We start from the raw sequence: 56,946 nt of genomic DNA, 5'->3' as shown, positions 1-56,946 counted from the left end.
CGCTCATCAGCAGTAAATTAAGAGCGAATATCTTTTTCATCGTCACGTTCCTGCGTTCCTTTTGCTTCCTGCCAGACGAAATCGCCTTTGTCGCAGGAGATGTCCCCGAGCCACAGCGCACCGCGGTTAGACTCGATGTCCAGGCGCACTTCGCAGACGCTGTCGTCCGGCGTGGCGATACTCAGGACAGGGTTGTTCTTATCAACGTCGATCACGAAGCGTCCGTCGTTTTCCGTCCGGGTCAGCCCGACATGGTTTTTGATCTGCATGGCGCCAACCGGGGCCCCGTTTGCATCCACAAGACGACCAAACAGGGTGACGATTTTCTTCACCTGCGGCTTCATCACCACGGTATTACCCGGATAAACCGTGATATGGCGACGCGCATTCGCGCCAATCTCATAGCTTTCCGTACCGGTTTCACTGTTCATCACTTCCAGGTCATAAGCCTGGTATGCCGGCAGCGACAGCCAGGTCTTATCCCCTTTGATGCGTTCTGCCCGGCCGTTAAGCTTCAGGGTCAGCGCTTCATCAGATTTGAGACCGGTACTGACAATCACCCCTGCGCTTTCGGTGCCTTTCCCGGCGGCGATGGCCTCTTTGGACCAGCCCACGCTGCCGTCACTGGTCAGCGTGGAGTTCCAGCCTTTACTCATGCCGCTCTGGACGCTGAGGATGTTGCTGTTCCACGGCGTGTCGAAGTTCACGCTGCCGCCGCCGCTTACGCTGCGATCCTGGCGGCTGTTAAAGGCTTTCGAGACGTTGGCGGTGGCCGATTTCAGGTAATCGCCTTCAAACTGGCGGCTGGCGCTGACGTTCAGCGCTGTGCCGGTATCGCGATTGTGGGAAACGCCAACCGACACGGTATTGCCGAGCGGTATGGCGAAATCGAGCATCACGTAACGATCTTTCTCTTCGTAATACCCGTCGTATTTGTTGCGCGACATTCCCACCCGCAGGCGCGCCGTACCGTAGCGACCGGCGTATAACCCCTGGGAGTAGTCCAGCTGATAGCGTTTATAGCGATAGAGGTCGTCTTCCTGACGCATCAGGCTCAGGTTGCCTGCCGAGGGCAGGCCGAATGACGGCAGGCTAAAGGAAGCGCCCCAGGTGTTGCCCTTGCTCTCATAGATATCCAGGAACTTGCCGCTGGAGAGCTGTTCATGGGAGTACCACACCGAGCCGATCTGCCACGGCAGGCTGAGATTCGCCCCATAGTTGGCGCGATACGTTCCGTCGGAGGCGGCCATGGTCTGGGTATTCACCGAGAAATAGCCCGTCAGGTTCAGGGAGGCCCACAGCTCGCTGACGATGTGTTCCCGCATCATGTAGGTAGAGGCGTTCCAGTCGACCATCCCGCTGCGCTTGCTGAACGAGGCTCCCACCAGCGACATGGTGTCTTTATGTTTGGTGTCGTAATCGTAGTAGTAGGTGTTATCCTGCTCGTTTTTGCGTTTCGCGTATTTTTTATAATTGACGACGGATTTATCGCGGCTATACATCCCGCCCCACATCTGCCAGCGCAGCGTTTCCGACACGTTGCTGGAGAACGGTTTATTTACGGTGTACATGCTGCGCGACACGGTGCGGCTTCCGCTCACCACTTCAACTTCGACGCTGTAGATCCCGTAGGGCAGGCTGCTGGTGTCAATTTCATGGTTGCCGACGTCAAAGCGCTGAATGCCGATAAGCTGCCCGTCACGACGAATACGGGCCTCGCCCGCCGTGGGAAAATAGACCACCACCGGCGTCAGAGAGAGCGTGTTATCGCGCTTGCGGGAGTTGGCCTGGTTGCCCATGGAAACGCCGTAGACTTCACCGCCGGAAATCCCGCTGACGCTCGCCAGAGACTGCATCGCCCAGCCGTTCAGCATGCCCGCGGCGTAGCGCATCCCCTGATAGTCGCGCTCCCACATAACCGCGTTCATCTGGGTATCGCTGCTGCTCTCGTTGACGTAGCCAGAGCCATCGATCAGCACATGATCGACGCCCATTGAGATCCAGTTTCTCGCGTTCAGATAGCCCGACGACCAGCTGTCACCGTAGCCGCTCTCGGTGTGATACGCTCCGAGGTTGTAGGAGAACGTGCCGCTCAGGTCGTCAGACTCCGGCGCATCAATGTCCACCTCACGCGGGCGAATATTCACCCCGTAGTCGCTCTGCGACAGATTCAGCAACAGGCGCATTTTTTTCTGATCCAGTTCGAACGCCGAACCCGCGCTAACCGGAATACGCATCTGGTCATCAAACTGCTTATCGTTAATGCTTTGCAGTAACGCCCGCATCTCTTTTGACAGACGAATGCCGTTATCAGACTCCTGGACCTGAACATCCCTCAGCCCCAGCTTCAGATCTTTTGCAAAGAGCGTCACGTCACCGATACGAACATATTCGCTCGCCGTGCCTTCGTGGTTCCCTTGTTGTGCTGAGTGTGGACGCGTATTCACCAGATAGACGGGAATTTTGATCCCCTGCTCCAGCAGTGCATAAAGCGAGTCGGGAAAACGGTAATTAGCGATAACCACGGAGCTTGAGGCTGCATGCGCAAGCGCGGGCAGCGTGCCGGATGCGCAAGCCATCATCACCGGCAACACTAATTTATTTTTCACCATGCATCCTTACTTAACAGGAATGAACTGTTTCAGGTCCCATATTCCGAGATGAAAATGGTTATCCGTAACGTTGATATCCTCGATAGCGCGCGAGGTCTCTGGCATCAGGTAGAAGTTTTTGCTACACGGCGTGCCGGGGGATTCCGGATTCGGCTTCAGGCAGGTCCCGGTCGCATTGACGCGAAACGAGGTGTTCCCTTTATTGGTTATTTTTCCCGCCACATAGACGAAGTCGATCTTCTTATCCCGGGGCTGAACCACCAGAATGGTGCTCACCACCGCACGCGTCATCCCGGTGCCGTTTTTTGGCGAACCGCTGTCCACCTCTTCGCTTACCCCTTCATCCGTGAAGGTAATGCGGTAGTAACGCTCTTTGTTATCGGCGTTCCCGTGATAGTAAAATTTGACGATATTGCTGGTACCGGCGGGCATTACCATGCGCGTGGGCGTCAGCAACAGTTCGTCCACTTTCTCCGGATTAATGACGATCCCTTCATCCATTGGGCTGCTGATCCGCTGTGCGCGAACAGAAACAATACGCACGCTGTCTGCTTCGTTTTTTATTTCCTTGGCGGTGGAGTCAGCATCCGCAGAAATAATGGTGGTGACTTTTCCCACATTAATGGCCAGCGCGGAGGAAGAGATAAATAATAAAAATAAGAAGGTGGATTTGAGGTTAAACATGCTATTTCCCTAAACAGGGGCTTGCGCCCCTGGATCGATCAGGCCTTAGCCCCAGGTTGCGCGGAACGCAACAGACACGGTCCCTTCCCACAGGCTGTTGGTCAGGTCTTTGAACTCTTTCGCAGTACCCGCGTTGTCCTGAGCGGAGTCAACGTAGAAGACGAATTTGTCCTGGCCGGTAATTTCGGTATCTGCCGCCGCGCCTGCGCTGGTGGTCAGGTTCCACAGGCCAGAAGAGACGCCGGTGTTAGAAGAAGAATCAACCAGCGTGGTCCATGCGGTCGATTTCGCCCCCACGGTGCCACCGATAGAGCCCAGGTCGTTACCGCCCCAACGCGCACCCACTTTCAGCTTGGTCGCTTCACCACCCACGCTGAACAGCGTGTTGTTTGAATCGTCGAGGATAGCTTCGAGTTTGAAGCTGGTCGCCGTAGAGTGATCGCCACGGATAGCCACATCAAACAGACCGGTATCGGTGTTGAAAGATTTGGTATTGGCGCTGTAAACGAAGTTCAAAGCACGCGTTGGCGTAACAACCAGATCGGATTCGCTGTCTTTGGTCGCGGTTGCCTGCCAGGTGGCAGAAGCCGTCGTTTCAGCTGCATTAACTGCGCTCAGGGCAGAAACAGACAGCAGGGAGCCCAGAACGATAGCGTTCAGTTTGTTCATTTATTTAGTCCTTCAAAAAAGAATCCACGTGTATAAAAAGGGGAGCCCCTTTTTCGAGGCGGAGTATAGACAGCCGCAAAATAACGAGGCAATACAGAAAAATTCACTCGACGGAGAGCAACAATAAAAATATAAATAAATTTCTCGTATCTTATTGTTACGTATTGAGTAAATTACTCAATTTCCCGAGTAATAGATAAATATCGATTTTTCAATAAAGAGAAATATCAGGACGTCGGGACAGCCACACACATCATTACAGGCAACACCAGCCCCTTAATTAACCACGCATGTTTTTTTACGCTGGTAATATAGAAGAAGTTGATATTATCAAGTAACATTTCGTTTACAACGCCATCCGGCGCCGCATCATCTTCAGATTTATTCAGCTTTTTATCCTTAATATAAAAGATATTGCTGCCGTCGACTTTTTCCACGCTGAGCGTGTAATTTCTGTCAATCAGGTAGCTTTTGCCCTCTTTCTTGAGTACGCCTTTATGAATAACCGTCACAACATCTTTGTTGTTAAACAGGAAAAGCGTGGTTAGCGACATATCGGTTGACTCACCCGTGGAATAGGTTTTCCAGGAAATGGTATCTGACTGGCAGCCAAACCCCTCATCCTGCGTTCTGGTAAAATAGACCCATAACAACGCGATGACAGACAGCGCCAGTACGATACTGAACAGTACACTCATTTTAGTCCGTGACATATTTTAACTCCCGGTCAGGCTTCTGTAAGAAATGCAGTTCTTATAATCGTCGATACTGTCCTGCTGATAACAGATGGCCAGGAAATAATTTTCTATCTGCGACTTTTTAAACCTGGAATAGTAAGCATCTGCAACCTGATGTTGACAGTCGATATGTTGACTGGCGATGACCTCTTTTACGTGATTAAAGTAGTGCTGTCGCGGCTGATACATATTCTTATCGATCAGGTATATCGTACACCTGTCCACTTTACCGAGCAGATGCATATCAGAATCTTTCAGGCTCTCGGCATAGGAATCCCGTTGGTGCAACAGTAAAACAGCGGTTCCGGTAACAATAATCAGTAATAACGTGCAGAGAGAAATAAAGAGTCTGTGCAGCGATATTATTTGTTTAGGCGGATCGGCATCTTTCTTATGCGCTAGCGTATCGAATGCTTCAGAGGCAGATTCTTCGCTAAGCGTTGAAATAACCGGCGGCCTGACTGTGTGATGTTCAATATGCGCGGCAAGGCTAAATCCCTTGCCACGTATCGTTTTTATCAGTAAAGGGTCGCAGCCTAATGTACGAAATGCTTTTCTGATTTCACTTATGGCAACATTTAGACTCACCGAAGAACCAGAGAAACCATGATCCTCCCAGACCTTCTTTATCAGGTCGTCTCTGTCGAGTGTTTTACCATTATTGATGATAAGTTCATAAAGCAGACGACCCGCCTGGTTAGATAACTTAATGGATGACTCTTCCTCTCCATTAATCATGATCATACCGGTGTCGACTTCATAAAGCATTGTAAGATCAATGAGATACTTCATATTATTATTACGCCATTGTTAAATTTTTGTGCATTTGCCAGGCAATAATAAGTCTAAAGTTTGTGTGGTCAAGTCGCGTGATATTAATTGAGAGATGAATTCATAAAGCTTCATTAATTAACGATTATTAAAGCATTAATAAAAATCTTCGAACCAACGCATTTAGGTTAAAACATTAAAAAAAACATACTGGCAAGATTATAATCTTAAACTTTAGAAGTTGTTGGAATAATGTTTTGTTATGTACTTTTTTAGTGCAACATAATATCGTCAAAGCATTCTCCCGAGTCGCCATGCGTCTAGCCGGTACATCAGGGACATGTGTAGCCGATTAACATTCATTTTAAATAACACAAATCTTCATGGAGTTTATCATGTTCAAATCGATCATGACCGTATCACTGCTGGCCGCCGCTATTGCCTCTACCAGCGCAGTGGCCGCAGACAATTCGGCGGGTGGTATCATTAACTTTACCGGCGCTATTACCGATACAACCTGTACCATTAACGGCGGTAAAAGCGCGGACTTTACCGTTGCGCTTTCCCCTATTTCGGTAAAAGATGCGGGCACAACGGTTGGCCTGATCACCCGAAATAAAAAATCTATTGCGCTGACATTCTCTGGTTGCTCACCAGCAGCCGGAACGACCGGTACCCCGCTGAAAGTTTATTTCTCCAGCGCGGATAATATTTCCACTGACGGTAAATACCTGCTGAATAACAGCGTGAACGAAAGCGATGCCAGCGTGGCACGTAATGTCGGCTTTGCGTTAGTGGAGCCAGGTTCGTCTACGCCTATTACCCTGAACCAGCCTTACACGACAAATATTATGGGTACAGCGACCGCGCCAGATTCCGAAACGCTGACGCTGGACGTTTATTACTATAAAACAAACGCCGCTGCCGCCACCGTGGGCGAGTTAAGCTCCAACGTAACGTATACCATTTCCTACCTGTAATAGTGATTATTCAGGCTCTGTTTTCGCAGAGCCTGTATTTAAGGTTACAATCATGCGCAAGGCAATTTTGCTGGCAGGCTTACTGCTAAGCACGGGTCACTCATGGGCCAATATTGTCATTAATGGCACCCGTGTCCTTTATCCTGAAAATAACAAAGAGGTGATCGTCCAGTTAATGAATACGGGCGATGCGCCGGCTCTGGTACAATCCTGGATAGATGACGGTGATATTAATTCCACGCCGGAAACAGCCAATGTGCCGTTTCTGTTGTCGCCGCCGGTGATAAAGGTTAACGAACATAATGGTCAACAGCTTCGTATTAAAAAGCTGCCGTCCAGCTTGCCTGCGGATCGCGAATCCGTCTTTTTCCTGAATGTCCTCGACATTCCGCCCAGACCTGAAAATCTGCAAAACCAGAATACCGTTCAGCTGGCGATTAAATCCCGTATCAAACTTTTTTATCGGCCCGCTGCGCTGAAAGGCACGCTGGATGACGCGGTGGCGAAACTGACGCTCGCCGCCGACGGCGATCGCTTTCGCATTACAAATAACAGTCCGTTCCATATTACGGTCGCCAATATTTCGCTGGGTAAAACGAAATTGCTCCAGGAGTCCCCGATGGTTTCCCCGTTTGGGCAGCTGACGGTCGCCGCCAAAAATACGGTTAAGCGCGGACAGACCTTCCAGCTGATGTATGTGGACGATCTTGGCGCGTATAAAACCCGGACTTTCACCAGTCAGTGATCGGAAAGACTCACCATGAAAATGAAACAAAACAGACTCTGTCTGCTGGCAGTCTGCACGCTTCTGCTTTCGCATAAATCAGGGGCCGTCTCGTTTGATCCCTCCCTGCTTGCTGGCGCATCCGGTGAGTCCGATCTGTCTCGCTTTTCCGAAAACAACGCCATGCCTGCCGGCAGTCAGGAGATGGATATCTACGTAAACGGCAGCTGGAAGGGACGTTATACCGTCATCTACGGCGAGCAGCGTGACGACATCCGCCTTGCCTGGAAAGATGCCCGGTCGCTGGGCATCAACACCACATCCGTGCCTGCGCCCGCCATTGCGCACGGGCAGGTCCAGCTGCGCGATCTGGTTCAGGGCGGTGAAGTCAAAACCGATACCAGCACCCTGAGTCTGGCGCTTACCGTTCCGCAGGCGGCCGTGCTGCGTACTGAAGAAGGTTACATTGCCCCCCAGTTCTGGGACGAGGGGATACCGGCGCTGATGCTCTCGTGGAACACGACCTGGTACAACACCCGCGCGAAAGGCACTGCGAAAGACACAAATGATGATTTTTATGCCGGGCTGGATTCCGGCGCCAACCTGTTCGGCTGGCAGTTTCGCGACAGCAGCGCCTGGCGGAAAACCGCCAGCGGAGAGAGTAGCTGGCAGAATAATACCCGCTACCTGCGCCGTCCCCTGGCCTCGCTGAAATCCAACCTGACGCTGGGTGACTTTTATATTCCTGGCGATCTGTTTGATTCCCTGCGCGTGCGCGGCGTGTCGCTGGCGTCGGATATGAAGATGCGCCCAAATTCACAGCAGGGTTTTTCACCGGTGGTTCACGGCGTGGCACGGACGAACGCCCTGGTGAAAGTTATCCAGAATGGCAACGTGATCTATCAGGAGAACGTGCCGCCGGGCCAGTTTACCCTCGACAGCATTCAGCCTACCGGCTCCGCGGGCGATTTGCTGGTGGTGGTGCGTGAAGCGGACGGTTCACAGCAGTCCTTCACGGTGCCGTTTTCCGCCGTGCCCGGGATGCTAAAAGAAGGGGTGAGTCAGTACAGCGTAGTGGCGGGTAAAGTGCATCAGAACACGCTCGATGCCGAACCCGCATTCATGCAGGCCACGCTGCGCTACGGGTTTAATAACCTCATCACCGGGTATACCGGGACGATTATTAGCGATAACTACCAGGCCGGGCTTGTCGGTACCGGTTGGAACCTTCCTTTTGGCGCGGTTTCGTTTGATGTCACCCACGCCAAAACCACCCTACAGGATCGCACCAGCAGCGGTCAGAGTTATCGCGTGTCGTACAGCAAATTTATCGATACCACCGCCACCAACTTCACCCTGGCGGCCTATCGCTATTCCACTAAAGGCTATTACAGCTTCAGCGACGCGCTCTATTCGCGCGAAGGGTATCAGCGCCTGAGAGCGCAGTACGACGACTATGAAGATCGGTTTGGCGTTGCGCCCGACATGTCGCTAAGCACCTGGGACGCCCTGCGCGCGGCGCAGCCCAAGAATACCTTTACGCTTAACCTTAATCAGCGCCTGCTCAATAACTGGGGCACGGTGTTTGTCTCCGGCACACAGCGCGATTACTGGAACTCACAGCAAACCACGCGCGAATATCAGATGGGCTATTCCAACGCCATCGGCCGCGCCAGCTTTACCCTGTCGGCCAGCCGGGTACGGAACAGGGACAGTGAAGAAGAGACGCGCCTTTACCTCTCCCTCAGCCTGCCGTTCTCGCTGTTTGATAATAATGCGTGGATCACCTCCAGCCTGACGGCCAGCGATTCGCATTACGAACAGAGCAATATCAGCATGAGCGGGAACGCGCTGGCGTCGAACCGCCTGAGCTATACCCTCTCCGGCAGTAATGCGCGTGGGGGTAAAAATGCGGCAAGCGTTAACGCCGCGTACCGTTCGAACTTCGCGACACTCGGTGGCTCTTACAGCGAATCCTCCGACTACCGCCAGACCGGGCTCAGCGGGCGCGGAAGCCTGGTGGCCTACCCGTGGCACGTTCTCGCCTCAAACGAAACCGGCACAACCATGACTATCGTCGATGCGCCAAAGGCGGAGGGACTGATGGTGAACGGCGATGAAAGCATTATGACGAACCGCGATGGCGTGGCGCTGGTCCCTTACGCCACCCCGTATCGCAAAAACGCCATTACGTTAACTGAAACGGAAAACAGCGCTGGCGCGGAGGTGATCGGCAATATGGCTAACGTGGCTCCTTACGACGGGGCGGTGAGTTATATCCGCTTCGACACCGATAAGCGCCAGTCATGGGTACTTCATGCGACGCGCACCGACGGCAAACCGCTGCCCTTTGGCACTGAAGTGCTGGATGAACACGGTGGATCTGTCGGGTATGTCGGCCAGGCCAGCGTACTGTATATCCGTGCTGAACAGCCGCCACGCGCGCTCAACGTGCATCTCCGCAGCGGAAAGTGCGAAATCTCCTCCCCGACCTGGGGGCTGAACAGCCCCTCAGCGGTTTGCCATTAATTACGGATTATCAAAATGTTACGATCATTCATGTTCCTGCTCCTCACCAGCATTAGCGGGATGAGCTATGCCACCTGCTCCGGCAGCAGCATCGTTTATGGCACACCGATTACCATTGATTTATCGGATAAGCTGAGCCCGGCCACGCCCACATGGACCGGCAGCTTCAGCACCCAGTACAGCGGCTCGTTCAACTGTACGACGGGTAACAGTGAATTTTCTTACACGCCGATCCTCTCGACCGACAGCAAATACGCGACCATCCTCGGGTTCAGCAATAACAAGTATATGGTGCGGGCGGAGATCACCGATCCCCCGGCCAATAAAACCCTGTCTGCCAGCGGTAGCCATACGGCGTCTGAGCTGAACACACCGTTTACGGTTCGCTTCACCCTCGTTAACCAGAGCGGTACCACCCTGACGGGGGATACGGCGAACATGAGCGACGTTCTGTTCGTCAGCGACATGAGCGGGTTATCCATCTGGGAAATCATCACCTGGCCAATCAATCAGGTCATCAAGATAGCGCAGTGGTTATTCAGCGGGTTCAAGTGGCCTTACGACAACCGAGATATGTTTGGTCAACCGATGATCATCAAATACGCGCCGAAACTGACTACCTGTTCCTTTGATAATGCGGGGCTGACCGTGGCGCTGCCGACGCTCGGCATTCCCCAGCTCAGTGCATCCTCACAGCCGGGGCTGACGCCTTTTTCACTGAACATGAGCTGTCAGAACGTCGGGGTTAATGGCAATTCCGATCGGGCAATTGAGATGTTTCTGTCCAGCACGCAGCTGCTCTCAACCGACAGCTCGGTGCTGATCGACAGCAGCAGTAGCGCGGCGCAGGGCGTGGGGCTCCGCCTGATAAAACGTGACGCCCCGCAAACGCCGGTGACCTTCTCTACCTCAACCACCAGCCGTGGCAACGCCACGATGATTTTCAGCGTGGCGGCTGGCGCGGCGCTGGACGAACATTTCACCCTTCCGATGGCGGCGTACTATTACGTGTGGGCGCCCGCCCAGGTGAGCCAGGGTAAGATCAATACATCGGCTACGCTGAATATTATCTATCCCTGATGTGAACTATTCCTCCATCTTTCCAACCGCTTGCACATACTTAATCAGTTCGCTGTGGTTGGAAAGATTCAGCTTTTTCATTGCATTGTGTTTCTGTGTCGCAATGGTACTGACCGAACGGTTTCGATGACGGGCAATCTCCGTCGTTGAAAATCCTTCCACGATAAGATGAAGCACCTCCCACTCTCTGGCCGAGAGGATGGAACGCGCCCGGGAGCCGGACCGCATTACCCGCCTGAGCCACGAAGAGATCGACGGTTTTTGCCCGTCCGCCATGAGCAACGCGGGTAATTCCTTTTTCAGTTCAGTCAATTCATCCTGCTGACTGATGGTTAATTCAAATTTCATCTCCAGAACTTTTTTTAACAGCCCGTAAGGCAGCTCGGGCACCAACAGAACACGCCTGACGTGATGGATTTTACATAAAGATGTAAAACGGCTGCTGACCTCCGCACTCCACTCTTTATGATTAAGCAGATAATTAAATTCAGTGAAGAAAACATCCACGTTATTATCCGCCACCGCCGCCAGCGCCTGTTCAGTGGAATCGACCTGAGTAATGTTCAGTACGTAATCGGGTAAAAGATCCTGGAGCGCCCGGAATATTATCTCTTTAAATATATTTATTTTGTAAAACACCATTACCCTTACGATACGTTCAGTATTATTCATGTCTTTTCTAAATTCTCGTGACCGGAGGAAAATGATAATAGTTTATGTACTCACCACTCACAACCTCTTCGCGCCAGGATTTTATCCTTCTCAGGCTTAAAAATCTGAACAAGGACATTAAATTCATAGAAAAAATTCTATTTTATTCTGCACGCCGTTTCCCCTCGCAGATAAAGCCCTGTCGATAATCCTGCCACGATCACAATTTTTCTTACAGGAACAGCAGTAAATCACTGAAAAAGCGGTGGATTAACCCCATTAATCAACCTTCTGATGCTTATTATCCGCTCATTTATAGAATAAAAATCTGGCATGAATATTATTAGAAGATTAAAACAATTGCATATACCATTAAAACCATTTTTCAATTTTATCTTCCGCTAATAATTGGCTTCAGCTTTACTCGACGGTTTGTATTGGCTTACATTGATGCCATCGCATCGCGTTATTTAAAAAAGTGCTCGCTATTCTTTTAATAAGAGAGTGCGAACCGCCATTTTCTCTTATATGGACTGTTTACTCAGCGAAAGGAGAATGCCAATGCAAAATAAAAAAACAATTCACGTTGCCGTTGTTGACAGCTGCGAATTCACGATGATTGGCCTGCAATCGCTTGGAAAGCGTGAGCCTGATGAAAAACACGACGTTATTTTCCATGGATTTACCCATATCGAAGAGCTTGCTATGAGTGAACAACTCTTTGATATCATCATTTATGATCCGTTGAATACGCGTCATTTCCGGGTGACGACGAATGACGACATTCTCTGTATTAAACAGAAACAAGTGACAGCGAAGATCTATATCTATTCGTTATCCGCCGGCTATTTGAAATTCAAACATGTTGATGGAGTCATCAGCAAAAGAGTCTCCCTGGGGGATATCAAAGCGCTGTGGCAAATACTGATGAGCCAGACGCCGCAAGAGTCTGGCCGTTACAACGTAGGCATGACGACCCGCTTACGCACCCCGGCGAGGCTGTCCAGCGAGGAGGCAAGCGTACTGCGCGGCTATTCCTGTAATCTCAAAACCAAGCAAATCGCCCGTCAGCTGGGGTGTAACGTCAGGCTGGTTTACTTTTATAAGAACAACGCCATGAACAAGCTTAAGGCCGTGCGTGGTCCCTCGTTTTACCAGAGCATTCGCTGGATCCTGAATTAAAAATTTGACCGTGTGTCGTTTGCCTTTTGTTCCCGTGTCCGCGGGAACCTTTTTTCATTTCCTGAAGGCTGTTCCATGTATACCGTTCTTCCCTCTCCCCTGTTGCAACGTATCTCAGGGCTGCGATTCCAGCCGCTTGTCGATCTTCATTCGGGCCAGGTGTTCGCGCATGAAGTTCTCGTGGAGATCCATAACGTCAATCTTGAGGTGCTGTTTGCCTCGCTGCCCTCGCGCAGCGCGCTGCAAATCTTCTTCTGGCAGGCCAACACCCTGTTACAGATACCCGCCCGGGACGCTTACTGGCTAAACCTTCCGGCAGAACACCTTCTCAACGAACGCGCTATCCGGTTGTTGCTGGCGTTACGCCATCAGCAGCGGTTAACGATTGAAATTCAGGATCCCCTCACCATCACACGGCTGGGCGAGGATGAGCAACGTCGTCTTCATGCCACGCTTGTTCGGTTAAAAGAGGCGGGATGGCAAATCTGGCTGGACGATTTAACCCGGGAGTTGGCGGAGGCGTTCGCGCGACTTGCGCTGCCGCTGGATGGGGTGAAAATTGACCGCTCAGCGCTGCGCGAGCGCGCGCCGCTTGCCCCGTTTGTACAGGAGGTCAGGGCAGGTATCGCGCAATCAATTCTTATAGAAGGCATCGAAAACTCGCGGGATCTGGCGCGCGCCCGCGCGTCCGGCGCACAGTCTGGTCAGGGTTTTCTGTGGCCCGAAAGCCGAACCGATGCCCGCGTAACGCTTTGACGGCCAGCGGAGCGCTGGCCTTTTTACCGGGGCTTACCAGCCCGGCACCGCACCACCGTTAAAAATGGTCTCCGCCGCTTTCGCCACTTCCGGCGACTGATAGGACTGGATAAATTCCTTCACGTTTTCGGCGTCTTTGTTCTCTTCACGCGTGACCACAATATTCACGTAGGGTGAGTTTTTGTCTTCGATAAAGACGCTGTCGTGTACCGGAGAAAGCCCCGTTTGCTGGAGATAGGTGGTACTGATGATGGCCACATCCACTTTCGGATCGTCCAGCACGCGCGGCAGCTGCGCCCCTTCCAGCTCCATAATCTGTAAGTTTTTCGGGTTCGCGGTAATATCCAGCGCCGTTGGCAGCAGGCCAACATCCGGTTTAAGGGTAATCAGCTTCTCTTTTTGCAGCAGCAACAGCGCGCGGCCAAGGTTGGTGGGATCGTTTGGAATCGCAATGGTTGCGCCGTCCTTCAGCTCAGACACCGATTTAATCTTTCGGGAGTAACCCGCCATCGGGAAGACGAAGGTATTGGCCACGGCGACCAGCTTGTAATTGTGCGCCTTGTTATCTTCTGCGAGGAACGGGCGATGCTGGAAGACGTTGGCGTCCAGTTCGCCCTGGTTGGTGGCATCGTTGGGCAGCAGCGAGCCGCTAAAGCCCACCAGCTCAACATCCAGACCGTATTTCTCCTTTGCCACCTTTTTGGCGACTTCCGCCACGTCCTGCTCAGCGCCATTGATCACGCCGACTTTAATGTGTCTGGCATCATTGCCGCCCTGATCACAGCCCGCGAGCAGCAGGCCAGTCAGGAGAAGCGCACCCAATCGAAGTTTCACGAGACAGTTCCTTTTGATAGACGTTTTGAAGACTATATCGACAACGAGACGGCAGGCTAAAAAACGAAAAGGAATCAGTAAGACGGTTAAGTTATATGCGGCCTGTTGCCGGGTGGCGCTGCGCTCACCCGGCCTACGTGACGGGGGAAGTGTAGGCCCGGTAAGCGTAGCGCCACCGGGCGATGGGCATCAGGCTACGGTAGTCCAGGCGCAAGCAGAACCGCTTCCCTCACGCCTGCCGACGCAGCGGCGCTTCGCGCAAAAACCACGACAGCACAAACGCCAGCACCATAATCCCCGCCGCCAGCATGAATACCGCATGGATCGCCGAGCCGAACGCATCCAGATAGTCCAGACGCAGGGCATCAGGCAGATGGTGTATGGCAACGGGATTAAGTTCGCGCGGCAGTTCCGCCCCTTCCGGCAGCCTGTCGATCAGGCCTGATTGCAGAATATGGGTGAACACCGCGCCAAACAGCGCAACGCCAATCGCCCCGCCAATGGAACGGAACAGCGTCACCCCAGACGTCGCGACGCCGTATTGATCGGCTGACACGCTGTTCTGCACCGCCAGCACCAGCACCTGCATCACCAGTCCCAGCCCCATGCCCAGCACGCCGGTAAACAGGTACAGCTGCCAGGTTGGGGAGGTGATTGAAATGCGCGTCAGTAATACCATCCCCACCACGCCGAGCAGCGTGCCGAGGATCGGGAACAGACGATATTTCCCGGTACGGCTGATGATGCGCCCGCTGATGATGGAGGTGAGCAACAGCCCCCCCATCAGGGGGATCAGCTGCAAACCGGCCTGCGTCGGCGTGGCGTCTTTTACCACCTGTAAATAGAGCGGCAGGAAAGTGACGGAGCCAAACAGCGACATGCCGATAATAAAACCGATCAGGCTACAGAGCAGGAAGCTGCGGTCGCGGAAGAGCGACAGCGGGATAATCGGCTCCCACGCCAGCCGCTCTTCGTAGATAAACCCGGCGATCCCCGTCAGGCCGAAGGCCAGAATGCACCACAGCTGCGGGTCGCTCCATTGGCGGATCGTCCCGCCCTCGGTGGTAAACAGAATGATGCACAGCAACGCCATGCTGAGGTAAATCGCCCCCAGGTAGTCAATCTCATGCTTGCTGCGCCGCGCGCTGCCGTGGAAAACCGCGCCAATCACCAGCAGGGCAAACAGCCCCAGCGGCAGGTTGATGTAGAAAATCCAGCGCCAGGATGCGTGCTGAACGATAAACCCGCCGATCAGCGGCCCTATCACCGTCGCCAGGCCAAACACGCCGCCAAACAACCCCTGATAGCGACCCCGATCGGCAGGCGGGATCACGTCCGCCACGGCAGCCATGCTGATCACCATCAGACCGCCGCCCCCCAGCCCTTGCAGGGCGCGCATCAGCACCAGCTGGGTCATGTTCTGCGCCAGACCGCACAGCGCGGACCCTACAAGAAACAGCACAATCGCGATTTGCAGAACGATTTTTCGGCCAAACAGATCGCCGAATTTGCCGTACAGCGGCACCACGATGGTCGAACTGAGGATATAGGCCGTTACCACCCACGAGAGCTTATCCAGCCCGCCCAGCTCACCGACGATGGTCGGCAGCGCGGTGGAGACAATGGTCTGATCCAGCGCCGAGAGCAGCATCACCAGCAGGAGTGCGCTGAACAGCAGCTTAATCGACGGCGCCTTTTTCGCAGGTTGAGTCATTACGTCGGACTCCATAAGACATCACTTGAAATTAATTAATCGTATAATTAATATTTGTGGAAGTGATGAATAAGATCAAGAGATACGGTGACCATGCCAGCACAAAAGGACAATTCTGAACCCCGCCGCCCCGGTCGGCCACGCGGCGGCAAGCGCGTTACCGCCAGCCGTGAACAGCTGCTGGATATCGCCCTGAACCTCTTTTCCCGCCAGGGGATCGCCAATACGTCGTTGAACGCCATCGCCCGCGAAGCAGGCGTGACGCCCGCCATGCTGCACTACTACTTCAACTCCAGAGAACAGTTGCTGGATGCGATGATTGAGGAGCGCTTCCTGCCGTTACGCGAGCGGATCGGGGCGATTTTCGCCGACAACCGGGATTCGCCGGTGGATGCCCTGACGGAAATGGTCAGGGTGCTGGCCGAACTGGCGGAAAAGTATCGCTGGTTTGCCCCGCTGTGGATGCAGGAGGTGATTGGCGAGATGCCGGTACTGCGCACCCATTTGCAGGCACGCTTTGGCGATGAGAAATATCACACCACGCTGGCAACCATCAAAGGCTGGCAGCAGGAAGGAAAGCTGAATCCGGCGCTGGCCCCCGAACTGCTGTTCACAACGCTGCTGAGCCTGGTGCTGGTGCCGTTCTCCCGCATGCGCAATGACGAGAGGCTAAGCGCCCTCTCACCGGAGATCGTGGTGCGCCACGTGTTAGCCGTGATTGGCACCGGGATCGGCGGTTAAAGATGTTTGGTCAGATAGTGTCTCTGCATTCCCTGATAAGGGTAATCCTGCAAGGACATCTGCACCTGATAACCCTGCTTTTCATAGAACGGGCGCGCCTGGAAGCTGACCGTATCCACCAGCGCGTGACGACAGCCTTTGCGACGGGCCTCCTCTTCAGCCGTTTTGATAAGCTGGCTTCCCACGCCCGTTCCCCGCACGCTGTCGCTGACCCACAGATAGTCGATGTTCAGCCAGTCGCCTTTCCGTACGCCGATTAACCCGCCCAGCATGACGCCATTGTCGTCTCGCATATATACGCCAATATCGCCGCCAAACGACGGCAGATCTAAAAACTGCGCGTTATAGGCTCTTAGCCCCGTTAATAATTCTTCTTTTTCTTCGGCTGTGACATTATCTGTAATGCTCAGATGCATAATTCTCTCCTTATTTTCAGCGCAATCTGAATATCTCACAGCTTAACCTTCATAAAAACTCCTTATTTTCTCCATTGTTTATACCTGGAAATATTCATTCAATATGTAAATAAAAAAAGCCTTTCCAATAGTCTCCGAAAACGTATAATGAGAACGATCATTCTCACTTTTTACGGTAGCCGACAATGAGTACAAAGCTGGAAGAACGACAAAAACTGCGCCAGGACGAAATCATTACCGCCGCGCGCCGCTGCTTTCGCGCCAGTGGATTTCACGCTGCCAGCATGTCGCAGATCGCCAGCGAAGCCAGGCTCAGCGTCGGACAAATCTATCGCTATTTCAGTAACAAAGACGCGATTATTGAAGAGATGATCCGGCGCATTATCGACTCACGTATTGAAGAGATGCAGGGCAAAACCCTGGTTGAAGGGATGCCGCAGGCGCTTGCCTGGCGCCAGACGCTTAACGAAGACGATGACGCGCTGATGCTCGAAATGTCCGCAGAGGCCACGCGCAATCCGCTGGTGGCAAACATGCTGATCGAAGCCGAAGCCCGCATGTTCGCCAACGCCTGCGCGCATCTGAAAAAGCAGTTCCCTCACCTGAGCGATGAGCATATTCGCTGCTGCGTGGAGATTACCGCCGTGATGATCGAAGGCACGATTTACCGTCGACTCACGCCTTTAAAAGTACCATCAGAACAATTAGAGCCTATATACCAGAATATTTTAAATATGATTTTCTCTGCGAAGTAATCGCATGTGAATAATTAGCGGAAATAAGTAATTTCCCTTTTTTCATTTCTGGCTCAGCCAGAGATGCGGGATCGCTGTGCTTTTAATTAGCCCTCCTCCCTGTTAAGCGATTAACAGGGCAGGCTTCGTTCACCCTGGAAAAAGATTATGAAAACCATAACAACCTCCATCGCGGCATTACTCCTCCTGACAGGGTGCGATAATGCGCAAACATCTGCTCCTCAACGTCCTCTTCCGGAAGTGGGGATTGTCACACTCATGAGCCAGCCGGTGTCCGTCGTCAGCGAGCTGACCGGCCGCACCGCCGCCGCAATGAGCGCCGAAGTGCGCCCCCAGGTAGGTGGCATTATCCAGAAGCGCCTGTTCACCGAAGGCGATACGGTCAAGGCCGGGCAAGCGCTGTATCAGATCGATCCTTCCAGCTACCGCGCCGCGTATGATGAAGCCGCCGCCGCACTGAAACAGGCGCAGGCGCTGGTGCAGGCCGACTGCCAGAAAGCCCGGCGTTATGCGCAGCTGGTGAAGGACGACGGCGTATCACGTCAGGATGCGGAAGACGCGAAGTCCACCTGCGCGCAGGACAAGGCCAGCGTCGAGTCAAAGAAAGCCGCGCTGGAAAGCGCCCGCATTAACCTCAACTGGACCACCGTCACCGCGCCGATTGCCGGACGTATCGGCATCTCCTCTGTGACCCCCGGCGCGCTGGTGACCGCCCAGCAGGATACCGCGCTGGCCACCATTCGCGGGCTGGACAGTATGTACGTCGATTTAACCCGTTCCAGCGCCGATCTGCTGCGTTTACGCAAGCAAACCCTCGCCAGCAACAGCGATACGCTGAACGTGTCGTTGATTCTCGAAGACGGCAGCAGCTACAGCGAAAAAGGCCGCCTGGCGCTGACCGAAGTGGCGGTGGATGAGTCTACCGGCTCAGTCACCCTGCGCGCCGTCTTCCCGAACCCGCAGCATCAGCTTCTGCCGGGCATGTTCGTCCGCGCCAGAGTGGATGAAGGGATCATGAATGACGCGATCCTCGCCCCGCAGCAGGGCATCACCCGCGACGCCAAAGGCACCGCCACCGCGCTGGTGGTGAACGCCAGCAACAAGGTCGAACAGCGTCAGCTGGAGACGGGCGACACCTACGGCGACAAATGGCTGGTGCTGAGCGGCCTGAAGGCGGGCGATAAGCTGATTGTGGAAGGCACCGATAAAGTCACCGCCGGGCAGGAAGTGAAAGCTGAAGAGATGAAAACCAACGGAGGAAACGCCTGATGTTTTCCCGTTTCTTCGTGCGTCGCCCGGTCTTTGCCTGGGTTATCGCCATTCTCATCATGCTCGCCGGAATGCTGGCGATCCGCACGCTGCCCGTTGCGCAGTACCCGGACGTGGCTCCGCCGTCGATCAAAATCTCCGCCACCTATACCGGTGCCTCCGCACAGACGCTGGAAAACAGCGTGACGCAGGTGATCGAGCAGCAGCTCACCGGGCTGGATAACCTGCTCTACTTCACCTCCACCAGCAGCTCGGACGGGTCGGTGAGTATTAACGTCACGTTTGAACAGGGAACCGATCCGGACACCGCTCAGGTACAGGTGCAGAACAAAGTCCAGCAGGCGGAATCGCGCCTGCCGACCGAGGTGCAGCAGTCCGGGATCACCGTCGAAAAATCCCAGAGCAACTTCCTGCTGATCATGGGCGTATATGACAAAACCGACACCGCCAGCAGCTCGGATATCGCCGACTGGCTGGTGAGTAATATGCAGGATCCGCTGGCGCGCGTGGATGGCGTCGGTAGCCTACAGGTGTTCGGTGCAGAATACGCGATGCGCATCTGGCTCGACCCGGCGAAGCTGGCGTCGTACTCGCTGATGCCCTCCGATGTGCAGAGCGCGATTGAAGCGCAGAACGTGCAGGTTTCCGCCGGTAAAATCGGCGCACTGCCCTCGTCGAACGCCCAACAGCTGACCGCCACCGTCCGCGCTCAGTCGCGTCTGCAAACGGTCGATGAGTTCAAAAAGATCATCGTCAAGAGCCAGTCCAACGGTGCGGTGGTGCGCATCAGCGACGTCGCGCGCGTGGAGATGGGCAGCGAAGATTACACCGCCACCGCGAAGCTGAACGGCCACCCGGCGGCGGGTATGGCGGTGATGCTCTCACCGGGCGCCAACGCGCTTAACACCGCCACGGCGGTAAAAGATAAGATCGCCGAGTTCAAAAAGTCGATGCCGGAAGGCTACGATGTGGCCTACCCGAAAGACAGCACCGAGTTCATCAAGATCTCCGTTGAGGACGTGATTCAGACGCTGTTCGAAGCCATTATCCTCGTGGTGGTGGTGATGTACCTGTTCCTGCAAAACATCCGCGCGACGCTGATCCCGGCGCTGGCGGTGCCGGTGGTGCTGCTGGGCACCTTCGGCGTGCTGGCGCTGTTCGGTTACTCCATCAACACCCTGACGCTGTTTGCGATGGTGCTGGCGATAGGGCTTCTGGTGGATGACGCCATCGTGGTGGTGGAAAACGTCGAGCGTATTATGCGCGACGAAGGGCTGCCCGCCCGGGAAGCGACCGAAAAATCGATGGGCGAAATTTCCGGCGCGCTGATCGCCATTGCGCTGGTGCTCTCTGCGGTATTCCTGCCGATGGCCTTTTTCGGCGGCTCCACCGGGGTGATTTACCGTCAGTTCTCGGTCACCATTATTTCGGCGATGTTCCTCTCCATGGTGGTGGCGCTGACCCTGACGCCCGCGCTGTGCGGCTCGATCCTGAATCACACCGCTCCGCACAAAAAAGGTTTCTTCGGCGCGTTTAACCGCTTCTACAGTAAGACCGAGCACGGCTATCAGAACAAGGTGCTGCGCGCCCTGCGCCGTTCCGGTGGCATGCTGGTGATCTACGCCCTGCTCTGCGGCGCGATGGGGTTCGCCATGCTAAAACTGCCGGGCAGCTTCCTGCCAACCGAAGACCAGGGTGAAATCATGGTGCAGTACACCCTGCCTGCCGGCGCAACCGCGGTGCGTACCGCCGAGGTAAGCCGCCAGGTACGCGAGTGGTTCCTCACCAAAGAGAAAGCCAATACCGACGTGATCTTTACCGTTGAAGGCTTCAGCTTCAGTGGCAGCGGCCAGAACGCCGGGATGGCGTTCGTCTCCCTGAAAAACTGGTCAGAGCGCAAAGGCGAGGAAAACACCGCCCAGGCCATTGCCCTGCGCGCCACGCAGGAGCTGAGCACCATTCGGGATGCCACAATTTTCGCCATGACGCCCCCGGCGGTGGATGGTTTAGGCCAGAGCAACGGCTTTACCTTTGAGCTGATGGCCAGCGGCGGCACCGACCGCGACGCGCTGCTGAAACTGCGTAACCAGCTGATTGGCGAAGCCAACCAGGACAACTCGCTGCACGCCGTGCGCGCCAACGATCTGCCGCAGATGCCGCAGCTTCAGGTGGATATCGATAACAACAAAGCCGTGTCGCTGGGGCTCTCCCTGAGCGATGTTACCGACACCCTCTCCAGCGCCTGGGGCGGCACCTACGTGAACGACTTCATTGACCGTGGCCGTGTGAAAAAGGTCTACATCCAGGGCGACAGTGACTATCGCGCGGTGCCGTCGGATCTTAACAAATGGTATGTGCGCGGCAGCGACAGCACCATGACCCCGTTCTCCGCCTTCGCCACCACCCGCTGGGAGTATGGCCCGGAAAGCCTGGTGCGCTACAACGGCTCGGCGGCGTATGAAATTCAGGGCGAGAACGCCAGCGGCGCCAGCTCCGGTACGGCGATGAGCAAAATGGAGCAACTGGCGAATAACCTGCCGTCCGGCAGCACCTGGGCATGGAGCGGTTTGTCGTTGCAGGAAAAACTAGCGAGCGGTCAGGCGATGAGCCTCTATGCCCTCTCCATCCTGGTGGTGTTCCTGTGCCTGGCGGCGCTGTATGAGAGCTGGTCGGTGCCCATTTCGGTCATCCTCGTGATCCCGCTTGGGGTGCTGGGCGCGGCCATTGCCGCCTCCCTGCGTGGCCTGAGCAACGACGTCTACTTCCAGGTGGCGCTGCTGACCACCATCGGTCTGTCGTCGAAGAATGCCATTCTGATTGTCGAGTTTGCCGAAGCCAAAGTCGCCGAAGGCTACTCCCTGACGCGCGCCGCCCTGCGGGCCGCCCAGACGCGTCTGCGTCCGATTATCATGACCTCGCTGGCGTTTATCGCAGGCGTGACGCCGCTGGCGATTGCCACCGGCGCCGGGGCCAACAGCCGCGTGGCGATCGGTACCGGCATTATCGGCGGGACGCTGGCCGCGACGCTGCTGGCCATCTTCTTTGTTCCTTTATTCTTTGTACTGGTGAAACGTCTGTTCTCCGGTAAGCACGCAAACCGGAGGTCATAATGTTTCGTGAAACTGTTTTAGCGTTAGCCCTGCTGAGCGCAGGCTGTGTGTCATTAGATCCCACGTATCAGCGCCCGGACGCGCCCGTTCCGGCCACCCTGCCCGGCGCGCACGGCGAAGCCAACGCCGTGGTGAGCCAGTGGCAGCAGGTGATGAATGATGCGCGGTTGAAAAGCGTGGTGACGATGGCGCTCAACAGCAACCGCGACGTGCAAAAAGCGATAGCGGATATCGACGCCGCCCGTGCCCAGTATGGCGAGACGCGCTCGTCCCTGTTCCCGACGGTGGACGCGGAACTGAGCCACACCCGCAGCCGCACGCTGGCGAGCGGCGTCGCGACAAGTGACGAAGCCAACGGCGCGGTCTCCAGCTTCGAGCTGGATCTGTTTGGCCGCAACCAGAGCCTGTCGCGCGCCGCGCGTGAAACCTGGCTTGCCAGCGAATTCACCGCGCAGAACACGCGCCTGACGATGGTCAGCGAGCTGACCACGGCCTGGGTGACGCTGGCGGCGGATAACAGCAATCTGGCGCTGGCGAAGTCCACCCTGGAGAGCGCCGCAAACTCGCTCAAGATTGTGAAGCGCCAGCAGGAAGTGGGCGTGGCAGCGGCAACGGACGTCAGTGAAGCGATGGCGGTTTACCAGCAGGCGCGCGCCAGCGTGGCGAGCTACCAGACGCTGGTGATGCAGGACAAAAACGCTCTCAACCTGCTGGCGGGCGATACGGTGCCCGAGAACCTGCTGCCCGGCACGCTGGAGAGCCTGAGCGACAACGCCATCACGCTGATCCCGGCGGGCGTCAGCTCCAGCGCGCTGCTGCGTCGTCCGGACATTCAGGAGGCGGAACATAACCTGCTGAGCGCTAACGCCAACATCGGCGCGGCGCGCGCCAACTTCTTCCCGACCATCTCGCTCACCGCCAGCGCGGGCGTCGGCAGCGATTCGCTGTCGTCCTTGTTCAGCCACGGGATGAAGGTCTGGTCGTTTGCGCCGTCCATCACCCTGCCGCTGTTCAGCGGCGGCAACAATATGGCGCAGCTGCGCTATGCGGAAGCCGAGAAAAAAGGGTTAATTGCGACCTATGAGAAAACCATCCAGAGCGCGTTTAAGGACGTGGCCGACGCGCTGGCCCGGCGCGAAACGTTGAGTGAACAGCTTGATGCCCAGCGTGAATACGTGGCGGCGGAGCAAAAAACGCTGGATGTGGCGACGCGCAGTTACAAGGCTGGCGCAGGCGATTATCTGACGGTGCTCACCGCGCAGCGGTCGCTGTGGTCGGCGCAGGAATCACTGATTGCCTTGCAGCAAACCGACCTGGAAAACCGCATCACGCTGTGGCAGTCGCTGGGCGGCGGGATTCAGTAACATCACTGCCGGGCGGCGCAACGTTGCCCGGCCATCAGAGTAAATACCTATGGCAAAACTCTCTTTTTCTTTCGCGGCCATCCTTGGCCTGCTGACGGCGATCGGGCCGCTGTGTTCCGATTTTTATCTTCCGGCGCTGCCGGAGATCGCCACCCAGCTCAACACCTCCACAACGCTGACGCAGCTTTCTCTTACCTCGGCGCTGATTGGCCTGGGGCTGGGACAACTCTTTTTCGGCCCGCTAAGCGATCGCATCGGACGTAAAACGCCGCTGCTGTTCTCACTTTTGCTGTTTGTACTGGCTTCAGTGCTTTGTGCCAGCACGCAGAATATTTACGCCCTGATCGGCTGGCGATTTGTGCAGGGCGTTGCCGGGGCGGGCGGCTCCGTACTTGCCCGCTCCATCGCCCGTGATAACTATCATGGCACGATGCTAACGCAGTTTTTTGCCCTACTGATGACGGTCAACGGCATCGCGCCCGTGGTGTCCCCGGTACTCGGTGGCTATATCGCGTCGCATTTCGACTGGCGGATGCTGTTCTGGGTAATGGCAGGGGCGGGTCTGGCGCTGCTGATCGCCAGCCAGCTTTTTATCCGCGAGTCCCTCACAGAGAAACAGGGCGGGGGATCGCTGACGCAAACCGCCAGGACGGTACTTAAAAATCGTCGCTTTATGCGCTACTGCCTGATCCAGGCCTTCATGCTGGCGGGGCTGTTCGCCTATATCGGGGCATCCTCCTTTGTGATGCAAAACGAGTATGGCCTGAGCGCCATGCAGTTCAGCCTGCTGTTCGGTGTGAACGGTATCGGCCTGATCGTCTCAGCGCTGATTTTCTCCCGTCTGGCACGCCGACACCCGGCGGAAGGGTTAATGCAAATAGGTCTGGTGTTGGCCGTAACCTGCGCGGGGCTGACGTTGCTCTTTGCGTGGATGCAGCTTTCCGTTCCGGCACTGATTGCACTCTTTTTCACCGTCGCATTTAACAGCGGGATCAGCACCATTGCGGGTTCAGAAGCGATGAGCGCAGTCGACGCGAAGGAGTCCGGCACAGCGTCAGCCATTCTGGGCATGCTGATGTTTTTATTCGGCGGGATCGCAGCGCCTCTCGCCGGTATCGGCGGAGAAACGATGCTGAAAATGAGTCTCGCGGTGTTAGTAAGCTATGGCATTGCACTGGCGATCGGATCCCGCACGCAGAATGCGTAAATTCATACTTTTGGCTTGAATCGCGTTGATGAATGTAACGATATATTTCAGGGGAAGCATGTGACTTTCAAAGGAGGTTTCGATGAAATCTGCACACCTGGTTTGCCTGCTCGTTTGCCTGATTTTCGCTGCGTTTGTTCACGCGCAGGAGAAGAGCGCTCCGGAGAAAGAGGCGCAAATAAAACAGCAGGTCCTGAAAGATGTGAAGAAAACCTGTACCCCGCAGAAAAAGCAGAGCGATAAGGCCTGGCAGGCGATGATTTTGTCGTCTGAGGCCAATCAGCTGCTGATCAAAAACGCCATCACCGCCGTGAAGCGTGACAACCTGGACGCCTACTGGGATGCAGTAAGTCAGGTGGATTGTATGGAAGATTACTGAGGGTTGAGCGCCGGGTGGCGCTGCGCTTACCCGGCCTACATCACACGTTTAACGCTTCCGCACATCCGGAATAATCAAATCCCCGCGCAGAACGTAGGACCCGAGCATCTGCGTTTTCTCTGTCAGCCAGCTCACGATGCGCGCCGCCATGGCGTCCATGGAATACTCAATGGCCGGGATCACCGGAATACCCGGCAGATGCAGCGAACCGCCGAGGCTGAAAACCATGATGTCTTCCGGTACCGATTTATTAAACGCCTGTAACTGCGGGATCACCCGCTGGGCTTCCTGCTCATCCGCCACCAGCAGCGCGTTGAAGTTCAGCGTGGACGCGTTGTTGAGTAATTCCTGAAGCGCAACGGACGATGAAGTCGCGTCCATAAACACGAGGTTGCGATTAAAGGGCAGGAAGTTTTTCTCCAGCGCGTGTTTGTAGCCCAGCAGCACCTGATCGGCAAAGCCGCTGCCGTGCGGGTGGATCAGCGCTATCTGGCGACGCCCCTGGCTGGTGAGATAGTTACAGGCCGTTTCGGCCGCGAACGCGTGATCGAACTGAATGCTGTTGGCGTTATCGGCTTCCATACAGTCGACCAGAATCACGTTGTCCATGTCCACGTCCAGCGGGAAACGCGCGCCAATCACCAGAATGTCATCACATAAGCCGCAGGAGAGTTCTTCAAGGGCGTTCATCACTTCTGTTTTTGTGTGTGCGAAACGCAGCAGCAGATGTTTTTGATGCTGGCTGAGGTGTTTTTCCAGCGCGTACAGGTAACCGGTGGTCTGGTTAATGTTTTCCTGCGCGCAAATCACCCCAATGCAGCCCGTCGACTGGCTGAGCAGCGACTGGGCGATCACGTTGGGACGATAGTTCAGCTCGTCCACCGCTTTCAGAACAGCCTGGCGGCTGGCTTCTTTAACGCCACGCGACCCGCTCAACACCCGTGATACCGTGGCTTTGGACACCCCGGCCAGACGCGATACATCGTTGATTGTAGACATCTCTCTCCCCTGTCAGACGCAACTGGCATCTGTAATTTCCATCACCGCTACGGCTCACATTATAGCCAGAACGGAGTATATCCGTTTCCGTTTTCCATGGAAACCGATTTTCCGTTTCCACTCAATTTGATGCCAAAACAGCCAAATTATGTGACCCACATCCGGTTAATTAGCCTCATAAGTAAGGGATCTTGATGGTTGTCACACTTCTGTCTTTTATAAATGGAAACCGGTTTCCGTATCATGTCCAATCATCCTCGCAATAACTTTTTACATTTTGAGGATGGTTGTCGATGTTCAAGATTATGCTGTGCTGCTCTGCCGGGATGTCCACCAGCCTGCTGGTCAGCAAAATGATCGATGTTGCAAAAGAACGGGGCTTGCCCGTGAAGATAGATGCGTATGGCGTATCCGAATTTGATACGCAGTTTCCGCACTATCAGGTGGTGCTTCTCGGACCGCAAGTGAAATACATGTTAAAGACGCTCTCAGACAAGGCAGCGACGCAAGGCATTCCGGTGCAGCCCATCGACATGATGGATTACGGCATGCAGCGTGGCGATAAAGTACTGGACTATGCTCTGTCGCTCATCGAAGCGGCACACTAAAAGGTGTTCACATGAGTTCGTTATATCAATCCATGGTCGCGGTGATTGAGCAGTCAATTACGCCGCTGGCCGCGAAGCTCGGTCAGCAAAAGTATGTGATTGCCATCCGCGACGGCTTTACCGCTGCGCTGCCGTTTATGATCATCGGCTCGTTTATGCTGGTGTTTATCTTCCCGCCGTTTTCGGCGGATACCACCAACAGCTTCGCCCGCGGCTGGCTGGATTTCTCCGAGACCTACCGCGAACAGCTGATGCTGCCCTTTAACCTCAGCATGGGCGTGATGACCTTCTTCATCTCGGTGGGGATTGGGGCAAGCCTGGGGCGTCAGTTTAACCTCGATCCGGTGATGTCCGGCCTGCTGGCCTTTATGGCCTTCCTGCTGGTCGCCGCGCCCTATGCCGATGGCAAAATTTCGACCCAGTATCTCTCCGGTCAGGGGATCTTCACTGCGCTTATCACCGCGATCTACTCCACTCGCGTCTATGCGTGGCTGAAACAGAACAACGTCACCATCCGCCTGCCGAAGGAAGTGCCGACCGGCGTGGCGCGTTCGTTTGAGATCCTGATCCCGGTGATGGTGGTGATCGGAACGCTGCACCCGCTGAACCTGTTCATTGAAGCGCAGACCGGGATGATCATCCCGCAGGCGATTATGCACCTGCTGGAGCCGCTGGTGTCGGCGTCTGACTCGCTGCCCGCCATTCTGCTCTCCGTGCTGCTGTGCCAGATCTTCTGGTTCGCTGGTATCCACGGGTCGCTGATTGTCACCGGCATCATGAACCCGTTCTGGATGGCGAACCTCTCTGCAAACCAGGCGGCGCTGGCGGCGGGCGCGGCGCTGCCGCACGTTTATCTGCAAGGTTTCTGGGATCACTACCTGCTGATAGGCGGCGTGGGCTCCACCCTGCCGCTGGCGTTCCTGCTGCTGCGTAGCCGCGTTACCCACCTGCGCACCATCGGCAAAATGGGCGTGGTGCCAAGCTTCTTTAACATCAACGAACCGATTTTGTTCGGCGCACCGATCATCATGAACCCGATGCTGTTTATCCCGTTCGTGTTTGTTCCGCTGGTCAACGCCTGCCTGGCGTACGGCGCAACCAAACTCGGCTGGCTGGCTCAGGTGGTTTCGTTAACCCCGTGGACCACCCCCGCGCCGATTGGTGCGTCGTGGGCGGCGAACTGGGCGCTCAGCCCGGTGGTGATGTGCCTGGTCTGTATGGTGATGTCCGCGCTGATGTACCTGCCGTTCCTGCGTGCCTATGAGCGTACGCTCATCAAAAACGAAGAGCAGAAAGCTCAGGCGACCGTCGGTAACGCTGAAGCCGCCAGCAATTAAGTCAAAGAGGAAGAGTCATGAAATACGCATTTCCCGATAACTTCTGGTGGGGCAGCGCAAGCTCCGCTCTCCAGACGGAAGGGACACGAGAGGGTGAAACCACGTGGGATTACTGGTTTGCCCGCGAGCCGAACCGTTTTCACAACGGCGTGGGGCCGCAGCACACCTCCACGTTTTATCAGCACTGGAAAACGGACATTCAGCTGTTAAAGCAGCTGAACCACAACAGCTTTCGCACCTCGATTAGCTGGGCGCGCCTGATCCCCGACGGTATCGGTGAAGTGAGCCCGGACGCGGTCGATTTTTACAATCAGGTCATTGATGAGCTGAATGAACAGGGCATCACGCCGTTTATCACCCTGTTCCATTTCGACATGCCGATGGCGATGCAGGAGATTGGCGGCTGGGAAAACCGTGACGTGGTGGACGCGTACGCCCGCTATGCGCAGATTTGCTTCGAGCTATTCGGCGACCGCGTGCTGCACTGGTTTACCTTCAATGAGCCGATTGTTCCGGTGGAAGGCGGTTATCTGTACGACTTCCACTACCCGAACGTGGTGGATTTTCGTCGGGCGGCGACCGTGGCGTATCACACCGTGCTGGCCCATGCGAAGGCCGTTCAGGCTTACCGCGCCGGACACTACGCGGGTGAGATCGGCATCGTGCTCAACCTGACGCCGTCGTACCCGCGCTCCCGGAACCCGGCGGACGTGAAGGCGGCGCACATAGCGGACCTGATGTTTAACCGCAGCTTCCTCGACCCGGTGCTGCGCGGGGAGTATCCGGCGGACCTGGTGGCATTGCTGAAATCTTACGATCAGCTGCCCGCCTGCAAGCCGGAAGACGGTTTCCTGATTGCGGAAGGGAAAATCGACCTGCTCGGCGTTAACTACTATCAGCCGCGTCGCGTGAAGTGTCGCGACAGCGCGGTGAACCCGCAGGCGCCGTTTATGCCGGAGTGGTTCTTTGATAATTACGAGATGCCGGGCCGTAAGATGAACCCGTACCGCGGCTGGGAAATCTACGCGCCGGGTATTTACGATATTCTGGTTAACCTGCGCGATAATTACGGTAACCCTCGCTGCTTTATTTCGGAAAACGGCATGGGCGTCGAAAACGAGCAGCGCTTTATTGAAAATGGCCAGATTAACGATCAATACCGCATCGATTTTATTTCTGAGCATTTATCGTGGCTGCACAAAGGTATTAGCGAAGGCTGCAATTGCCTTGGCTATCATATGTGGACGTTTATTGATAACTGGTCGTGGTGTAATGCGTATAAAAACCGCTACGGTTTTATTCAGCTCGATGTAGAGACGCAGCAGCGCACCATTAAAAAAAGCGGAGAGTGGTTTGCCGCCACCGCCTTAAATAATAGTTTTGATAAAGAGTAATGATGATGATCGCACTAGAAGAAGCCGTAATGGAAATTATCGTCAACGCTGGCCAGTCCCGCAGCTTGTGCTTTGAAGCCCTGCACGCGGCGCGTCAGGGCAACCTTGACGAGGCCAAAAGCCTGCTGCGCGAAGCCGACGGCTACGCACGCCAGGCGCACAAGATGCAGACCAAACTGATCGAGCAGGATGCGGGCGAAGCCCGCCAGCCGATGACCTTAATTATGGTGCACGCCCAGGATCATTTAATGAATTCCTTATTAGCGCGCGAGTTATCCGAAGAAATTATTCATTTATATCAGAGATAGTCTATGGCGAAATAATTACTGTAATACCTCTGTACCCTAAATAGAGATCCACTTGTTCTGATGATAGCGACATACTCTGTCAGATCGGAGCGGGATGGTTATTGTCTGAATAAAATTAAACTATATTGAGATAACCATGAATACGATTAAAAAACTTCCATTAACCATGGCGGTTATCGCCGCGCTTTGCCCAATTTCCGTTCTCGCTCAGGAATTCACTCAGGAGCAAATCGACGCCATTGTGGCAAAAGCGGTGGATAAAGCCCTGGCCGAGCGTCAGGCCAAAATGGACGCGGCGGTCGCGAAAAAAGCGGACGTGGTGACCGAGCCGCAGAGCGCGGCGCAATCTCCGGATATGGCGATCCCGTTTGGCATCAAATTCACCGGCTACGCCCGCTACGGCGCGCACTTCCAGGCCGCCGATCAGAAATACGTGGCGGTGGACGGCTCCTACAACGGCGCGTCGGCCATTGGTCGTCTGGGTAACGAAGGCAACGGCGGCGAGTTCCAGCTCTCTAAAGCCTTCAAGGGCGAAAACGGCGCCATCTGGGACATCAACGTGATGATCGACCACTGGGGCGACGAAGTTAACCTCAAGAAAGCCTACGCGGGCGTGACCAACATTATGGCCTCCAACCCGAACGCCTACTTCTGGGCGGGTCGCGACTTCCACCAGCGTCCGCAGCAGGGCATCAACGATTACTTCTGGATGAACCACGACGGTCAGGGCGCCGGGGTGAAGAACTTCGATATCGGCGGCGTGCAGTTTGACGTGGCCGCCGTGGCAGCGGTGGAATCCTGTAGCCCAGAAGTGATGGAAGACGAAGCCAACCCGTCGCGCATCACCTGTACCGGCGGGTCCGGCACGGGCGACAAAGGCAACTACGCCGCGACGTCTAAAATCCACGGTATGAAGCTCGGTCCGCTGGATCTGGAGCTGTACGCCAACTACGGCTTTGACTCCAAAGCCGTTGAGAGCGACGAACGTCTGAACGCCTGGCAGGGCGGCGTGGTGCTGAGCCACACCAACGACAGCGGCGTGAACAAGGTGATTGCCCGCTACTCCGATAACGCGGACAACAGCGTGTTCAACAAAACCGAGGATCTGACCACGGTCTACGCCAGCTTCGAAGGGCTGTACAAATTCACCCAGGCGACGCAGGTGGAGTACCTCCTCGCCTTCCATGACTACGACAACAGCCGCGATAAGACCGACAACCGCAAGAACTACAACGCCATCGTGCGCCCGATGCACTGGTGGAACGACGTTCACTCCACCTGGCTGGAAGCGGGCTGGCAGCACGTGGATTACGACAACGGCGGCGACAACAAGGGCTGGAAGCTGACCCTGTCGCAGAACATGTCTATCGCCATGGGGCCGGAGTTCCGTCCGATGCTGCGCTTCTACGTGACCGGCGGCAAGGTGGATAACGAACGTACCGCGCGCGTGAACAACACCAAAGATGAAACGCTGGACGACTTCAACGTCGGCGCGATGTGGGAGGCGTGGTTCTAGTACAGCGTCGTTTGTTTCGCCCGGCGGCGCTGCGCTTGCACGGGCCTACAAGGTTTTGTAGGCCGGGTAAGCGTAGCGCCACCCGGCAAGATCCCATGTTATGCTACAAAAAAACCAACATAACAGGGGAGAACATGGGTTCCACACGCAAAGGGATGCTCAACGTCCTGATCGCCGCCGTTTTATGGGGCAGTTCCGGGGTTTGCGCGCAGTACATTATGGAGAAAAGCCACATCTCTTCGCCTTACCTGACCATGGTTCGTCTGCTGTTTACCGGCGTGATCCTGCTGACGCTCTCCTTCGTTCACGGCGACAAGATTTTCTCGGTCGTCAAAAACCGCAAAGACGCCCTCAGCCTGCTGTTTTTCTCGCTGGCTGGCGCGCTTACCGTGCAGCTCACCTTCCTGCTGGTAACCCACGGCGACCCGACGTCGCTCTCCATCTCGCCGGCCGCGCTGTTCTTCGGTATCGCCTCGGCGTTTGCCGCGGCGTTTTATACGACGTACCCGTCGACGCTTATCGCCCGCTACGGCACGCTGCCGATTGTCGGCTGGAGTATGTTGATTGCGGGACTAATGCTGACGCCGTTCTACGCCGGACGCGGCACCACCTTCGTGATCGACGGGGGCCTGCTGCTGGCGTTTTTCTACCTGGTGGTGATAGGTACCGCGCTGACGTTCAGCCTGTATCTGAAAGGCGCACAGATGATCGGCGGGCCGAAGGCGAGCATTCTGAGCTGCGCCGAGCCGCTGAGCAGCGCGCTGCTGTCGGTGGTGTTGCTGGGGGTGGCATTCACCCTGCCGGACTGGCTGGGGACGCTGCTGATTGTGTCGTCGGTGGTGTTGATTTCGATGGATTCGAGAAGACGGGTTCAGACATCGGCGTAGCCTGATGCCCTCACCCCAACCCTCTCCCACGGGAGAGGGAGAAAAGCACTACTTCGCCTTAACCTTCCCCGCCACCAGCAGCGCGGTCAGCAGCATCAGCGTGCCGGAAATTACCAGCGGCGAGGTCAGCCCCAGGTGGTCGAGCGCTACGCCGCCCACCGCCGCGCCGCAGGTATTCGCCAGCTGGATCACCGCCACCTGAATCGACCCGGCTTTTTCCGCCTGATCGGCAAGCGAGCGGGTGATCCACGTCGACCAGCCCACCGGCACCAGCGCAAAGGCAAAGCCCCAGATAATCGCGATCGCCGAAGCCACCCACTTATCGCTGCCCCACAACACCAGCACCGCGGCGCTGATCGCCAGCACCAGCGGGGCACCCGCCAGCGCCACCTTCAGGGAGCGCTTCAGGAACTGGGACGACAGCGAGGTGCCGACAAAACTGGCGATCCCGAAGCTCAGGAGCACCAGCGTCAGGCCGTCCACGTCAAAGCCCGCCATGGTCATATACACCGGGCGGATATAGGTGAAGAAAGCAAACTGCCCGGCAAAGGCCATGAAGATGGCGGTCATCCCCGCCAGCACGCCGGGGCGCTTCAGCAGCGCGAACATGTTCTGTTTGTGGTGCGCCGCTTCCCCCGGAAGGGACGGCAGCGCCTTCCACACCCAGATAATGCACAGCACGCCCATCACCGCCGCCGCGTTAAAGACGTTGCGCCAGCCGATAATTCCACCGAGGAAACTGCCCAGCGGCGCGGCGATCACCAGCGCGATCGAGACCGCACCGAAGATAACGGACAAGGCTTTTGGCACCGTACGCGCGGGCACCAGGCGCATGGTCAGCGAGGCGGACATCGCCCAGAAGCCGCCTAATCCCAGCCCCAGACAGGCACGGCCGAGCAGCAGCAGGGTGAAGCTTTCAGCGAAAGAGACCAGCAGGCAGGAGAGCGTCAGCAGCACGCTGAACAGAATGACCACCTTGCGGCGGTCGATGGTGCCGATCGCCTGCGTGATAAACAGGCTGGCGAACATCGCCACAAACGCGGTGACGGTCACCGACTGCCCCGCCACGCCCTCGGAAATGCCCAGATCCTGCGCCATCGGCGTCAGCAGGCTGACCGGCAGGAACTCGACGGTGATCAGGCAGGCGACGCAAAATGCCACGGAGAAAACCGCCGACCAGTTGGGGCGTGAAACCTCTTTGGCCTGCGGTGTAGTCGTGGGCTGGGTATGTTCTGTCATGGCATCACCTGAAGATAAAAACGTGCGGAAAAGTCGCGCAGTTTATCATCAAAAGTGTGACGAATTTAACGTTTCGACAACTTTTGTCGTTTTTTAATGCCGGGCGGCGCTGCGCTTGCGCCGGCCTACGGGCTTGTAGGCCCGGTAAGCAAAGCGCCACCGGGCAAAATTACCCGCGAGCCTTAAGAGCGGCATTCGCTAATCCCACGATCCACTCCTGATGCCCGTTAATCATTGGGTTTGGCACCGTGCGCGCTAATTCCTGCGCCGGCACGCCTTTCTGCGACTCCTGAGTCAGAATGCGCACGCGGTTTCCCGGCAGGTCTTCAAACAGCCAGGCGTGGATCACGTCCAGACGCGAATTTGCATCCCCTTCTACCCAGCCGTGCCACGCGATACGCGCGGCTTCGCCCTCCACGGGCGGAACATACTCCGTCACCTGCGCCTCAACCGGGAAGCCAAAGGTGGTGAAGCGGAAGCGGGCGTTGGCGCTCAGCGCCGGGCCGCTGCCGTCGTGAAAACGGATATCTTCGGCGTTGCTGTAGTAGTTCGGCCACAGGGTGGTGTCGTTGAGCTGCGCCCAAATCTCTTTTGCGCTCAGCCCGGCGACGATGATTTCGTTGGAGGCAAAGTTATCGGTGGTGCCGGGCAGGTAGTCGTTCGGCCAGATAATGGCGGATTGTTTCATGGTTCACCTCATCGGTTAGTTGATAAGGTGATGGTGCGCCTGCGGGTGATATAAATCTAATGACGATGCTTTATACTCTTCATCACGTTTTGTGATATCAGTGCAGGTAAAACACGCCCTCTTCCGGCAGGAAAAGCTGGTTGTAGCGCAGCTGGAAGGCGTTGAACTCCTGCGGGTCTGGCTCTATCTCGCGCATAAAGCCGAGCGCGAGGCGGATTTGCGCGTCGGTGATCGGCGCGGCCAGACGGGCTTTACGCAGCATGCGGTGCCAGGTATGCAGATTCTCTTCGCTGGCGTCGACGATGCAGACCTGCCAGATCAGCAGCACCTGGGCGGCATTTTGCAGATGCGCCTCGTCGGGGCGTTCAAGATAGCGGATAAACTCATTGCCCGGCGTTTTACCGAACTGGTCAATCATCGACTCGACCGGCATCGGGGTGATCCCCAGCCGCTCGCTTAAACGTTTGATGGCGCGGCGGGAGTCTGAGGTCAGGACACGAAATCCAACCACAAACACCACGGCAAGCGTTGCCAGCATTATCCAGACCATGCGTTCTCCTTAGACTAGCCGCCCATCATAGCGGGAAACGCAGCGCGTCAACAGCGGGCAGCGCCATAATAGTAAACGGAAAAGAGGTGGAAAAACGTCATGAAAGCGGATCTGCGCACGCTGGATCTTAACCTGCTGAAAACGCTGGATGCCCTGCTGGACGAACGCAGCGTCACCCGCGCGGCGGCGCGTCTTGCCCTGACCCAGCCAGCGGTAAGCGGCATGCTTAACCGCCTGCGGGATTACTTTGAAGACCCGCTGTTTATCCGCGCGCCGCACGGCATCGTGCCTACCACCCGGGCGGAAGCAATGGCGGCTCCCGTCAAACGCATTCTGGCAGATATCGACGAGCTGCTTCAGCCGATCGCCTTTGATCCGCTCACCGCAACGTTCACCTTCACGCTTGCCGCGACCGACTACGCCCTGCGCGCGGTCGTCGTGCCGTTTATCGCTGCGCTTAAGGTGCAGGCGCCGGGTATTCGCGTGCGCGTGGTGCCTGTGGAATCTGACCGTCTGGTCAGCCAGCTCGAACAAGGCTCTGTCGACGTGGCGCTGATCACCCCGCACACCACGCCAGATGAGCTTCACAGCCGGGCGCTTTATGATGAACGGTACGTTTGCATGATGCGTGCCGATCATCCGGATGCCGGACAGCCCATGACGTTAGACCGGTTTTGCGCCCTGGAGCATGTGCTGGTCTCTTACGAGGGCGACGGTTTTCGCGGCGTAACGGATGGCGCGCTGGAGAAAACTGGCCGAACGCGGCATGTTGGCTTATCGGTGAGTAACTTTTTAGTCCTGCCGGACGTGCTGGCCCTCAGCGATATGATTGCCGTTGTGCCATCACGCATAGCGGAAAAGCAGACGGGGATGTTCGTCTGCGAGACGCCGGTTCCCGTGCCCGGTTTTACCAAAAGCATGGCCTGGCACGGCAGAACGCACCGCAACCTCGCGCAGGCGTGGCTGCGCGGGCTGTTGCTGGAGACCAGTCAGCGCGCCTGAAGCCCTTTCAGCAGCGCCTCGTGGAAGCGTGCAGGATCCTGCATCTGCGGCGCGTGGCCCATGTCGTTAAATTCAATCAGCGTCGCGTGCGGGATGCGCTTCGCCGTCTCTTTGCCCAGCACCGTGTAGTTACCGAGCGTCTTGCGGATCTCCGGTGGGGCGAGATCTTTCCCGATGGCGGTGTTGTCCTTCGTGCCGATCATCAATAATACCGGCATCTTCAGCTCGCTAAATTCATAGACGACCGGCTGGGTATAAATCATGTCGTAGAGCAGCGCCGAGTTCCACGCCACGCGCGCTTTGCCCGGCCCGTTGTTTAACCCGGCAAGCATGGTGACCCAGCGCTCGTACTCCGGCTTCCACTCCCCGGCGTAGTAGGTGTTTTTCTCGTACTGACGAATACCGTCGGCGCTGACTTTCAGCTCGCGCTGGTACCACTGGTCGACCGTAATATGCGGCACGCCGCGCGCTTTCCAGTCTTCAAGCCCTATTGGGTTCACCATCACCAGTTGCTCCACCTGCTGCGGCCACATCAGCGCGTAGCGGGTCGCCAGCATGCCGCCGGTCGAATGGCCGATAACCGTCACGCGATCAACGCCGAGCGTTTTCAGCAGCGCGTGGGTGTTATCCGCCAGCTGCTGGAAGGTGTACTGATAATGCTCCGGCTTGGTGGATTTGCAGAAGCCGATCTGGTCGGGTGCGATCACGCGATACCCGCTGGCTGAAAGCGCGCGGATCGTGCCGTCCCAGGTGCCAGCGCAGAAGTTTTTGCCGTGCATCAGCACCACGGTGCGGCCGTTGGGTTTTTCCGGCTTCACGTCCAGGTAAGCCATATCCAGAGGCTGGTTCTGCGAGGTAAAGGTAAAGTGTTTTACCGGCCAGCCGTAGTCAAAACCTTCCAGCTTCTCGCCGTAGGTGGGGGCATCCGCGGCCATTGCGGGGGAGGCCAGCGCCATCAACAGCGCCAGGCAGGACAATCGTCGGGTCAACATGCAAGCTCTCCGTTAGCAAAAAGGGCTAAGGCTGCACGAAAGGCGGCAGCAAAAAACACTGTAGAGCATACGGAGGAGCGGGTGTGTAAAGCGGGGTAAAGGTAAAAGGCAGGCCGTGAAAAATAAAAAAGCCCGGCATCACACACCGGGCAAAGAAGTTACCTGCACACTCAGGCTACTTTTAATTTCTGCGCACGATTCTCGCGGCGGATCTTACGCTCTTCCAGCACCGCAACCATCGCCATCAGGACGATACAGCCAATCGCTGCCGCATCCAGCGCGGCGAAGGTGCCCGCCCAGCCGGTGAGGCCGAAAATTGGCGTGCCGTCGGCGATCATGCCCAGACCGAGCTTGGCGAAGCTGTCGCCGATCAGGTAAGCGAAGGTGCCCTTAATCCCATCGGCTGCGCCGATCGCTTTTTTCGGCACAAAGCCAACCGCCGCCACGCCGATCAGCAGCTGCGGACCGAACACCAGGAAGCCGAGCGCAAACAGCGACGCCAGGTAAACGTACTGGTTGCTGGCGTGCTGGTAAACGCCGAGCGTGGCGATAATCAGCGCCAGCGCGACGCAGGCCACCAGCGCGCGACGGCCGTTGGCGAGGTCCGAGAGCCAGCCCCACAGCAGGGTACCGACCAGCGCGCCTACTTCGAACAGGGTGAAGCCCTGAATCGCCACCTCTTTCGAGAGCTTCAGCTCCTGGAAGGCATACACGGTGGACCACTGGTCGATACCGATACGCACCACGTACAGGAAGATGTTCGAGAAGCAGAGCAGCCAGATCACTTTGTTTTTCAGCACGTACTCAACAAAGATCTGCCATTTGGACATCTCGTTTTCTTCGGTCTCTTTGTCCTCCTCGCTGATCTCCTCCCCGAACAGCTCTTCAGCTTTGCCGAGGCCGTAGGATTCCGGGGAATCGCTGCCGTAGCGCAGGCCGATAAAGCCGACAATCAGGGCGATAATCGACGGGAAGATAAACATGCCAATCACGTGGCCGTCGAACAGGTAGTTCGCACCGAACAGCGCCACGCCGGCCGCGCCCGCTCCGCCGAGGTTGTGGGAGATGTTCCACATGCCGAGGTACGAACCCCGCTTGCGGCGCGGCGTCCATTTGGTGATGGTGGAGTAGCTGCACGACCCGCCGGTGCTCTGGAAGAAACCGCTCAGGGCGTAGAAGGCGATCATCAGGAACAGGCTGACGGAGCCCGCGCCCATGCTGGCGCTAAAGCCGAGCATACAGATGGCGGAGAGGATCAGCATAAACGGCAGGAACTGCTTGGTATTTTTGCCGTCCGCGTAGTAGGACACAACCGTTTTCCCCACGCCGTAGGTGATGGAGAAGCCCAGGCCAATCATCCCCAGCTGCGTCATGCTCAGCCCGTAGGTTGAGATCATGTCGTTCTGCGCGATGTTAAAGTTTTTGCGGATCAGGTACATGGTCAGGTAGCCGATGAAGACCACCAGATAGGACTGCATGAACGGTTTGAACCACATCTTGCGCCGCACGTCGAGCGGCAGATCCAGGGTCGGCTTGCGCACCTGATTTAAGAAGGCCAGCATGACTGAGTTACTCCTGAGCTGATTTTTGCAGCATTGTAAAAACCAGCCAGGAGAGATGCCTGAGACAGCGTCCAGGTGAAACCGGGAAAATTTCTTAGTTTTGCGCGTCTCGGCAGCAAAAGGTGAGGCGCGTCACGCTTCGCGCGGTGCCTGCGCGTGCAAAAACGGCAGCAACAGCAGGGCGGAGATGCCCGCCGCGATGGCGATCACCGCGAAGAACCCGCTCCAGTGCCAGACGTCGATCACCCGCGCCAGCGGCCAGCCGGAGAGCGATGCGCCAAGGTAGGCAAACAGCCCGACAAAGCCCGTCGCCGCGCCTGCCGCCTCTTTGTGGGAACACTCCGCCGCCGCCATGCCGATCAGCATCTGCGGGCCAAAGACGAAAAAACCGATGGTGAAGAAGCACGCCGCCTGCATCACGTAGCTGGCGAACGGCATCAGCCACAGCGAGCCGACGGAGAGTAAGATCCCGGCAGCAAAAATCAGGTTCATCGGCCCGCGGTTACCGTTGAACAGCTTGTCCGAGCCCCAGCCCGCCACCAGCGCGCCGATAAACCCGCCCAGCTCGAACATCGTCACCGCCGAGTTGGCGGTCACCAGGTCCACGCCGAGAGTTTCGGACATGTACAGATTGCCCCAGTCGTTGATCGCCGCGCGCACCACGTAGACCAGCACGTAGCAGAGCGACAGCAGCCAGATGTACGGGTTTTTCAGCACGTATTTGGTGAGGATCTCCTGGCGGGACAGCCCGGCCCCTTCCTGCTGCTGGGCGATCTCCATCTCGTCGTGCCGCCAGTCGCCCACCGGTGGAAGGCCGACGGTTTGCGGCCTGTCGCGCAGGCGCCAGCAGAGGAACAGTCCGGCGACAATCGCGAGGCCACCGGCAATCATCATCCCCGCGCGCCAGCCGTAGTGCAGCGCCGCCGCGCCGACCACCATCGGGATCAGCGCCCCGCCGACGTTATGCGCGGTATTCCATATCGCCCACCAGCCGCCGCGCTCGTTGCGTGAGTACCAGGCGGTGAGCAGGCGGGCGCAGACCGGCGCGCCCCAGCCCTGGAAAAAGGCGTTCAGCGCCCACAGCAGGGCAAAGGCCCACAGCGAGGTGGAGAAGCCAAACAGGATGTTCACCACCCCGGTGGCGATCAGCCCGACGCCCATAAAATAACGCGCGTTGGAGCGGTCGCTGACGATGCCGGAGAAGAACTTCGACAGGCCGTAGGTGATGTAAAACAGCGTCGCCAGCAGGCCAATATCGGTGCGCGTCATCACGCCGCTGGCGAGAATTTCCGGCGCGGCGGCGTTGAAGCTTTTGCGGGTGAAGTAGAACAGCGCGTAGCCGAGCCAGATGGTAATCAGGATATGGCGACGCCAGTAGCGATAGCGGGCATCGATTTCCGCTTTGTTGCTTAGCGGGGCGGCGCTGGCGGGGGTTTTAAACATGGTGTGTCCTTAACGGCAAACTGACGCTGACGCGCGTTCCGTGGGTGCAGGAGATCGTCAGCGTGCCGCCCAGCGCCTTCACGCGCTCGCGCATGCCCGCCAGGCCAAACCCCTGCTGGCCGGAGCCCGGCGGCAGGCCGCAGCCGTCGTCTTCAATCACCAGCATCAGGCGCTCGTCCTGCTGCCAGCCCTGGATCGTTACCGCGCTGGCGCTGGCGTGCTTGACGATGTTGTTCAGCCCTTCCTGGCAGACGCGGAACAGCGTCACACGCTGGCCTTCACTCAGCGCAGGTTCGTTAATGCGCCAGTCGAGATGGCTGACAATCCCGCGGCTCTCCAGCTCCATCTCGCGCATCAGAGAGCGTATTGCCTGCTCGAGCGAGAGATCGTCAAGCTGGCGCGGGCGCAGCCGCCCTAACAGGCGACGAACGGAATCATAGACGCCCAGCGAAAGCTGTTCGATATGCGCCCCGCCCTGCTTCACGCCCGCGTTTTCTGCCGCCAGGCGCTGAACAATGCCCGCCTGGGTGCGGATGGCGGTGATGGTCTGGCCGATATCATCGTGCAATTCGCGAGCAACCTCCTGGCGCACGCTCTCTTCCGTCTCCAGCAGACGCTCCGCCAGACGGCGGTTGCGCGCCAGCTCGGCTTGGAGGGACTGGTTCAGCTCGCGCAGGCGCTGTATGCCCGCGCCGAGCAGCAGCCCGGTGAGGCTCTGAGCCAGCAGCGAGAGCAGCAGATCTACCGGGTGATCGTGCCAGGTCTGGCTGGCAATCAGCGCGATGGCGTTCATCAGCGTGGCGATCAATGCGCCCTGCCAGCCGTAATGCCAGGCAAGGGCGATGATCGGCAGCGCCAGACAAAACGGCGTGAAGCGTGATAATTCAGCGGGCAGACCAAGCTGCAACCACAGGCTCACCACAAACAGCAGCAGATACCAGATCAGGTGCCGGGCGCGCCAGTTCACCGGCTGGGAGACCAGCGCCGGGCCGAGCGGCTGCCAGACGGTGCTGGTAAGGTAATGCCAGATCACAAGGCAGGTCGGGGCCAGCGTCAGGCCGCCGGTGAGGGTCAGCAGCAGGGCGTTGAGCCCCTCCTTTTCACCCACCCACGGCAGGGACTGCAACAGCGCGGCGGCAATCAGCGCCGCACCCTGACGCAGCAGCGTGCGCCAGTCGCGCTGGTGACGGTAGCGGGAAATCAGGGCGACCGGGATAAGCGTGAGCAGGCTTCCGGTCATCAATAAAGGCAGGTGCGCCAACGCCACTTCCTGCGCCAGCCAGATCAGCATCAGCCACTCTGCGCCCAGCAGCACCGGCCAGTAGCCGCGCGGGCATTGCAGCATTAGCCCCAGCCGCAGGCCAAAGGGGAACAGCAGCACCGCCAGCTCCGGGCGCTCGACAAGATGCAGGCTGATACTCCACAGACAGAACCACGCGGCGGAGAAGATGAAAAAGCTGGCAACAACGGCGATCAGCCGCGAAAACAGGGAGTTCATTGCCAGCTGTCAAACATACGGCGCGCCAGCTCGACATCGTTACTGACGTTGAGTTTTTCCATCAGGTTGGCGCGATGAACGTGAACGGTCTTTGGCGACAGCCCCAGCTCTACGGCAATCTCTTTCACCGACATGCCCTGGGCAAGTTTCTCTGCCACCTGGCGCTCGCGTCTGGTGAGCGGATCCTGCCGTCCCGCCGCCAGCTTGATGGCAATATCCGGCGTCAGGTAGCAGCCTCCGGTGGAGACGGTGCGCACGGCGGCAATCAGCTCGTCCGGGCTACAGCGTTTAGAGAGAAACCCGCGCGCCCCCGCGTTGAGCGCCTGCTCGACAAGCGCCGGGCTGTCGTGGACCGAGAGCATGATCGTCGCCATTCCTTTCGGCAGCTGGCTTAACAGCTCCAGCCCAGAGAGGTCCGGCATAGAGATATCGCAGATACAGACCTGTACCCCGCGTCCCGGCAGGCCCGCCAGCGCCTCGCGTCCTGAGCCAAACTCGGCCACGACCTGAAAATCCGGTTCGAGGTTTAAAAGCTGGGCAAAGCCGGAGCGAACGATAAGGTGGTCGTCGATAAGGGCGATGGTGGTCATGGTTTGATCCTGATGCGTGAACGCGCCGGATGGCGGCGCAAACGCCTTATCCGGCCTACGTGTAACGTCCTTGCAGGCCGGATAAGCGCAGCGCCATCCGGCAAAAGCCTCTTACCTTAAGTGATTTACTCAAAAAACACCGCAATTTTGTTAAACATGGTGGGATCGGACTGGTTGCGTGCCACTTTGGTGACGTCCTCCAGCTTGTCGATCTGCGCCATCATCTGCTCCAGACGCTGGTCGTCGTTCACCAGTAGCCAGATGCGGCTGTGCTCGCTGCCCTGAATCGGCAGGCACAGAATGCCTTCCACGTTAAACGCCCGACGGGCAAAGAGCCCACAGACGTGGGTCATGACGCCTGGGTGGTTGCGGACGGTGAGTTCCAGAATGACGTTATCACATTGTTTCTGCATGGCTTATTCCCCCACCATCTCAGTATTTGCCGCACCCGGCGGCACCATCGGATACACTTTTTGTTCAGGGTCGATACGCACGTGGATCAGCGCCGGGCCAGGGCGAGAAATCGCATCCTGCAACGCCGCGTGGGCATCTTCTTCGGCGTTCAGATCGCAGGTGTGCAGGCCAAAACCAGCGGCAATCTGCATAAAGTTGATCATCCCCGGATAGGTCGCCGCAAACACGCCCTGCTTGTAGAACAGGCTCTGCTGCTGGTGCACCAGACCCAGCGCCTCGTTGTTCATCAGAATGATTTTGACGTCTAACTGGTTTTCGGCCGCCGTCGCCATCTCCTGAATATTCATCATCAGGCTGCCGTCACCGGAGAAGCAGATCACCTTGCGGTCCGGGTTGGCGAGCGCCGCGCCAACCGCTGCTGGCAGGCCGAAGCCCATGGTGCCAAGGCCGCCGGAGGTCAGCCACTGGCGCGGACGGTTCAGCGGATACGCCTGAGCGGTCCACATCTGATGCTGGCCGACGTCGGTGGTGATAATCGCGCTGTCATCCACGCAGGCGGCGACGGCGTTGATAAGACCATAGTGGCTCAGCGGGTCGCCCTCGGTTGGGATAGCGCCCGGGAACTCCCGTTGCAGATCGGCTACCAGCTGGCGCCAGTCGGCGCGGTCGGTTGCCTCCGTCTGCGGGATCAGCTGCGCCAGCACCTCGGCCACGTCGCCCTGGATCGCCACGTGCGGCTGCTTGATTTTACCCAGCTCGGCGCGGTCGATATCCACGTGAATGATTTTGGCGTTCGGGCAGAACTGCTCGGTTTTGCCAATCGCCCGGTCATCAAAACGCGCCCCCATAACTATCAGCAAATCCGCCTCTTGCAGGATGTAGTTGGTGCTGCGCGCGCCGTGCATGCCCAGCATGCCGAGAGAGAGCGGGTGCGCTTTTGGCAGCATACCCAGCGCCATCAGGGTCATAGTGGTGGGCAAATTAGCTTTTTCAGCGAACTGGCGGATTTCATCCGCGGCGTTGATCGTCCCGCCGCCCAGATAGAGCACCGGGCGTTTGGCGGCGTTGATCATCGCCGCCGCATCGCGCACGCTCTCAGCGCTGAATTCTGGCGCGGGGGCACGGTCACCCGGCTCCGGCAGAACGTCGATCTCAATTTCTGCGGTCTGGACATCCTTAGGAATGTCTATCCACACCGGGCCCGGGCGGCCAGACTGCGCAATGCGGAACGCATCGCTGATAACCTGAGGCAGCTCGCTAATATCGCGAACTAAATAGTTATGTTTGGTGATGGGGATAGAGATGCCGTAGGTGTCGACTTCCTGGAACGCATCGGTGCCGATCATCGAGGACGGCACCTGGCCGGTAATGCAGATCAGCGGAATGGAGTCGAGACGCGCGTCGGCGATGGCGGTCACCAGGTTAGTGGCGCCCGGCCCGCTACAGGCCATACAGACCGCCGGTTTACCCTGGGTACGCGCCATGCCCTGGGCGATAAAGCCTGCGCCCTGCTCGTGGCGCGCCAGCACGTGGCGGATCTGTGTGCTTTGGCTTAACGCATCATACAGCGGCAGTACGGTCCCACCCGGGATGCCCGCAACGGTGGTGATGCCCTGTCGTTCCAGTAAATGAACAATCAGCTGCGCGCCTGTAAAACGCGTCTTGGTGGATGTTGTGCCCGAACTTGCCATGCTCCAGTCCTTTTCTTCTGAGCCAGCCTTCCGGGGAGGGTCCTAAACGAAAAACCCCGCCCGGTTTGCGCCGGCGGGGTTTTGGATTCGTGTGTTGATCCAGTCCCTACGGCGCATTGCCGACGACCACCACCACACGCACGACGACCACTGCGGCAGGTTGCGCAGTTTTTAGTAGGGTCGAAGTGAAGATGGATGAAGTCATTGGGGACCTGTGTTTGGAATCATTGATTGAATTTATACAAACACAGGTTTTCGGATGTGACAATGGAAATATTTTCATCTGCGCAAAAATGCGTCAGGGATCACGTTTCGTTTGTTGGGTGGTGAAAACAAAAAACCCCGCCTAAGCGAGGTTTTTATCAGGGTTTTGCGGTTGGTTGCCGCAGAACACACTGTGTTACGTCAACGCGAAAAGTATACGCGATCGAAGACGAACGCGCAATTCCGGCACGGATTTTGACGTTTTTGAGTATGGATCGCCTTCCAAATTTTGTCCATAAAATACTGTTCATACATACAGTATTTATCTATACTGAGGGTGTTCGCAGTGAGCGAGGGGGCCGCAGTTTACCGGCGCAACGAAGTCCTGGCTGAAACGGGTGGTGCCGTCAGTGCCTTAACCCCTGAAGTGAGCACACTGTGTTACGTCAATCCAGGTGCTGGCCACAGGCGGCGGAAAGGTACGCCAGCATCGTGCTCCTTTTAACCAAAAGGAGACGCGTATGAGCGTCGTGGATATGGTCATACTTGTCCTCAAACTCATTGTTGCTGTATTGCAACTGCTTGATGCTGTCCTGAAATACGTTCGGTGATTCAGGTTCAAGTCGCACCTGAGAGGGGCGGGCAACCGCCCCTCTTTAATAACGAGGGAATGCTATGTCGCGTCTGTTAATTGAGCCCGTCACGCCCGATGAACCCGGGTATATCGCCCTGAAGGCGGAGAGTATCGCGTTGAATTTCAATATGCTGCGCAGGCTGGAAGAGAACTGGCAGCGGGGTGAAAACCGCTTTAACGCGCCGGGTGAAAAACTGCTGGGGGCGTTTCTTAACGGCAGGCTGGTGGGCGTGTGCGGCCTTAATCGCGATCCGTTCAGCCAGCAGCCGCGCGCCGGACGTATTCGTCATCTCTACGTCAGCGAGAAGTGCCGTGGGCAGGGCATAGGCAAACAGCTTTTGACCGTGGTGATGGCGGATGCCAGCATCTGGTTTGATTTTCTTAATACCCATGCGCCGGAAACCGCGTACGGATTTTACCATCGGGCGGGCTTCAGGCTGGTGTCAGACGAACCCCGGGTGACGCACCGCCTTTTTTGCGCAGTGTAAGCGGCTGGCAGCATCGACGGGTGAATGTTACAGTTGGATGACATTTCACCAACCGATACGCCATGACCATCACCGTTTTCTGCATTTTACTGTTCGCCGCACTGCTGCATGCCAGCTGGAACGCCATCGTTAAAGCCGGAACGGATAAGCTCTATTCGGCGATCGGAGTCAGCGGTTCAGCCGCGCTTATTGCCCTGATTTTACTGCCCTTCTCTCCTCAGCCAACTGCCGCAAGCTGGCCATATTTGTTCGTCTCCTGTGCGTTACAGGTGGTGTACACCGTGCTGGTAGCGAAGACCTATCAGGTCTCCGACATGAGCCAGACCTACCCCCTTATGCGCGGGACGGCTCCTCTGCTGGTGGCGCTGATCAGCGTATTGGTGCTCGGGGATCATCTCTCCTGGCTTGCCTGGTCCGGCATTGGGGTCATTTGTCTGTCGATTCTGGCCATGGCGATGAACGGCCGCATGCAGTCACGCAAGGGGATCTGGCTGGCGCTGCTGAACGCCTGTTTTATCGCCGGGTATACCCTGGTGGACGGCACCGGTGTGCGACTCTCGGACACTGCGCTGGGCTATACGCTCTGGACCTTCTTCATGAACGGTTTCTGCCTGCTGAGCTGGGCAATGGTGGCGCGGCGTCGCGAAGCGTCCAGCTACCTGCGCCTGCACTGGAAAAAAGGGCTGCTCGGCGGTGTCGGGACGATGGGATCTTACGGTCTGGCACTCTGGGCGATGACCCAGGCACCGCTGGCTGTGGTCGCGGCACTGCGTGAAACCTCTATTCTCTTCGGCGCATTAATCGCATTTGTGCTTTTAAAAGAGAAGGTTGCCGGCCTGCGCATCGCGGCGGCACTGGGTATTGCTGCCGGTGCGGTCCTGCTGCGCCTGGCGTAATTCGCTGGCAACATTAGTTGCCGATCTTGTTTACAAATCCTGCCTTCACGTCTTCTGTCATTCATCACAGTAATGCTTAAATTGTCATCTCTCTGTGGTAGATTCCTCGCGCATTTATGGGAATGCGTAGTCACTTATTCTTTATTTATCTCTTTTGGCAAAAGTATTCAGCGACATGAAAAAGCAACGGAACGTGAACTTATTGTTGATGCTGGTGTTACTGGTGGCCGTCGGGCAGATGGCACAAACCATCTACATTCCGGCGATTGCCGATATGGCAAAAGATCTGAGCGTCCGCGAAGGTGCAGTCCAGAGCGTGATGGCAGCCTATCTGCTGACCTATGGCGTTTCACAGCTGGTTTATGGTCCCCTGTCCGATCGCGTCGGGCGTCGTCCGGTTATTCTGGTGGGCATGAGCATTTTCATGGTAGCGACGGTGATTGCCATTACCACTCACAGCCTGACCGTCCTGATTGCCGCCAGCGCCCTTCAGGGCGTGGGCACCGGCGTTGGCGGGGTTATGGCGCGTACCCTGCCGCGTGATATGTACCAGGGCACACAGCTTCGTCACGCCAACAGTCTGTTAAATATGGGTATTCTGGTCAGCCCGCTGTTGGCCCCGCTGATTGGGGGTCTGCTGGACACCGTCTGGTCCTGGCGCGCCTGTTACGCCTTCCTGCTGGTGCTGTGCATTATTGTCACCTTCAGCATGGCGCGCTGGATGCCGGAAACCCGCCCAAAAGACGCGCCGCGCACGAAGCTCATCGCCAGCTACAAAACGCTGTTCGGTAATGGGTCCTTTACCTGTTATCTGTTGATGCTAATCGGCGGCCTGGCGGGAATTGCGGTGTTTGAAGCCTGTTCCGGCGTGCTGCTGGGCGCAGGCCTTGGCCTGAGCAGCATGGTGGTGAGTATTCTGTTTATACTGCCGATCCCGGCGGCGTTCTTCGGCGCATGGTTCGCCGGACGTCCGAACAAGCGTTTCTCCACGCTGATGTGGCAGTCGGTGATCAGCTGTCTGCTGGCCGGGCTGATGATGTGGATCCCGGGGCTGTTTGACGTGATGTCGGTCTGGACGTTGCTCATCCCGGCGGCGCTGTTCTTCTTCGGCGCGGGCATGCTGTTTCCCCTCGCCACCAGCGGCGCGATGGAGCCGTTCCCGTTCCTCGCAGGCACGGCAGGCGCGCTGGTGGGCGGTTTGCAGAACATCGGTTCCGGCGCGCTGGCCTGGCTTTCGGCTATGATGCCGCAGACCGGGCAGGCGAGTTTAGGCTTGCTGATGACCCTGATGGGGCTGCTGATTTTGCTGTGCTGGCTGCCGCTGGCGTCGCGTGTCTCGCATCACGAACAGCCGGTTTAACCGCATGATGGCCCGGCTTCTCGCCGGGCTTTTCACAGACGGGCGCAATCATCGCCTGCAATAGCCGCTCTGGGGCAGGCCGCCACGCCCCCTCTTCCCCGTCATAAAACTGAACATCGGCGTTTATCGCATACGGGATGTTGGCCTGTTGCAGCTCGCACGCCATAAACGTGGCAAACGCCATCTGCGAGGCGGTTGGCGTCAGGCTTTTCGATTCGCCCACCCCCCAGCCGCCAACCCAGCTCACATGCCCGGTTTTTTGTTGCCAGTGCAGCGCGGCGTTGATTCGGTTACGGATAGCCGCTTTCTCAGCCGCAGTTCCGGACGTCCACGGGTATTTACCGTTCGTTTTCAGCGGGCCCCAGGGGAAAATATGCCACTCCGCCAGCAGGTAATTCTGGCTGTGCGCGGGCAGCTTCAGGCTGGATAAATCCTCCGGCGCGGCGCGCAGACGAGGGGCGATAAAAATCATGCGGCTGGCATCAATGGCGTGAATGTCTTTGATCGCTTTCTCATACACCCGGTTGAGCGAAGCAACGTTGTGGTTGAGCTTGTCCGCCGGTTCGTAGATCAGGTCAAAGCCCAGCAACGGCGAGCGCTGACCAAAATAGTGCGCCACGGCAATCCACCAGTTAATCACCTCTTTTTCGGTATCCGCTTTCGGGTCGTTTTTATATTCATCGGCCTGATAAGCGATGATGGGGATGACGCCGTATTGCTCGCAGGCCTCCACCAGCTTACGCAGGTGAATCAGCCGCGCTTCCGTCGGTTCGCCCGCCACCCGAATACGGACATGGTGTATGCCTTTCACCTGAAAATCACGGACCACCAGCGGGTCGAACTCGCGGATACCGCGCTCGGTGCGTGCCCAGTCGACATCCATTCCGACGCCCAGCATCTGCGCGTAACGGGCAGCCGTCAGCGGCGGCTCAGCGGCAATCGCCCAGCTGGAAGAGAGTAAGATCGCAGTGGCAATAAAAGGCTTTAACACGGTTTACCCTGGATAAATCAAAAGCATTACCTGTATTTAGCACGCTTTTTCACATTTGGTGTAGAGCGAAAGCGTAATAATTCTTCAACCCGCCAGCTCTCTTAGCCAGCCGATAAAGGCGTCAATTTTCGGCCACTGACGGCCGGGAAGCGTTGAGACGTAATAATGCTGATGGCACTTGAGAGTTTTCCCATCAAAGGGTGCGATCAACTCCCCCCGTTCGAGACGTTTTTGCACCAGCCGCTTTCTCCCCATCGCTACCCCCACATTATTCATGGCCGCGATAATGGCTAAATCAGAGCGATCGAAGCCAATACCCGATGATAACGGCATATTCGCCGCGTAATGCTGCGCCCAGCTCAGCCACTCATCCGTACCGGAATCATTGCTCCAGGCCTGACGGTCGTGCAGTAACGTGCAGTGGCTGAGGTTATGGGGGTTTTTCAGCAGTTCATGCTCCCGGGCATACACCGGCGAGCAGACGGGCAAAATCTCTTCATCCATCAAAAAGTGATGAGAAAGGTGGTTTGGCGGCGTATCGTCGAAATAGAGCGCCAGATCGATGCCGGTTCGCTGCATGTTGACATAATCATTACCAGTCAGAATAGTAAGTGAAATCGACGGGTAGCGGCGGGTAAAATCCCCCAGCATCGGCACCAGCCAGCACTGGGCGATCGACGGCCGGGAGTACACCGTTAGCGTACCTGACAGCGCCTGGTTTTTAATATCCAGGATCTCCTGATTCAGGGTGTCGAGGGACGATTTCAGCGTCCAGTAAACGCGCTTGCCTTCCTGCGTCAGCTCCACTTTACGATGTGAGCGGACAAACAGCTGAATGCCCAGCTCCTCTTCCAGCAGATTTATGCGGTGGCTCACCGCGCTGGGGCTGAGCGACAGCTCCGCCGCCGCCAGCGCGAAGGACTCATGCCGGGCGGCCACTTCAAAGGTGTACATTTTCGACAGCTGCCAGCCGTTTAAAAGCCGGTTTCTGCCTTCATTCGCATCGGTCATCACAATTCCCACACGTAATTTCTGCGTTCAGCATACCGCTCAAGAATGAATTTATGTGAACCTAATACGAGTTAAGTGCGCTTTTTAGAGTCCAGTCACTCAGTTGATCCAATCTGGCTCATCTGAACGCCAATTTATATCGTTTGTCAGCCCACGCCGTTTTTTCGTCCAATACCCCCAGATGACATAAGGGTGAGGTGAGATATGGGATCTCAGGTCTGGGTTGTGGCAACGCTGCTTGTCAGCATCGTATTGATTGTTTTAACCATCGTAAAACTGAAGTTTCACCCGTTCCTCGCGCTGCTGCTGGCAACCTTTTTCGTCGGCGCGATGATGGGGATGAGCCCGCTGGATATGGTGAACGCCATTGAGAGCGGGATTGGCGGTACGCTGGGCTTCCTGGCGGCGGTTATCGGTCTTGGCACTATTCTCGGCAAAATGATGGAAGTCTCCGGCGCGGCAGAGCGCATCGGGATTACGTTGCAGCGCTGCCGCTGGCTGTCGGCGGACGTGATTATGGTCCTGGTCGGCCTGATCTGCGGCATTACGCTGTTTGTGGAAGTGGGCGTGGTACTGCTGATCCCGCTGGCGTTTTCCATCGCCAAAAAGACCAACACGTCGCTGCTCAAGCTGGCCATTCCGCTCTGTACCGCACTAATGGCAGTGCACTGCGTGGTGCCTCCGCATCCGGCCGCGCTGTTTGTCACCAATAAATTAGGGGCGGACGTCGGGACGGTGATTGTCTACGGTCTGATGGTGGGCCTGATGGCGTCTCTGGTTGGCGGCCCGCTGTTCCTGAAGCTGCTCGGCGATCGTCTGCCCTATAAGCCGGTTCCGGCGGAATTTTCAGACCTGAAGGTGCGGGAAGAACACACGCTGCCGTCGCTGAGCGCCACGCTGTTCACCGTGCTGCTGCCGATTGCCCTGATGCTGGTGAAAACCATTGCCGAGCTGAACATGGCAAAAGAAGGCTCGCTGTATACCCTGCTGGAGTTTATCGGCAACCCTATCACCGCGATGTTTATCGCCGTGTTTTTTGCCTACTACCTGCTGGGGATCCGCCAGCACATGGGCATGGGCGCAATGCTGACCCATACGGAGCACGGCTTTGGCTCTATCGCCAACATTTTGCTGATTATCGGTGCGGGCGGCGCGTTCAACGCCATCCTTAAAACCAGCGGTCTGGCGGAGACGCTGGCGCATATTCTCTCGAACCTGCATATGCACCCTATCCTTCTCGCCTGGCTGGTGGCACTGGTGCTGCACGCCGCCGTCGGTTCGGCAACGGTAGCGATGATGGGTGCCACGGCGATAGTAGCGCCGATGCTGCCGCTCTACCCAAACGTAAGCCCGGAGATCATCACCATTGCCATCGGGTCCGGCGCTATTGGCTGCACGATCGTGACCGATTCTCTCTTCTGGCTGGTGAAGCAGTATTGCGGCGCGACCCTGAACGAGACCTTCAAATACTATACGACGGCGACGTTTATCGCCTCGGTGCTTGCACTTGGCGGCACATTCCTGCTTTCCTTCATTATCTGAGCGCGAAGAGACGTACTATGGAAAACGCAACTATCACTACTTTAACCGCACAGTTTCCTCTGGTTGAGGATCTGATTGCCCTGAAAGAAACCACCTGGCTTAACCCGCGCACCACGACGCTTGCAGAAGGGTTGCCTTATGTCGGGCTGACCAAAGCCGACGTGGACGACGCCCACGCGCGCCTGAAACGCTTCGCGCCGTATCTGGCGAAAGCGTTCCCGGAAACGGCGGCAACGGGCGGGATTATCGAATCCGACCTGGTCGCGATCCCGGCGATGCAGGCGCGGCTGGAGAAAGAGTCCGGTAAGGCCATTCCAGGCACGCTGCTGCTGAAAAAAGACAGCCATCTGCCGATTTCCGGCTCGATCAAAGCGCGCGGCGGCATCTATGAGGTGCTGACTCATGCGGAGAAACTGGCGCTGGACGCCGGGTTGCTGAGCCTTGAAGACGACTACAGCGTTCTGCTGGAGCCGCGCTTTAAGAACTTCTTCAGCCAGTACAGCATCGCGGTGGGTTCAACCGGCAACCTGGGGATGTCCATCGGCATTATGAGCGCCCGCATTGGCTTTAAGGTGACGGTGCATATGTCCGCCGACGCCCGCGAGTGGAAGAAAGCCAAACTGCGCAGCCACGGCGTGATCGTCGTGGAATATGAGCAGGATTACGGCGTGGCGGTGGAGCAGGGACGCAAAGCGGCGGAAAGCGATCCGAACTGCTTCTTTATTGACGATGAGAACTCACGCACGCTGTTCCTGGGCTATGCGGTTGCTGGCGAGCGCCTGAAGGCGCAGTTTGCCGAGCAGGGCCGCGTGGTGGATGCCGATCATCCCCTGTACGTCTACCTGCCGTGCGGCGTCGGCGGTGGTCCCGGCGGCGTGGCGTTTGGCCTGAAGCTGGCCTTTGGCGATAACGTCCACTGCTTCTTCGCGGAGCCAACGCACTCGCCGTGCATGCTGCTGGGCGTTTATACCGGGCTGCACGATGAGATTGCGGTGCAGGATCTGGGCATTGATAACGTGACGGCGGCGGACGGTCTGGCGGTAGGACGTGCCTCCGGCTTCGTGGGCCGCGCGATGGAGCGCCTGCTCGACGGGTTCTACACCCTTTCCGACCAGAGCATGTACGACATGCTCGGCTGGCTGGCTCAGGAGGAAGGGATTCGCCTGGAGCCGTCGGCGCTGGCGGGGATGGCCGGGCCGCTGCGCGTCGATGCCGATGAGAACGTTACCCACCTGGTGTGGGCAACCGGCGGCGGCATGGTGCCGGAAGACGAGATGGCGAAGTATCTGGCTAAAGGGAAGTAATTATGCCGGGTGGCGGCTGCGCCTTACCCGGCCTACAGTTCGCGGCAGCTGTAGGCCCGGTAAGGCGTAGCCGCCACCGGGCTTATAAGCTCATAATTTGCTGAATGTGAGTAACTGCAAAGAGTAAAGACAGAGACAGCACAGCCAACGCAATCAGGAACTTATCCCGCACCGCTTTCGGCTGCGCAAAGTCGTTCTGCGCCACGTCCATCAGGTTACGGCTGCGGGTGTAGCGCCATAAAATGACGGCTACCAGCGCCAGCACAACAATGGAGATCCAGAATGGCGCCCCCGTGCGGTGCCAGTTGTGCTTAATGGCAAGAGCGATCAGCGCGCCATACCCCAGTAGCGTGCGCAGCCAGGCCAGCGAGGTTCGCTCCGGCTGAAGCCCGGGGTCCGCTTCCCGCCGCGCTTTGCGGCTATCCGGCATACAACACCAGTAACATCACTACGCCCGCAACCATCAGCAAAATCGTACTAATGATGAGCAAGCCGCGCGTGTAGGGGAGATCCTGCTTCAGACGCATCGCCTTTTCATTTCTAAGCCAGCGCAGATAGCCATAAATCGCCAGCACACCGGCAATCAGGCACAGCAGCAGGGCCAGCACTTCGCGAATCAACGGGGTGGCAAAATCGGGGGCGAGCTGATCAAGACCGACACCTGCGGCCAGAAAGCCCAGGGCGGTGCGGATCCACGCTAAGAACGTGCGTTCGTTAGCCAGTGAGAAGCGGTAGTCCGGTGCTTCACCGAGGCGGGAAATGTTCATGAAGGTTCCTTGTCGTGCTGCATGCAGGCTTCAGCATAGCGTAATTCAGCCAGGACAAGGAGACCGGCATCTGGCGATGCCGGTCAGGAAAATTAATGCAGTTCCGGCCAGTACTCTTTGTTGGCTTCAATCAGATCGTCCAGAATCGCCTTCGCCACCGACGCGCTCGGTACGGTTTTCGACAGGGTAATCGCCTGCCATAGTTTCTGATACGAGCGCTGCTCCCAGGCGTCCACCACCAGTTTTTCCACCGCCACCTGCTGGCTCATGAGCCCTTTCTGGAAGTGCGGAATATCACCCACGGTCAGCGGCTCCGGTCCGTTGTGGCCGACCAGACAAGGGATTTCTACCATCGCGTCGGCGTCAAAATTATGGATAGCCCCATTGTTAGGCACAATCAGCAGCATACGTTCCTGGGTATTAAAGGCGATCGCGGTCGCCAGATCGACGATGTACGACGCATGTTCGTCGATTTCCAGTTCACCGGCAGAAGAATGACCGGCTTCGATAATCGCCCGGCATGAACTGAATACATGCTTCTCACGGTGATCCATCACTTCATTGGCGCGGGTACGCTCCGGGTTGGAATGGGCGACCACATAGTCCGGGAACAGGTAATACTTCAGGTAGGTGTTCGGCATGGTGTCCGGATCCAGCGCCTGTACGTCTTTAGCCTTGGCGAAAGTATCATTCCAGCTCGCTTCAGTATGCGCATCTTCCGAAGGCGGAACATAACCGTTTTTCGCCACGTATTCGCGCAGTTTCGGCATCAGATCGTTGCCGTTCAGATCTTCAATCGACGTCCACCAGCCGAAGTGGTTCAGACCGTAGTAACGCACGCGCATCTCTTTGCGGTCTTTCAGACCGACGATTTGCGCCATACGTCCTTCAATGCCGATCGGCATGTCGCAGATGTTGAGAATTTTCGCGTTCGGACGCAGGCGGCGCGTGGCTTCCGCGACAATCGCCGCCGGGTTGGAGTAGTTCAGCATCCACGCGTTCGGGGAGTACTGCTCCATGTAATCCACCAGCTCCAGCACGCCGCCGATGGAGCGCATGCCGTAGGAGATGCCGCCCGGCCCGCACGTTTCCTGGCCCAACACGCCGTGGCGCAGCGGGATTTTTTCATCTTTTTCACGCATGGGGTATTTGCCCACGCGAATATGCGCCATCACGAAATCCACATCGGTAAAGGCCGCTTCAGGATCGGTGGTGTAACTAAATTCAATCTCCGGCGCCTGCTCCTTAAGGATGATTTTGCACGCCTCGGCGATGATCTCCTGACGTGCTCCGTCATTGTCATAGAACTTCAGCGCACGCAGCGGGAAACGGTCACGGTTGGCTAACAGCATCAGGACGATACCAGGCGTGAATGTACTGCCGCCGCCTGCAATAACAACTGAGAATTTTTTCATGATATAGCCTCTGTCAGAGTGGTTTGTTCGTTTGTTAAGGGGGTTTTCATCAGCGATTCCAGCTGGTCGCGCACCTGAGGAACGTGCAGACCGACAATCACCTGTATGCCGTTGCCGCGCCGCACCACACCGTGTGCGCCCAGGGCTTTGAAGACGTCGTCGCTTTGGGTTTTCGTCATATCCACCAGGGCGATACGCAAGCGGGTGGCGCAGTTATTGATACTTTCGATGTTTGCTGCGCCGCCGAGCGCCTGTAAGAACCCAGCAGCCTGCCCGACCTGCTGGCTGGCTGCCGCCGGGGCGGTGGTTTGCCCGCGCGCGGCCTTATAGTCGGCTTTGTTGTAGAGTTTGATTTCGCTCTCTTCCCGGCCCGGCGTTTTGAGATTCAGACGTTCGATAAGCGTTCTGAAGACCACGAAGTAGATCCCGGTGAAGCAGAGGCCGATGCCAATCTGGGTGAATACCGTCGAGGCGTGGTTATGGAACATCGGGATCCAGTTTTGCGGCAGGAACTGGTCCAGCAGACCGCCCCCCATGTTCCCCACCACCCCGAAGGTATACATCACCGTCGCCATCGTTGCGGCCAGCACGGCGTGGATGGCAAACAGCAACGGCGAGATAAACAGGAAGGTGAACTCCAGCGGTTCGGTAATGCCCACCAGCACGGCGGTAAGCGTGGCCGGGATCAGCAGACCTGCCACTTTGACGCGGTTCTCCGGCGACGCGGTATACCAGATAGCCAGCGCAATACCGACTGAGCCAAACACCTTAGAGTTGCCGTGCAGCGCGAATCCGCCCTCCGGGAACAACGTTTTCAGCGGCACAGTGCTCTGGCTGAATTCCTGAAGGTGCTGTGCCCAGTAGACCTGAATGCCGCCTTCTACCGCAGCCGGGCCGAAGATAAACGGACCGTAGACAAAGTGGTGTAATCCGGTTGGGATCAGAATGCGTTCCAGGAAGGTATAAACCCATACGCCCAGCGCGCCAGCGGTACGGAGAAAGGCCTGCAACGACTCAATGCCCATCTGCACTTTCGGCCACCCCAGCAGCGTCAGCCAGGCGCAGGGGATCATGACGAAGAACGCGAGGATAACGACAAACGAGGTGCCCTGGAAAATCCCCAGAAAGACCGGCAACGGCTTGTCGAAAAATCGATTGTGGATGGCGGTGGCGAGCCCGGAAATGATAATCGCCCCGATGATGCTGGTATCAAGCGTTTTGATTCCGGCAATCATCGCCAGCCCGCTGCCGGCAGTGGGTTCAGCAGAGAAGTCGACGCCAAAGAAGTGACCCCAGGTCATCCCCATCGCGTTGATAAAGTAGTTCCAGGTCAGGAAGCTAATCAGCACCGCCAGACAGGCGCGGCCCTGCGCCTGCTTTGCCAGGCCAATCGGTAAGCCGACAGCAAAAATCAGCGGCATATTACGGAACACCGCCCAGCCGCCCTCTTCGATGATGTGAACAATTTGCGCGAACAGATTATCCGGCGCGGTTAAGGCCTCACCGACAAACAGCGGATTGCGAAGCATGATGGCGATCCCAACCACGATGCCGGCAAAGGGAAACAGCAAAACCGGGGTGAACATGGCGCCGCCAAAACGTTGTATTTGACTGAGCATTTTTAAATCCTCATGAAACAACCTGTAGGGGATAGAGGCCTTTATGGTTTTTTACTGGCCTGAGGTGAGCATAAGAACTTACTGATGCGGCAACATGGTATGCCGCTGCGATTCGTGATCGCATTCATGGTTTTAATTTGACCAATCAGGTCTACTTTTTAAACTAAACATAGACAAGTTAAGACGTAATCCACGCCATGATGTGCGCAGAGAGGTCTACTGGTGATCTACAAATCAATTGCCGATCGGCTGCGGCTGCGGCTGAATTCCTCGGACTACAACATTGGTAGTCCGTTACCCGGAGAAAAAGCGCTGGCAAAGGAGTTTGGCGTAGCCCGGATGACCATCCGCAAGGCGCTGGATCTGCTGGTAAGCTGGGGGCTGGTTGAACGTCGACACGGCAGCGGGACGTTCGTGGCGCGCAAAGACGTTCATCATGAAACGACTAACCTGACCGGGCTGGTGGAGGTGCTGCGCCAGCAGGGGAAAGAAGTGCAGAGCAAGGTGTTGCAGTTTGAAGTGATGCCCGCGCCGCCCGCCATCGCCAGCCAGCTGCGGATTCAGGTTGATGAGCGGATCTATTTTTCAAGGCGGGTGCGTTACGTGGACGGAAAACCGCTGATGCTGGAGGACAGCTTTATGCCGGTGAAGCTGTTCCGCAATCTTTCCCTGGCGCATCTCGAAGGGTCTAAGTTTGATTACATCGAGAAGGAATGCGGGATCACCATCAGCGGCAACTACGAGAGCCTGACGCCGGTGCTGGCAAATAAACAGCTGGCCGGTTATATGAATGTGCCGGAACAGACGCCGCTGCTGCGCATCACCTCCCTTTC

54 protein-coding genes and 1 pseudogene (2 of these 55 only partly in view) are annotated in these 56,946 nt (G+C 56.9%); 27 read left to right on the top strand and 28 right to left on the bottom strand.

Annotated features, from left to right (window positions below):
* The 6 genes from O1721_RS04070 to O1721_RS04045 all read right to left on the bottom strand — a co-directional run.
* Positions 1-40, bottom strand: partial view of a hypothetical protein gene (locus O1721_RS04070; protein ID WP_023302845.1) — the start only. It extends 1,559 nt beyond the left edge of the window; the window shows 40 of its 1,599 coding nt (coding positions 1-40); its start codon is at positions 38-40; its stop codon lies off the left edge, out of view.
* A complete protein-coding gene (locus O1721_RS04065) occupies positions 18-2,612 on the bottom strand; it encodes a CS1-pili formation C-terminal domain-containing protein (RefSeq protein WP_032646723.1) in 2,595 nt (864 codons plus the stop codon). The genes O1721_RS04070 and O1721_RS04065 overlap by 23 nt, the downstream gene beginning before the upstream one ends.
* 6 nt (positions 2,613-2,618) lie before the next feature.
* The gene (locus O1721_RS04060; protein WP_015570085.1) at positions 2,619-3,296 is read right to left on the bottom strand and encodes an EcpB family pilus assembly chaperone; all 678 of its coding nucleotides are present in this window, start codon (positions 3,294-3,296) and stop codon (positions 2,619-2,621) included.
* Between the two features lie 45 nt (positions 3,297-3,341).
* Entirely contained in the window at positions 3,342-3,965 is a 624-nt protein-coding gene (locus tag O1721_RS04055; RefSeq protein WP_003860995.1) for a common pilus major fimbrillin subunit EcpA, read from the bottom strand.
* A 227-nt stretch (positions 3,966-4,192) separates the two neighbouring features.
* Entirely contained in the window at positions 4,193-4,678 is a 486-nt protein-coding gene (locus tag O1721_RS04050; protein WP_023295677.1) for a hypothetical protein, read from the bottom strand.
* A gap of 3 nt (positions 4,679-4,681) precedes the next feature.
* Positions 4,682-5,494, bottom strand: a complete 813-nt coding sequence (locus O1721_RS04045) for a winged helix-turn-helix domain-containing protein (RefSeq protein ID WP_015570087.1) — start codon at positions 5,492-5,494, stop codon at positions 4,682-4,684.
* Between the two features lie 374 nt (positions 5,495-5,868).
* Here O1721_RS04045 and O1721_RS04040 point away from each other — a divergent pair, with 374 nt between their 5' ends.
* From O1721_RS04040 to O1721_RS04025, 4 genes are read left to right on the top strand one after another with little or no spacing between them, the layout of a single operon-like run.
* Positions 5,869-6,453 carry a fimbrial protein gene (locus tag O1721_RS04040; protein ID WP_017383657.1) on the top strand — a complete coding sequence of 195 codons (585 nt, stop codon included), beginning with the start codon at positions 5,869-5,871 and terminating at the stop codon, positions 6,451-6,453.
* Between the two features lie 52 nt (positions 6,454-6,505).
* Positions 6,506-7,198, top strand: coding sequence for a fimbrial biogenesis chaperone (locus O1721_RS04035; RefSeq protein ID WP_015570089.1), 693 nt, complete (start codon positions 6,506-6,508; stop codon positions 7,196-7,198).
* Between the two features lie 15 nt (positions 7,199-7,213).
* On the top strand, positions 7,214-9,706 hold the full coding sequence (locus tag O1721_RS04030; protein WP_032646717.1) for a fimbria/pilus outer membrane usher protein: 2,493 nt from the start codon (positions 7,214-7,216) through the stop codon (positions 9,704-9,706).
* Between the two features lie 15 nt (positions 9,707-9,721).
* A complete protein-coding gene (locus tag O1721_RS04025) occupies positions 9,722-10,786 on the top strand; it encodes a fimbrial protein (RefSeq protein WP_032103777.1) in 1,065 nt (354 codons plus the stop codon).
* A 6-nt stretch (positions 10,787-10,792) separates the two neighbouring features.
* Here O1721_RS04025 and O1721_RS04020 read toward each other — a convergent pair whose 3' ends face one another.
* Complete coding sequence (locus tag O1721_RS04020) at positions 10,793-11,428, bottom strand: LuxR C-terminal-related transcriptional regulator (protein ID WP_032646713.1); 636 nt, start codon at positions 11,426-11,428, stop codon at positions 10,793-10,795.
* 570 nt (positions 11,429-11,998) lie between these two features.
* On the opposite strand from O1721_RS04020, the gene O1721_RS04015 reads away from it, so the two are divergent.
* Both O1721_RS04015 and O1721_RS04010 read left to right on the top strand, forming a co-directional pair.
* A complete protein-coding gene (locus O1721_RS04015) occupies positions 11,999-12,619 on the top strand; it encodes a LuxR C-terminal-related transcriptional regulator (protein WP_015570093.1) in 621 nt (206 codons plus the stop codon).
* Positions 12,620-12,694: 75 nt separating this feature from the next.
* A complete protein-coding gene (locus O1721_RS04010) occupies positions 12,695-13,375 on the top strand; it encodes an EAL domain-containing protein (protein WP_032646710.1) in 681 nt (226 codons plus the stop codon).
* 33 nt (positions 13,376-13,408) lie between these two features.
* Here O1721_RS04010 and nlpA read toward each other — a convergent pair whose 3' ends face one another.
* Together nlpA and O1721_RS04000 are read right to left on the bottom strand one after the other, a co-directional pair.
* Positions 13,409-14,209 (bottom strand): lipoprotein NlpA, encoded by an 801-nt coding sequence (gene nlpA, locus O1721_RS04005; RefSeq protein WP_020480549.1) that lies wholly within the window; start codon positions 14,207-14,209, stop codon positions 13,409-13,411.
* Between the two features lie 229 nt (positions 14,210-14,438).
* Positions 14,439-15,938, bottom strand: a complete 1,500-nt coding sequence (locus O1721_RS04000) for an MDR family MFS transporter (protein ID WP_015570095.1) — start codon at positions 15,936-15,938, stop codon at positions 14,439-14,441.
* Positions 15,939-16,016: 78 nt separating this feature from the next.
* Between O1721_RS04000 and O1721_RS03995 the strand changes: the two genes are divergently transcribed.
* Positions 16,017-16,664, top strand: coding sequence for a TetR/AcrR family transcriptional regulator (locus tag O1721_RS03995; RefSeq protein ID WP_017383663.1), 648 nt, complete (start codon positions 16,017-16,019; stop codon positions 16,662-16,664).
* On the opposite strand, the gene O1721_RS03990 is transcribed toward O1721_RS03995, so the two are convergent.
* The gene (locus O1721_RS03990; protein WP_032646705.1) at positions 16,661-17,080 is read right to left on the bottom strand and encodes a GNAT family N-acetyltransferase; all 420 of its coding nucleotides are present in this window, start codon (positions 17,078-17,080) and stop codon (positions 16,661-16,663) included. The two genes, O1721_RS03995 and O1721_RS03990, sit on opposite strands and share 4 nt — an antisense overlap.
* A 185-nt stretch (positions 17,081-17,265) precedes the next feature.
* On the opposite strand from O1721_RS03990, the gene O1721_RS03985 reads away from it, so the two are divergent.
* The 6 genes from O1721_RS03985 to O1721_RS03960 all read left to right on the top strand — a co-directional run bounded on the left by O1721_RS03985 (position 17,266) and on the right by O1721_RS03960 (position 25,164).
* Positions 17,266-17,835 carry a TetR/AcrR family transcriptional regulator gene (locus O1721_RS03985; protein ID WP_032620543.1) on the top strand — a complete coding sequence of 190 codons (570 nt, stop codon included), beginning with the start codon at positions 17,266-17,268 and terminating at the stop codon, positions 17,833-17,835.
* Between the two features lie 147 nt (positions 17,836-17,982).
* Positions 17,983-19,104, top strand: a complete 1,122-nt coding sequence (locus O1721_RS03980) for an efflux RND transporter periplasmic adaptor subunit (RefSeq protein ID WP_017383665.1) — start codon at positions 17,983-17,985, stop codon at positions 19,102-19,104.
* Positions 19,104-22,214 carry an efflux RND transporter permease subunit gene (locus O1721_RS03975; RefSeq protein WP_032646701.1) on the top strand — a complete coding sequence of 1,037 codons (3,111 nt, stop codon included), beginning with the start codon at positions 19,104-19,106 and terminating at the stop codon, positions 22,212-22,214. Before O1721_RS03980 ends, O1721_RS03975 begins: the two co-directional genes overlap by 1 nt.
* The gene (locus O1721_RS03970) at positions 22,214-23,578 is read left to right on the top strand and encodes an efflux transporter outer membrane subunit (protein WP_023302835.1); all 1,365 of its coding nucleotides are present in this window, start codon (positions 22,214-22,216) and stop codon (positions 23,576-23,578) included. The genes O1721_RS03975 and O1721_RS03970 overlap by 1 nt, the downstream gene beginning before the upstream one ends.
* A gap of 49 nt (positions 23,579-23,627) precedes the next feature.
* On the top strand, positions 23,628-24,785 hold the full coding sequence (locus O1721_RS03965; RefSeq protein ID WP_032646699.1) for a multidrug effflux MFS transporter: 1,158 nt from the start codon (positions 23,628-23,630) through the stop codon (positions 24,783-24,785).
* A gap of 82 nt (positions 24,786-24,867) precedes the next feature.
* On the top strand, positions 24,868-25,164 hold the full coding sequence (locus tag O1721_RS03960; RefSeq protein WP_003861030.1) for a YicS family protein: 297 nt from the start codon (positions 24,868-24,870) through the stop codon (positions 25,162-25,164).
* A gap of 48 nt (positions 25,165-25,212) precedes the next feature.
* On the opposite strand, the gene O1721_RS03955 is transcribed toward O1721_RS03960, so the two are convergent.
* Complete coding sequence (locus O1721_RS03955; RefSeq protein ID WP_003861033.1) at positions 25,213-26,163, bottom strand: LacI family DNA-binding transcriptional regulator; 951 nt, start codon at positions 26,161-26,163, stop codon at positions 25,213-25,215.
* A gap of 293 nt (positions 26,164-26,456) precedes the next feature.
* Here O1721_RS03955 and O1721_RS03950 point away from each other — a divergent pair, with 293 nt between their 5' ends.
* The 6 genes from O1721_RS03950 to O1721_RS03925 all read left to right on the top strand — a co-directional run bounded on the left by O1721_RS03950 (position 26,457) and on the right by O1721_RS03925 (position 32,213).
* Positions 26,457-26,771: a PTS sugar transporter subunit IIB gene (locus O1721_RS03950; RefSeq protein ID WP_003861034.1), complete on the top strand. Its 315-nt coding sequence runs from the start codon at positions 26,457-26,459 to the stop codon at positions 26,769-26,771.
* An 11-nt stretch (positions 26,772-26,782) separates the two neighbouring features.
* Positions 26,783-28,108, top strand: coding sequence for a PTS sugar transporter subunit IIC (locus O1721_RS03945; protein WP_023302832.1), 1,326 nt, complete (start codon positions 26,783-26,785; stop codon positions 28,106-28,108).
* 17 nt (positions 28,109-28,125) lie between these two features.
* Positions 28,126-29,502, top strand: a complete 1,377-nt coding sequence (locus O1721_RS03940) for a glycoside hydrolase family 1 protein (protein ID WP_023302831.1) — start codon at positions 28,126-28,128, stop codon at positions 29,500-29,502.
* 5 nt (positions 29,503-29,507) lie between these two features.
* On the top strand, positions 29,508-29,810 hold the full coding sequence (locus O1721_RS03935; protein ID WP_014168006.1) for a PTS lactose/cellobiose transporter subunit IIA: 303 nt from the start codon (positions 29,508-29,510) through the stop codon (positions 29,808-29,810).
* A 136-nt stretch (positions 29,811-29,946) separates the two neighbouring features.
* A complete protein-coding gene (locus tag O1721_RS03930) occupies positions 29,947-31,326 on the top strand; it encodes a carbohydrate porin (RefSeq protein ID WP_032646695.1) in 1,380 nt (459 codons plus the stop codon).
* Positions 31,327-31,460: 134 nt separating this feature from the next.
* Positions 31,461-32,213: an EamA family transporter gene (locus tag O1721_RS03925; protein ID WP_063413707.1), complete on the top strand. Its 753-nt coding sequence runs from the start codon at positions 31,461-31,463 to the stop codon at positions 32,211-32,213.
* Between the two features lie 48 nt (positions 32,214-32,261).
* On the opposite strand, the gene nepI is transcribed toward O1721_RS03925, so the two are convergent.
* The 3 genes from nepI to O1721_RS03910 all read right to left on the bottom strand — a co-directional run bounded on the left by nepI (position 32,262) and on the right by O1721_RS03910 (position 34,690).
* Positions 32,262-33,452, bottom strand: coding sequence for a purine ribonucleoside efflux pump NepI (gene nepI, locus O1721_RS03920; protein WP_015570108.1), 1,191 nt, complete (start codon positions 33,450-33,452; stop codon positions 32,262-32,264).
* Positions 33,453-33,621: 169 nt separating this feature from the next.
* Positions 33,622-34,140 carry an SRPBCC domain-containing protein gene (locus O1721_RS03915; RefSeq protein WP_017694007.1) on the bottom strand — a complete coding sequence of 173 codons (519 nt, stop codon included), beginning with the start codon at positions 34,138-34,140 and terminating at the stop codon, positions 33,622-33,624.
* A 97-nt stretch (positions 34,141-34,237) separates the two neighbouring features.
* Positions 34,238-34,690, bottom strand: a complete 453-nt coding sequence (locus O1721_RS03910) for a DUF1198 domain-containing protein (protein WP_017383675.1) — start codon at positions 34,688-34,690, stop codon at positions 34,238-34,240.
* 99 nt (positions 34,691-34,789) lie between these two features.
* On the opposite strand from O1721_RS03910, the gene O1721_RS03905 reads away from it, so the two are divergent.
* Positions 34,790-35,692 (top strand): LysR family transcriptional regulator, encoded by a 903-nt coding sequence (locus O1721_RS03905; RefSeq protein WP_015570111.1) that lies wholly within the window; start codon positions 34,790-34,792, stop codon positions 35,690-35,692.
* Here the strand turns inward: O1721_RS03905 and O1721_RS03900 are convergent.
* The 8 genes from O1721_RS03900 to ivbL form a co-directional block, all read right to left on the bottom strand.
* Positions 35,680-36,684, bottom strand: a complete 1,005-nt coding sequence (locus tag O1721_RS03900) for an alpha/beta fold hydrolase (protein ID WP_032646693.1) — start codon at positions 36,682-36,684, stop codon at positions 35,680-35,682. The two genes, O1721_RS03905 and O1721_RS03900, sit on opposite strands and share 13 nt — an antisense overlap.
* Before the next feature lie 170 nt (positions 36,685-36,854).
* On the bottom strand, positions 36,855-38,246 hold the full coding sequence (gene uhpT / locus O1721_RS03895) for a hexose-6-phosphate:phosphate antiporter (protein WP_006808805.1): 1,392 nt from the start codon (positions 38,244-38,246) through the stop codon (positions 36,855-36,857).
* 132 nt (positions 38,247-38,378) lie between these two features.
* Positions 38,379-39,689 carry an MFS transporter gene (gene uhpC / locus O1721_RS03890; RefSeq protein WP_017383677.1) on the bottom strand — a complete coding sequence of 437 codons (1,311 nt, stop codon included), beginning with the start codon at positions 39,687-39,689 and terminating at the stop codon, positions 38,379-38,381.
* Positions 39,682-41,187, bottom strand: a complete 1,506-nt coding sequence (uhpB, locus tag O1721_RS03885; protein WP_017694010.1) for a signal transduction histidine-protein kinase/phosphatase UhpB — start codon at positions 41,185-41,187, stop codon at positions 39,682-39,684. The genes uhpC and uhpB overlap by 8 nt, the downstream gene beginning before the upstream one ends.
* Entirely contained in the window at positions 41,184-41,777 is a 594-nt protein-coding gene (gene uhpA, locus O1721_RS03880) for a response regulator transcription factor UhpA (protein ID WP_003861054.1), read from the bottom strand. Before uhpA ends, uhpB begins: the two co-directional genes overlap by 4 nt.
* 125 nt (positions 41,778-41,902) lie before the next feature.
* On the bottom strand, positions 41,903-42,190 hold the full coding sequence (ilvN, locus tag O1721_RS03875; RefSeq protein WP_015570113.1) for an acetolactate synthase small subunit: 288 nt from the start codon (positions 42,188-42,190) through the stop codon (positions 41,903-41,905).
* A 3-nt stretch (positions 42,191-42,193) separates the two neighbouring features.
* Complete coding sequence (ilvB, locus tag O1721_RS03870) at positions 42,194-43,882, bottom strand: acetolactate synthase large subunit (protein ID WP_015570114.1); 1,689 nt, start codon at positions 43,880-43,882, stop codon at positions 42,194-42,196.
* A 106-nt stretch (positions 43,883-43,988) separates the two neighbouring features.
* Positions 43,989-44,087, bottom strand: coding sequence for an ilvB operon leader peptide IvbL (gene ivbL, locus O1721_RS03865; RefSeq protein WP_057979964.1), 99 nt, complete (start codon positions 44,085-44,087; stop codon positions 43,989-43,991).
* 520 nt (positions 44,088-44,607) lie between these two features.
* Between ivbL and tisB the strand changes: the two genes are divergently transcribed.
* From tisB to emrD, 4 genes are all read left to right on the top strand, one after another.
* Entirely contained in the window at positions 44,608-44,697 is a 90-nt protein-coding gene (gene tisB / locus O1721_RS03860; protein WP_017383683.1) for a type I toxin-antitoxin system toxin TisB, read from the top strand.
* Between the two features lie 64 nt (positions 44,698-44,761).
* Positions 44,762-45,208, top strand: coding sequence for a GNAT family N-acetyltransferase (locus tag O1721_RS03855; RefSeq protein ID WP_003861064.1), 447 nt, complete (start codon positions 44,762-44,764; stop codon positions 45,206-45,208).
* A 62-nt stretch (positions 45,209-45,270) separates the two neighbouring features.
* Positions 45,271-46,104 (top strand): DMT family transporter, encoded by an 834-nt coding sequence (locus O1721_RS03850; RefSeq protein WP_015570117.1) that lies wholly within the window; start codon positions 45,271-45,273, stop codon positions 46,102-46,104.
* A 175-nt stretch (positions 46,105-46,279) separates the two neighbouring features.
* Positions 46,280-47,464: a multidrug efflux MFS transporter EmrD gene (gene emrD, locus O1721_RS03845; protein ID WP_015570118.1), complete on the top strand. Its 1,185-nt coding sequence runs from the start codon at positions 46,280-46,282 to the stop codon at positions 47,462-47,464.
* On the opposite strand, the pseudogene O1721_RS03840 reads toward emrD, so the two are convergent.
* Both O1721_RS03840 and dsdC read right to left on the bottom strand, forming a co-directional pair.
* Positions 47,370-48,455: pseudogene (locus tag O1721_RS03840) on the bottom strand (cellulase family glycosylhydrolase); the annotation flags it as partial. The gene emrD and the pseudogene O1721_RS03840 overlap by 95 nt on opposite strands.
* Positions 48,456-48,539: 84 nt before the next feature.
* Entirely contained in the window at positions 48,540-49,466 is a 927-nt protein-coding gene (gene dsdC, locus O1721_RS03835; protein WP_032646690.1) for a DNA-binding transcriptional regulator DsdC, read from the bottom strand.
* A 204-nt stretch (positions 49,467-49,670) separates the two neighbouring features.
* On the opposite strand from dsdC, the gene dsdX reads away from it, so the two are divergent.
* Positions 49,671-51,008, top strand: coding sequence for a D-serine transporter DsdX (dsdX, locus tag O1721_RS03830; RefSeq protein WP_032646687.1), 1,338 nt, complete (start codon positions 49,671-49,673; stop codon positions 51,006-51,008).
* A gap of 17 nt (positions 51,009-51,025) precedes the next feature.
* Positions 51,026-52,312 carry a D-serine ammonia-lyase gene (gene dsdA / locus O1721_RS03825; RefSeq protein WP_023295667.1) on the top strand — a complete coding sequence of 429 codons (1,287 nt, stop codon included), beginning with the start codon at positions 51,026-51,028 and terminating at the stop codon, positions 52,310-52,312.
* An 82-nt stretch (positions 52,313-52,394) separates the two neighbouring features.
* Here dsdA and O1721_RS03820 read toward each other — a convergent pair whose 3' ends face one another.
* From O1721_RS03820 to O1721_RS03805, 4 genes are all read right to left on the bottom strand, one after another.
* Positions 52,395-52,742 carry a DUF202 domain-containing protein gene (locus tag O1721_RS03820; protein ID WP_017383689.1) on the bottom strand — a complete coding sequence of 116 codons (348 nt, stop codon included), beginning with the start codon at positions 52,740-52,742 and terminating at the stop codon, positions 52,395-52,397.
* Entirely contained in the window at positions 52,732-53,079 is a 348-nt protein-coding gene (locus tag O1721_RS03815; protein ID WP_003861080.1) for a YidH family protein, read from the bottom strand. Before O1721_RS03815 ends, O1721_RS03820 begins: the two co-directional genes overlap by 11 nt.
* A gap of 92 nt (positions 53,080-53,171) precedes the next feature.
* Entirely contained in the window at positions 53,172-54,494 is a 1,323-nt protein-coding gene (locus tag O1721_RS03810; RefSeq protein ID WP_015570123.1) for a 6-phospho-alpha-glucosidase, read from the bottom strand.
* Entirely contained in the window at positions 54,491-56,113 is a 1,623-nt protein-coding gene (locus tag O1721_RS03805) for an alpha-glucoside-specific PTS transporter subunit IIBC (protein ID WP_032646683.1), read from the bottom strand. The genes O1721_RS03810 and O1721_RS03805 overlap by 4 nt, the downstream gene beginning before the upstream one ends.
* Positions 56,114-56,335: 222 nt before the next feature.
* Here O1721_RS03805 and O1721_RS03800 point away from each other — a divergent pair, with 222 nt between their 5' ends.
* Positions 56,336-56,946: the 5' portion of a GntR family transcriptional regulator gene (locus O1721_RS03800; RefSeq protein ID WP_032646681.1), read on the top strand. 136 nt of this gene lie beyond the right edge of the window; only the first 611 of its 747 coding nucleotides appear in the window; the start codon lies at positions 56,336-56,338; its stop codon lies beyond the right edge, outside the window.

The sequence above is a fragment of the Enterobacter cloacae complex sp. HYC033_NIDB genome (genome assembly GCF_056673335.1).
Note: the sequence above shows the minus strand (reverse complement) of the source record. Positions and strands in the feature narration are given on the sequence as shown.

Excerpts from the sequence above, each read along its gene's own strand:
- O1721_RS04065 (WP_032646723.1), bottom strand. The coding sequence starts at position 2,612 with ATGGTGAAAAATAAATTAGTGTTGCCGGTGATGATGGCTTGCGCATCC.
- O1721_RS04060 (WP_015570085.1), bottom strand. The coding sequence starts at position 3,296 with ATGTTTAACCTCAAATCCACCTTCTTATTTTTATTATTTATCTCTTCC.
- O1721_RS04055 (WP_003860995.1), bottom strand. The coding sequence starts at position 3,965 with ATGAACAAACTGAACGCTATCGTTCTGGGCTCCCTGCTGTCTGTTTCT.
- O1721_RS04050 (WP_023295677.1), bottom strand. The coding sequence starts at position 4,678 with ATGTCACGGACTAAAATGAGTGTACTGTTCAGTATCGTACTGGCGCTG.
- O1721_RS04045 (WP_015570087.1), bottom strand. The coding sequence starts at position 5,494 with ATGAAGTATCTCATTGATCTTACAATGCTTTATGAAGTCGACACCGGT.
- O1721_RS04040 (WP_017383657.1), top strand. The coding sequence starts at position 5,869 with ATGTTCAAATCGATCATGACCGTATCACTGCTGGCCGCCGCTATTGCC.
- O1721_RS04035 (WP_015570089.1), top strand. The coding sequence starts at position 6,506 with ATGCGCAAGGCAATTTTGCTGGCAGGCTTACTGCTAAGCACGGGTCAC.
- O1721_RS04030 (WP_032646717.1), top strand. The coding sequence starts at position 7,214 with ATGAAAATGAAACAAAACAGACTCTGTCTGCTGGCAGTCTGCACGCTT.
- O1721_RS04025 (WP_032103777.1), top strand. The coding sequence starts at position 9,722 with ATGTTACGATCATTCATGTTCCTGCTCCTCACCAGCATTAGCGGGATG.
- O1721_RS04020 (WP_032646713.1), bottom strand. The coding sequence starts at position 11,428 with ATGGTGTTTTACAAAATAAATATATTTAAAGAGATAATATTCCGGGCG.
- O1721_RS04015 (WP_015570093.1), top strand. The coding sequence starts at position 11,999 with ATGCAAAATAAAAAAACAATTCACGTTGCCGTTGTTGACAGCTGCGAA.
- O1721_RS04010 (WP_032646710.1), top strand. The coding sequence starts at position 12,695 with ATGTATACCGTTCTTCCCTCTCCCCTGTTGCAACGTATCTCAGGGCTG.
- O1721_RS04000 (WP_015570095.1), bottom strand. The coding sequence starts at position 15,938 with ATGGAGTCCGACGTAATGACTCAACCTGCGAAAAAGGCGCCGTCGATT.
- O1721_RS03995 (WP_017383663.1), top strand. The coding sequence starts at position 16,017 with ATGCCAGCACAAAAGGACAATTCTGAACCCCGCCGCCCCGGTCGGCCA.
- O1721_RS03990 (WP_032646705.1), bottom strand. The coding sequence starts at position 17,080 with ATGCATCTGAGCATTACAGATAATGTCACAGCCGAAGAAAAAGAAGAA.
- O1721_RS03985 (WP_032620543.1), top strand. The coding sequence starts at position 17,266 with ATGAGTACAAAGCTGGAAGAACGACAAAAACTGCGCCAGGACGAAATC.
- O1721_RS03980 (WP_017383665.1), top strand. The coding sequence starts at position 17,983 with ATGAAAACCATAACAACCTCCATCGCGGCATTACTCCTCCTGACAGGG.
- O1721_RS03975 (WP_032646701.1), top strand. The coding sequence starts at position 19,104 with ATGTTTTCCCGTTTCTTCGTGCGTCGCCCGGTCTTTGCCTGGGTTATC.
- O1721_RS03970 (WP_023302835.1), top strand. The coding sequence starts at position 22,214 with ATGTTTCGTGAAACTGTTTTAGCGTTAGCCCTGCTGAGCGCAGGCTGT.
- O1721_RS03965 (WP_032646699.1), top strand. The coding sequence starts at position 23,628 with ATGGCAAAACTCTCTTTTTCTTTCGCGGCCATCCTTGGCCTGCTGACG.
- O1721_RS03960 (WP_003861030.1), top strand. The coding sequence starts at position 24,868 with ATGAAATCTGCACACCTGGTTTGCCTGCTCGTTTGCCTGATTTTCGCT.
- O1721_RS03955 (WP_003861033.1), bottom strand. The coding sequence starts at position 26,163 with ATGTCTACAATCAACGATGTATCGCGTCTGGCCGGGGTGTCCAAAGCC.
- O1721_RS03950 (WP_003861034.1), top strand. The coding sequence starts at position 26,457 with ATGTTCAAGATTATGCTGTGCTGCTCTGCCGGGATGTCCACCAGCCTG.
- O1721_RS03945 (WP_023302832.1), top strand. The coding sequence starts at position 26,783 with ATGAGTTCGTTATATCAATCCATGGTCGCGGTGATTGAGCAGTCAATT.
- O1721_RS03940 (WP_023302831.1), top strand. The coding sequence starts at position 28,126 with ATGAAATACGCATTTCCCGATAACTTCTGGTGGGGCAGCGCAAGCTCC.
- O1721_RS03935 (WP_014168006.1), top strand. The coding sequence starts at position 29,508 with ATGATCGCACTAGAAGAAGCCGTAATGGAAATTATCGTCAACGCTGGC.
- O1721_RS03930 (WP_032646695.1), top strand. The coding sequence starts at position 29,947 with ATGAATACGATTAAAAAACTTCCATTAACCATGGCGGTTATCGCCGCG.
- O1721_RS03925 (WP_063413707.1), top strand. The coding sequence starts at position 31,461 with ATGGGTTCCACACGCAAAGGGATGCTCAACGTCCTGATCGCCGCCGTT.
- nepI (WP_015570108.1), bottom strand. The coding sequence starts at position 33,452 with ATGACAGAACATACCCAGCCCACGACTACACCGCAGGCCAAAGAGGTT.
- O1721_RS03915 (WP_017694007.1), bottom strand. The coding sequence starts at position 34,140 with ATGAAACAATCCGCCATTATCTGGCCGAACGACTACCTGCCCGGCACC.
- O1721_RS03910 (WP_017383675.1), bottom strand. The coding sequence starts at position 34,690 with ATGGTCTGGATAATGCTGGCAACGCTTGCCGTGGTGTTTGTGGTTGGA.
- O1721_RS03905 (WP_015570111.1), top strand. The coding sequence starts at position 34,790 with ATGAAAGCGGATCTGCGCACGCTGGATCTTAACCTGCTGAAAACGCTG.
- O1721_RS03900 (WP_032646693.1), bottom strand. The coding sequence starts at position 36,684 with ATGTTGACCCGACGATTGTCCTGCCTGGCGCTGTTGATGGCGCTGGCC.
- uhpT (WP_006808805.1), bottom strand. The coding sequence starts at position 38,246 with ATGCTGGCCTTCTTAAATCAGGTGCGCAAGCCGACCCTGGATCTGCCG.
- uhpC (WP_017383677.1), bottom strand. The coding sequence starts at position 39,689 with ATGTTTAAAACCCCCGCCAGCGCCGCCCCGCTAAGCAACAAAGCGGAA.
- uhpB (WP_017694010.1), bottom strand. The coding sequence starts at position 41,187 with ATGAACTCCCTGTTTTCGCGGCTGATCGCCGTTGTTGCCAGCTTTTTC.
- uhpA (WP_003861054.1), bottom strand. The coding sequence starts at position 41,777 with ATGACCACCATCGCCCTTATCGACGACCACCTTATCGTTCGCTCCGGC.
- ilvN (WP_015570113.1), bottom strand. The coding sequence starts at position 42,190 with ATGCAGAAACAATGTGATAACGTCATTCTGGAACTCACCGTCCGCAAC.
- ilvB (WP_015570114.1), bottom strand. The coding sequence starts at position 43,882 with ATGGCAAGTTCGGGCACAACATCCACCAAGACGCGTTTTACAGGCGCG.
- ivbL (WP_057979964.1), bottom strand. The coding sequence starts at position 44,087 with ATGACTTCATCCATCTTCACTTCGACCCTACTAAAAACTGCGCAACCT.
- tisB (WP_017383683.1), top strand. The coding sequence starts at position 44,608 with ATGAGCGTCGTGGATATGGTCATACTTGTCCTCAAACTCATTGTTGCT.
- O1721_RS03855 (WP_003861064.1), top strand. The coding sequence starts at position 44,762 with ATGTCGCGTCTGTTAATTGAGCCCGTCACGCCCGATGAACCCGGGTAT.
- O1721_RS03850 (WP_015570117.1), top strand. The coding sequence starts at position 45,271 with ATGACCATCACCGTTTTCTGCATTTTACTGTTCGCCGCACTGCTGCAT.
- emrD (WP_015570118.1), top strand. The coding sequence starts at position 46,280 with ATGAAAAAGCAACGGAACGTGAACTTATTGTTGATGCTGGTGTTACTG.
- dsdC (WP_032646690.1), bottom strand. The coding sequence starts at position 49,466 with ATGACCGATGCGAATGAAGGCAGAAACCGGCTTTTAAACGGCTGGCAG.
- dsdX (WP_032646687.1), top strand. The coding sequence starts at position 49,671 with ATGGGATCTCAGGTCTGGGTTGTGGCAACGCTGCTTGTCAGCATCGTA.
- dsdA (WP_023295667.1), top strand. The coding sequence starts at position 51,026 with ATGGAAAACGCAACTATCACTACTTTAACCGCACAGTTTCCTCTGGTT.
- O1721_RS03820 (WP_017383689.1), bottom strand. The coding sequence starts at position 52,742 with ATGCCGGATAGCCGCAAAGCGCGGCGGGAAGCGGACCCCGGGCTTCAG.
- O1721_RS03815 (WP_003861080.1), bottom strand. The coding sequence starts at position 53,079 with ATGAACATTTCCCGCCTCGGTGAAGCACCGGACTACCGCTTCTCACTG.
- O1721_RS03810 (WP_015570123.1), bottom strand. The coding sequence starts at position 54,494 with ATGAAAAAATTCTCAGTTGTTATTGCAGGCGGCGGCAGTACATTCACG.
- O1721_RS03805 (WP_032646683.1), bottom strand. The coding sequence starts at position 56,113 with ATGCTCAGTCAAATACAACGTTTTGGCGGCGCCATGTTCACCCCGGTT.